Genomic DNA, 55,295 nt, shown 5'->3' with positions numbered 1-55,295 from the left:
CAAAGCCTGCGGGGCCTGTTGGGGGAGGTGCGCGCCCTGGGAGGAACGGGCCGGCGTTTTGTGCTGTGCATGAAGGGCCTGGAGGCCGCCACGGGCAAACGGCTTTCCGCCATCGTAAAGGAAGAGCTGGGGGAGGACACCCCGGTGGCCGTGTGGCTGGGGCCCGGCCATGTGCAGGAGTTCACAGCGGGCATTCCCAACTGCATGGTGCTGGACAGCCAGGACGAGGCCTTGCAAGAGGAGCTCATCACCGCCTTTTCCAGCCAGCTCATCCGCTTTTACTATGGCAGGGACATGATTGGCAATGAGATTGGCGGGGCCTCGAAGAATGTCATCGGCATTGCCGCGGGCATGCTGGACGGCCTGGGCCTCTCCTCCCTGAAGGGGGCGCTGATGAGCCGGGGCACCCGGGAGATCGCCCGGCTCATCAAGGCCCTGGGGGGCAACGAGCTCTCCGCCTACGGCCTGTGCCATCTGGGGGACTACGAGGCCACGGTGTTCTCCCCCTACAGCCACAACCGCCGGTATGGAGAGGCGTTTGTCACCGGGGAGCCCTTCGGGGAGCTGGCAGAGGGGGCGTACACCGTGAAGGCCCTGGTGCGCCTGGGAGAGGAGCATGGGGTGTCCCTGCCCATTTGCCAGGCAGTGGACCGGGTGCTCTACCAAGGGGAGGATCCCCGTCGGACCCTGGACGGGCTGTTTTCCCGCAGCCTGAAGCAGGAATTTTAGAGGGGAGCCCCTGAAAATCGCAAGGAGGGAACGTGTATGAAAAAGAAAAAGGAAGAGGGAGGGCCCGCCTCCCTGGAGGAGACGCACTACCGGACCCTGCTGCAGGAGGCCCTCAGCTTTGTGCTGCCAGAGCGCCAGGCCCAGCGCTTTACCGCCATGCTGCTGGAGCGGTTTGGGAGCTTTGCGGGGGTGTTTTTGGCGCCGGAAGAGGAGCTGGCCGCCCTGCTGGGGGAGAAGCGGGCCCCGCGCTACCTGCGTCTGACCACAGAGCTGGCCCGGGCCTATTTGGAGGACAGCTCCCGGGACCTGAAGCACGTCTATGACACGGACTCTGCCGTGGAGCTGTTCCGGCCCAAGCTGTTGGGGCGCACCACAGAGGCCGTGTGCCTGATGCTGCTGGACGGTCAGGCGCGCCTGCTTTATAACGACATCCTCTCCGAGGGGTCCATCTCCGCGGTGCCGGTGTACATCCGAAGGCTGCTGCAGCTGTGCATCCGCTATGACGCCCAGCATGTACTGCTGGCCCACAACCATCCCAGCGGCAACGCTGCCGCCTCTCAAAACGACATTGTGGCCACCCGCCAGGTGGAGATGGCCCTGGAAAGCATTGACGCCACCTTGAACGACCACATCATCTTTGCCGGGGATGACTACCACTCCTTTGCCAAAAGCGGCTGGCTGTGGACCGCGAAGCGGGAGGTGCGCCGCCAGCGCCAAGAGGAGCTGCAGGCTTCTCGGGAGGAGGAACGGGAAATCCTGCGGAGAGGCGGGCTGCTGTAAGGCCTCGGCTGGGGGATATTTTGGGGGAAAAGCGGGAAAATTTTTCTCAAAGGCGTTGACAAGGGGGACCGGGTGTAGTAAGATGAAATCCGAATGTATGTTCGCATCAATTGGCGGAGAAGGGAGCGGGGAATATGAGCGAGGGAAAGCCTGAAAGGTTCCAGCTGGTGTCCAATTACCAGCCCACGGGGGACCAGCCCCAGGCCATCCAGCAGCTGGTGAAGGGCCTGAACACAGGCATGAAGGAGCAGACGCTGCTGGGTGTCACCGGCTCTGGCAAGACCTTCACCATGGCAAACGTCATCGCCCAGGTGAACCGGCCCACCCTGGTGCTGGCCCACAACAAGACCCTGGCCGCCCAGCTGTGCTCGGAGTTTCGGGAGTTCTTCCCCAACAACGCGGTGGAGTACTTCGTCTCCTACTACGACTACTACCAGCCGGAGGCCTACATCCCCCAGACGGATACCTACATTGAAAAGGACTCCGCCATCAACGACGAGATCGACAAGCTGCGCCACAGCGCCACCAGCGCCCTGTCCGAGCGGCGGGACGTGATCATTGTGGCCTCTGTCTCCTGCATCTACTCCCTGGGCGACCCCATCGACTACCGCACCATGGTCATCTCCCTGCGCCCCGGCATGGAAAAGGACCGGGACGAGCTCTTAAAAAAGCTGGTGGAGCTGCAGTACGAGCGCAACGACGTGAACTTCATCCGCAACAAGTTCCGGGTGAGGGGGGACGTGGTGGAGATCTTCCCCGCCAACGCCACGGACAAGGCTGTGCGGGTGGAGTTCTTCGGGGACGAGATCGACCGGCTGACAGAGTTCAACCCCCTGACAGGGGACGCCATTTCCGAGCTGAAGCACATTGCCATCTACCCGGCCTCTCACTACATCGTGCCCAAGGAGAAGATGGACAAGGCCATCCGGGACATCGAGCGGGAGATGGAGCAGCGGGTGGACTACTTTAAAAGCGAGGGCAAGCTCATCGAAGCCCAGCGCATTGAGCAGCGCACCCGCTACGACATGGAGATGCTCCAGGAGATTGGCTTCTGCAAGGGCATTGAGAACTACTCCCGGGTGCTCTCCGGCCGGGAGCCGGGCAGCGCGCCCTTTACGCTGATCGACTACTTCCCCGAGGACTTTGTGCTGTTCGTGGACGAGTCCCACGTCACCCTGCCCCAGGTGCGGGGCATGTACGCCGGGGACCGGGCCCGGAAGGAGATGCTGGTCAACTACGGCTTCCGTCTGCCCTCCGCCTTTGACAACCGGCCCTTAAACTTCGATGAGTTCTACTCCCACATCAACCAGGCCATTTTCGTCAGCGCCACCCCCGGGGACTTGGAGCTGGAGAAGTCCGCCCAGGTGGTGGAGCAGGTCATCCGGCCCACCGGGCTTTTGGACCCCAAAATCACCGTAAAGCCCACGGACGGCCAGATCGACGATTTGATTTCCGAAATCAACCTGCGGGTGGAGAAGGGCGAGCGGGTGCTGGTCACCACCCTGACCAAGAAAATGGCCGAGGACCTGACGGGCTACCTGGAGGGCTACGGCATCCGGGTGCGGTACATGCACCACGATATCGACACCGTGGAGCGCATGGAGATTATCCGGGATTTGCGCCTGGGCGAGTTCGACGTGCTGGTTGGCATCAATCTGCTGCGGGAGGGCCTGGACATCCCCGAGGTGTCCTTGGTGGCCATTTTGGACGCGGACAAGGAGGGCTTCCTGCGCAGCGGCCGCAGCCTCATCCAGACCATCGGCCGGGCCGCCCGGAACGCGGGGGGCCAGGTCATCATGTACGCCGACGAGGTGACCCCCTCCATGGAGCAGGCCATCACCGAGACGGAGCGCCGCCGGGCCATCCAGGAGAAGTATAACCAGGACCACGGCATCACCCCCCAGACCATCCGCAAGGACGTGGCGGACATCATCGAGATCTCCTCCCACAAGGAGGACGGGAAGAAAAAGAAGAAGCGCTACACCGCCGCCGAGCGCCAGGAGCTGATCCAGAAGTACACCAAGGAGATGAAGGCCGCGGCCAAGCTGCTGGAGTTCGAGCACGCCGCCTATTTGCGGGACAAGATCAAGGAGCTGGAGGGCAGCGGCCCCCTGCCGGGGAAGAAGCGCCGGCTGCCCAAGCCCTGAGAGATATGAGGAATTGAAATGGAAATACGGATTCGCCGGGCAGAGCCTTCCGACTTGCCCGCTGTGAAAGAGATGTACGCCGCCCTGGTGGCCCGGATGGACCAAGAGGGCTGGGGTGTGTGGGATGAGACCTATCCCCGGGACTTTGTGGAAAAGGACATAGAGCGGGGCCAGTTTTACCTGCTGTTGGAGGGGGACCGTCTGGCGGGGGCTTTTGCCCTGCCCGCCCACGACAACGGGGAGGGGGACGTGCCCTGGCAGGAGCCTTCTGCCCCGGCCCGCTACCTGTACCGGTTCGGCATCGCTGTGGAGTACGGCGGCCGGGGTCTGGGCAGGCTGGCGCTGGAGCGTATCGGTGAGCTGGCCCGCGGGCTGGGGGCCGGCTATCTGCGCCTGTATGTGGCCCACGAGAACGAACCTGCCATAGCCCTGTACCGGAAGGCGGGCTTTTCCCAACCGCCCGGGGAGTTCGGTGAAGTGCTGGAAGACGGCACCCGGTTGTTCGAGTACGCCTTTGAGAAGCGGTTGTGAGGGATGAAAAGGAGTGTATACCATGAGATTGGACGGCTTCGGCCTGTTCGTTCAGGATATGGGAACGATGATCCGCTTTTACCGGGACGTGCTGGGCTTTGAGATTCAGGAGAGCGAGGACGCGGGCAATGTGTACCTGGTAAAGGACGGCACCCTGTTCCTGCTCTACGGGCGAGAGAATTTTGCCAGGGAAACGGGGAAAGAGTACGGGTACGCTCAGGGTTTGAACGGCCATGGGGAAATCGCCCTGTATGTGGATACCTTTGAAGAAGTGGACCGGGCTTTCGCCCAAGTGGTGGCCAAGGGGGCAGCTCCTGTTTTAGAGCCGGTGACCCAGCCCTGGGGCCAGCGCACCTGCTACGTCGCCGACCCGGAGGGGAACTTAATTGAGATTGGTTCCTTCAACCGGCCTTTTGGAAGATAAGGAGAGGTTGCCATGAAACGAGAACTGGGCATTGCCCGGTGCGGGCTGGCCTGCTGCCTTTGCAGCGAGAATGTGACCTGCGGCGGCTGCGACTCCGGGGACTGCCCCGACAAGGACGGGTGCGAGAACCGGGCCTGCTCCATGGAGCGGGGGCTTTCCCACTGCTTTGCCTGTGAGGAGGGCTGCCGGAAGGGGTTGCTGGGGAAAATAAAGCCCTACGGGTTTACCCTGTTCGCCAGACGCTATGGGGCGGAGGAACTGCTGGACTGCCTGGAGCGCAACGAACAGAAGGGCGTAGTCTATCACCGGGAAGGAATCTGGGGAGACTATGACCAGTTTGACGATGTGGAGGAATTGCTCCGCTTTATCAAAACGGGAGAAAGCGGCAAAGACAAGGAGGCATTGAAGAAAATGACTCATTTGGAGCAGATGGTTGGGGAACTGCTAGATCAAGCAAAGGTGTGCTTTATTGCCTATCTGGACGATGAGGGATATCCTGTTACGAAGGCCATGCTTCAGCCAAGGGAGAGAAACAATCTTGGAGAGATATGGTTTTCAACCAACACTTCCTCTCAAAAAGTTCGCGCATTTCGAGAGAATCCCAAAGCCAGTGTGTACTTTGTCGATTTGGAGCAATTTAAAGGGGTCAGCTTGGTTGGCACCGTGGAGGTATTGGAAACGCCGGAAGCCAAGGAAAGACTGTGGCGGCAGGGAGATCAGCTTTACTACAAACAAGGTGTGAACGATCCGGATTACTGCGTTTTGAGATTTAACGCGGTCAAAGGACGGTATTACCACAATTTTCAGTCTGAAGATTTTGAAGTGAGGGACTAAATAAATAAACGGGAAGGTAAATTCGCATGAGTTTAGATAAGATCGTAGTGCACGGTGCCAGGGAGCACAATTTGAAGAATATCGACGTGACCATCCCCCGGGACAAGCTGGTGGTGCTCACGGGCCTTTCCGGCTCGGGGAAGTCCTCCCTGGCCTTTGACACCATCTACGCCGAGGGCCAGCGGCGCTATGTGGAGAGCCTTTCCTCCTATGCCCGGATGTTTTTGGGCCAGATGGAAAAGCCCGACGTGGACATGATTGACGGCCTTTCCCCCGCCATCTCCATCGACCAGAAGACCACCTCCAAAAACCCCCGCTCCACCGTGGGCACGGTGACGGAGATCTACGACTACCTGCGGCTGCTGTACGCCCGCATCGGCATTCCCCACTGCCCCATCTGCGGCCGGGAGATCAAGCAGCAGACCATCGACCAGATCGTGGACCAGGTGCTCTCCCTGCCGGAGAAGACCCGCATCCAGATTTTGGCGCCGGTGGTGCGGGGCCGCAAGGGCGAGCATGTGAAGGAGTTCGAGGCGGCCCGGAAATCCGGCTTTGTGCGGGCCCGGGTGGACGGCCTGGTTTACGACTTGAATGAGAAGATCCAGCTGGAGAAGAACCGCAAGCACACCATTGAGATCATCGTGGACCGGCTGGTCATCAAGCCAGACATCCGCTCCCGCCTGGCGGACTCCATCGAGACGGCCTCGGGCCTCACCGGCGGGGTGGTCATCATCAACGTCATCGAGGGAGAGGACATCACCTTCTCCCAGAACTACGCCTGCCCGGAGCACGGCGTCAGCGTGGAGGAGCTGACCCCCCGGATGTTCTCCTTCAACAACCCCTTCGGCGCCTGCAAGAAGTGCACCGGCCTGGGGGTGTTTATGAAGATTGACCCGGAGCTCATAATCCCGGACAAGCGGCTGTCCATCAACAAAGGGGGATTGAAGGCCAGCGGCTGGGCCATGGAGGGCAGCACCATTGCCGCCATGTACATGAAGGGCCTTGCCGAGCACTACCACTTCTCCCTGGACACCCCCCTGGGGGAGCTGCCGGAGGAGATCATCGACATCCTCCTCTACGGCACCAAGGGGGAGAAGATCCGGCTGCGGCGGGAGAGCGAGTACGGCTCCGGCAGCTACACAGCGCCCTTTGAGGGGGTCATCAACAACCTGGAGCGCCGCTTCCGGGAGACCTCTTCCTCCTGGATCAAGGAGGAGATCGAGGCCTATATGAGCGCGGTCCCCTGCGACGAGTGCCACGGCCAGCGCCTTTCCCCCGAGAGCCTGGCGGTGACGGTGGGGGGCATCAACATCAGCGCCTTCTGCGACAAGTCCGTCACCGAGGCGTTGGAGTTTGTGGACGCCCTGGAACTCAATGACCGGGAGAAGATGATTGCCGCCCCCATTTTAAAGGAGATTAAGTCCCGCCTGGGCTTTTTGCAAAGCGTGGGGCTGGAGTACCTCACCCTGTCCCGGGCCTCGGGGACCCTCTCCGGCGGGGAGAGCCAGCGCATCCGCCTGGCCACCCAGATCGGCTCCTCTTTGATGGGGGTGCTGTACATCCTGGACGAGCCCTCCATCGGCCTGCACCAGCGGGACAACCACAAGCTCTTAAACACCTTGAAGAACCTGCGGGATTTGGGCAACACGGTGATTGTGGTGGAGCACGACGAGGACACCATGCGGGAGGCGGATTTCCTGGTGGATATCGGCCCTGGGGCCGGGGTCCACGGGGGCGAGGTGGTTTTTGCCGGGCCGCCCCAGGAGATCGAGAGCTGCGAGGCGTCTCTCACGGGCCAGTATTTAAGCGGCAGGCGGAAGGTGGAGGTGCCGGAAAAACGCCGCAAGGGCAACGGCAAGTTTTTAGAGATCCGGGGTGCCCAGCAGAACAACCTGAAAAACGTCAATGTGAAGATCCCCCTGGGGGAGTTTGTCTGTGTCACCGGGGTGTCCGGCTCGGGCAAATCCTCCCTCATCAACGAGATCCTCTATAAAAAGCTGGCGGCAGAGCTGAACCGGGCCCACGCCCATCCAGGCAAGCACAAGGAGATCCGGGGCCTGGAGCATTTGGACAAGGTCATCCAGATCGACCAGTCCCCCATCGGGCGCACGCCCCGCTCCAACCCGGCCACCTACACCGGGCTGTTCAACGACATCCGAGAGCTGTTTGCCTCTACCCAGGACGCGAAAATGCGGGGCTTTACCGCCAGCCGGTTCTCCTTCAACGTGAAGGGCGGCCGGTGCGAGGCCTGCCAGGGGGACGGCATCATCCGCATCGAGATGCACTTTTTGCCGGACGTGTACGTCCCCTGCGACGTGTGCAAGGGCCACCGCTACAACCGGGAAACCCTGGAGGTGAAGTACAAGGGCAAGAGCATCTACGACGTGCTGGAGATGACCGTGGAGGAGGCCCTGGACTTCTTCCGGGATATCCCCAAGCTGGCGCGAAAGCTGCAGACCGTCTACGACGTGGGCCTGGGCTATGTGAAGGTGGGCCAGCCCGCCACCACCCTCTCCGGCGGCGAGGCCCAGCGGGTGAAGCTGGCCACCGAGCTCTCCAAGCGCTCCACCGGCCGCACCATCTATATCCTGGACGAGCCCACCACCGGCCTGCATATCGCCGACGTGCACCGGCTTATCGACGTGCTCCAGCGCCTGGTGGACGGGGGAAACACCGTGGTGGTCATCGAGCACAACCTGGATTTGATTAAAACCGCTGACCACATCATCGACCTGGGGCCCGAGGGCGGCAACCGGGGAGGCACTATTGTGGCCCAGGGCACCCCGGAGCAGGTGGCCCGGGTGGAGGGCTCCTACACCGGGCAGTATTTGCGGCCCCTTTTGGAGAAATGACCAAAGAACAGGCTGGAAATTTTCCGGCCTGTTCTTCTGTTGTGGGCCGTCAATTTGTAATACATTTGTAATAGAAATTTAACGCAGAAATATGTTTTTTTGGAATTATATTCTCAGGAACTGTGGTATGCTATAAATACAGAGGTAGACTGTTTTTCAGTTGAAAGAGGAGGTGTGGTTATGAGTAGATGGGAACGGGCATTCCGGCGGCTGCTGTTCTGCCTGCTGGGAGCGCCCTTGGCCTTGGCAGATGGCGGTGTGTTCCAATTCATTGCCGCCAATCCCCACGGCCCGCCGCCCAACGGCTTGCTGAACCCCGCCCTGCTGAAGGGGGGCGGCGCGCCAGGTTCTGGCCACAAGCCCAAGAAGAGCGGCAAATGGCTGAACGTGGGGATCGCGGCGGCAGTGGCAGCCTTGGTTTTGCTTGTGCTGGCCTGTGTGTGGCTGTGCAACAACTGAGGGAACCCCGCCCTGAGACCCTGTGTTCTCCCATAAGGAGGCTATTGTTATGATGATAAACTTTAACCCCCGTTTGCCCCTGAAAGATGGGTGCCTTCCCATCGCGCTGAAGGACGCGGACCCCCGGTATCACAAGGGGATGCCCCGGCCCGCCCCCAAAAAGGGCAAAAAGTGGGCCACCGCGCTGATGTGGGCCTTGGTGGCGGCAGTGGCCCTGGGCATGGCCGTGTTCGTCATCTGGGCAGAGCTGGCCCTGTAAAAAACACATTTGTACAAAATGGGGAGAGGGAAACGGTTTTCCTCTCCCCGTTCTTTTATGTCCCTGAAACCCCGGTTTTTCTTGCCTTTTCTAAGGATTTCGACTATAATTGTTTACAATGTGTTCAACACCTGGCCGCAGGAATAGGATACAATAATTCCGCGAAAGGGCAGTTGGGCCCATTTTTCCTGCCCGCTGGGCGGGAAAACACGGCGGCGCGCCGCCAGAAAGGATGCCCTTTGGGGCGCGGTGAGGTATGTTTGGCTATGTGCGCCCTTTTAAATCAGAGCTTTTGGTGCGGGAATACGACCAGTATAAGGCGGCCTACTGCCAGCTGTGCCGGGCCCTGAAAGACCACTACGGCAGGGCGGCCTCCTTCACCCTGAGCTATGACTGCACCTTCTACGCCCTGCTGGCGCTCTCCACCCAAGAGGCCAAGCTGAGCCTGCACCACGGCAGGTGTGTGGTGAACCCCCTGAAGAAATGCGATTTTCTGCGCAGCGATGGGGAAGCCTATCACAAGGCGGCGGCCCTTTCCGTGCTGCTGACCTACCACAAGCTGCGGGACAACGTGGAGGATGACAGCTTCGCAAAGTCCCTGGGCAGCCGGGTGCTTTTGCGCCTGCTCTCCCGCAAGGCGCGCAAAGCGGCGGAAGAGTTCCCCTTCCTGGCCAAAGAGGCCCAAAGGGCCATGGACGGCCAGCAGGAGGCGGAGAAAAGCGGCGGCGGCGTGGACGCCTGCGCCGAGCCCACGGCCAACCTGCTGGCGGCCCTGTTCAAAGAGCTGGCCGGCTGCAACGAGATGCAGGCGGCGGCCCTGGAGCGGTTCGGGTACTTTTTGGGCCGGTGGGTCTATTTGATGGACGCCGCCGACGACCTGATGGAGGACCTGGCGGAAGACGCTTTCAACCCCTTTATCCCCCGGCTGGGGCTCTCTGGGAAAAAAGGGCTCTCCCCAGAGGAGCGCAAGGCGGCGGATGAGGCCATGAACCGGACCTTGAACGCCACGGCGGCCCAAATGCTGCTGGCCTTCCAGCTGATTGACTTGCGGAACTTTGGGCCCATTTTGGAGAACGTGGTGGAAAAGGGCCTGCCAGAGCTCCAGCGGGAGATTCTGTTTCTGCATATTCGGGAGAAAAAGAAAAAGCGCCCCGAGCCTGAGGACCTGCGCTGAGGCGGACGGGGCTTGATTGGGATAGATGACGAGGGAAGGCGCCGGCCCCGGGCGGGAAGGCGCCGCGAAAGGACTATCGAGGCAAAAGGAGACCAGAGTATGACAGACCCTTATAAGGTGCTGGGGGTATCCCCCTCTGCCACGGATGACGAAGTAAAGGACGCCTACCGCAAGCTGGCCAAAAAGTACCACCCCGACCAGTACGCCGACAGCCCCTTGAAAGACCTGGCGGACGAAAAGATGAAGGAGATTAACGAGGCCTACGACGCCATCACCGCCCAGCGCAAGGGCGGCGGCGCCGGACGGGGCTACAACGGCGCTTACAACAACGTGGGGGCAAATGGCAGCTCCGGCTTTAACGACGTGCGCAGCCTGATTATGTCTGGCCGCATTGCCGACGCGGAGCAGATCCTCAACGGCGTGCCCCCCGAGCGGCGCAACGCCGAGTGGTATTTCCTCAAGGGCTCTGTGCTCTACCGCCGGGGCTGGCTGGAGGAGGCCAAGGACCACTTCTCCCGGGCCTGCCAGATGGACCCCGGCAACCCAGAGTACAGCGCGGCCCTGAACCAGGCCATGAACCAGGGCAGCGGCGTCTACGGCGGCTACCGGCCCAATACGAATATGAACGCGGGCGGGTGTAATTCCTGCGACCTGTGCTCTTCTCTGATCTGTGCCGACTGCTGCTGCGAGTGCATGGGCGGCGACCTGATCTCCTGCTGTTGAGCGGGCCGGGAAAGGAGCTGAAGCGGTTTCCGTGAAAAATTCCATGAAAGTGGCTTTCTGCGGTGTGATGGCGGCGCTCTCGCTGGTGGTGATGCTTTTGGCGGGGGTGGTGCCTGTGGCCACCATTGCCCTGCCGGCGGTTGCCGGGTGCCTGCTCATCCCTGTGGTGGTGGAGGCCGGCCTTGCCTGGGGCTTTGGCGTGTATGGCGTGTGCAGCGTGCTGGCTTTTTTTCTGGTGCCAGACCGGGAGGCGTTCCTGTTTTACGCGCTGTTCTTTGGGTACTACCCGGTGCTGTACGCCCCCCTGGGGCGGATTCAAAGCCGGGTGCTGCGCTATGGGGCCAAGCTTCTGGTGTTCAACGCGGCCGCAGTGCTGGAGGTGCTCCTCTCTGTCTATGTGCTGGGAATCCCCTTTGAGAGCCTTTCCATTTTGGGGCCCTGGGGCCCGGCCGTGCTTCTGGTGCTGGCCAACCTGGTGTTCCTCCTCTACGACTTTGCCATGGACGGGCTGATCGTCCAATACCTGCGGCGCTTCCACGACCGGCTGGGCAGGCTGCTGCGGGGCAAGTGAAGGATATGGGCAGGCTGCGGCCTGCCTTTTTCACGCCTTCTTTTCTGAAGCTGGCGGGCGGCATTCCTGCAAAAAGCGCCTGGGCTTTGGGGAATATCCGGATTTTTTCCTTGCTTTTTGCAGGAGAAAGCCGTAAAATGAATTTGAAATTGCCTGGGGCTTGCGCGGCTACAGTGCCCCAGTGGGAAAGAAGGAAGGAAGAACATGAACAGCCAGCTTTCCGAGCGCATCCGCCAGAAAAGCGGCAGCTTTTCCAAGGGCCAGCGGATGATTGCCCGGTACATTGAAGAGCACTCTGACCAGGTGGCCTTTATGACGGCCTCCCGGCTGGGGCAGACTGTGGGCGTCAGCGAGTCCACCGTGGTGCGCTTTGCCACAGAGATCGGCTATTCCGGTTATCCGGCGCTGCAGCAGGCCATGCAGGAGATGATCCGCAGCAAGATGACCAGCGTGCAGCGGTTAGAGCGCACCTCTCGCAACATTCCGGCAGACCGGCTGCTGGACGAGGTGTTGGACCAGGATATTGATATCCTCAAGCGCACCAAGGAGAACGTGGACCGGGAGGCCTTTTACAGGACGGTGGACGCCCTGGTGGGGGCGAAAAAGGTGTATGTGCTGGGGGCGGGCAGCTCTTTGGCGCTGGCCACCTTTTTGGCCCACTATTTGCGCCTGGTGTTCGACACCGTGCACCTGGTAGAGGCCACCAGCGAGGCCACCATCCTGCAGCAGATGGTCCGGGTGGGAGAGGGGGACGCGGTTATCGCCATCAGTTTCCCCCGCTACTCCAAAAAGGCCGTAAAGACCATGAAGTACGCCTCGGCCCAAAAGGCCACCACCGTGGCCATCACCGACAGCCCCCTGTCCCCCCTGGCCCAGCACGCCTCTCACGTGCTGCTGGCCCGCAGCGACATGGTCTCCTTTGTGGACTCCCTGGTGGGGCCCCTGAGCATTATCAACGCCCTCATTGTCACGGTGGCCATCAAGAAAAAGGACGAGGTGGCGGACACCCTGCGGAAGATTGAGGGAATTTGGGATGAATACAGCGTCTACGAAAAGGTGGACGAGAAGGGCAGCTGAGGTTTTGAAGACGTATGACGTGCTGATTGTGGGCGGAGGCCCGGCGGGGCTGATGGCCGCGGGGACGGCCCTGGGCCGGGGGCTTTCCGTGTGCCTGTTGGACAAAAACCGGCAGCTGGGCCGCAAGCTGCGCATCACCGGCAAGGGCCGCTGCAACGTGACCAACAACTGCCCGGTGGAAGAGGCGGTGGCCGCCTGCCCCCGGGGGGGAAAGTTCCTTTACGGGGCGTTTTCCGCCTTTTCCCCCCAGGACACCATGGCCTTTTTCGAGGGGCTGGGCGTCCCCCTGAAGACGGAGCGGGGCCGCCGGGTATTCCCTGTCTCGGACAGCGCCCACGACATTGCGGATGCCTTAGAGCGGTATGCCGCCGGGGCCGCGATTGTCCGGGAGGCGGTGACGGCCGTCCTGGTGGAAAAACGGCGAAGCCGTGGGGGTGCGCACTGCCGCCGGGGAGTACCGGGGGCGCGGCGTCATCCTCTGCTGCGGGGGCGCCTCCTACCCGGGGACGGGCTCCAACGGGGACGGCTACAAGCTGGCCGCGGCGTTGGGCCACACCATCGTAAAGCCCACGCCCTCCCTGGTGCCCCTGGTGGAGCGGGGCCCCTGGTGCCGCCAGCTGATGGGCCTTTCCCTGCGCAACTGCGGGGTAAAGGTGACCCAGCAGGGCAAAAAGAAGCCCGTCTACGAGGACTTCGGCGAGCTGCTGTTCACCCATTTTGGGCTTTCGGGGCCCACCATTTTAAGCGCCTCGGCCCACCTGCACCCTATGGAGCCGGGAAAGTACACCGTCCACGTGGACTTGAAGCCCGCTTTGAGCGAGCAGCAGCTGGACGCCCGGCTGCTGCGGGAGCTGGAGGCGCATAAAAATAAGATTTTTGCCAATTCTCTGGAAGAGCTGCTGCCCCAAAAGCTCATCCCTGTGGCGGTGGAGCGCAGCGGCATCCCAGGGGAGACCCGGTGCCACTCGGTCACCAAGGAGCAGCGCCGGGCCCTGCTGGCCCTGCTGAAGGACTTCTCCGTGGAGATCGAGGGCTTTCGGCCCATTGCCGAGGCCATCGTCACCAGCGGGGGCGTGAGCCTGAAGGAGATCGACCCCCGGACCATGGAATCCAAGCGGGTGAAGGGCCTGTACTTTGCCGGGGAGATGATCGACGCCGACGCCTACACCGGCGGCTACAATTTGCAGATCGCCTTTGCCACCGGCAAGCTATCCGGGTCCGTGGCCGGACTGGACAAGTCGCGGCGCGTGGCCGCGCAGGACGAGTCGCGCACGCCGCTTTAAGGCGGCGGAGCTGGCTGAGAGACGCTAGCCCAAAAGCCCGCGCTTGGGTTGGGTGGAGACAAGTAAAAGTTTTGCCAGCTTTTTCAAAAGCTGCGGGTTGTAGGGCGGAGCCCTACGGCCTAAGGGGGTTGCAAGGGGCGTAGGTCTCGCCTGCCGGCTCGGTCGGCGCTGGACGGTGCCCACCGGGCACCAGCGCCCTGCCTTCCCCTACTTCCAAAAAAAGGGGGACGTATGTCCCCCTCTTGAGACAGCACAAAAGCCGTTGCCCCAGGGCTTGAGAGAGGGAAATGCACGAATCACCCCAAAAACCCAGGAAACAAGCCATTTTTATGACTTGCCCACGTGGGCGAATCACTACGGGAAATGGTCAAGACACCTGTATGATTCGCCCACATGGTCAAATCATAGAACCCGCATAAAACCTGACTTTTTTGATGATTCGTCCATTTTCTTATCTCAAGTAGGGCCGGGATCTCAAGTAGGGCAAAGGGAAATGCCGCCCGGACCGGCCACGGACCCAAGCGCGGGCCGCTTGCCAGCCGCCCTCAGAAAACCCCGCCGCCTTAAAGCGGCGTGCGCGAATTGAGTGCCCAGGCGCTGGGCGCGGACGTGCGCTGGCTGTCAGCACAGGCGCGGCCGTAGCCGCCGCCCCAAAGCGCGACTTGTCCAGTCCGGTCACGGACGGCTTGAGAAATCAAAATGATGAAATGCGACAAAAAGTCAGGTTTTATGCGGGCTTGCGCACTTCATCATATGATGCAGAGCGGGCCAAAAACACTTCGCACTTCATCATGTGATGAAGTGCGGAAAACCCAGGTATTTCCTAGCTTTTTCAGCGCTCTGAATCATTTCGTGATCTCAAGTAGGGCAAAGGGAAAAGCCGCCCGGACCAGTGGGGAGAGCTCCCGCTGGCAGGCTCTAGAATCCATCGGAAAAGAGGAGTTAGAATGTTTGCAGTCGCTATCGACGGCCCCGCCGGGGCAGGGAAGAGCAGCGTGGCCAAGGCCGCGGCCCAGGAGCTGGGCTTTGTCTATGTGGACACCGGCGCCATCTACCGCACCATTGCCCTGCATGTGCTGCGCCAGGGGGTGGACCCCCACGACGCCCCGGCGGTGGAGGCCCTGCTGCCCGCCATCCAGGTGGGGCTGGAGTACACGCCGGAGGGCCAGGTCATGCGCTTGAATGGGGAGGACGTCACCTCCCTCATCCGCACGCCAGAAGTCTCTATGGCCACCTCGGCCTGCTCGGCCATCCCGGCGGTGCGGGCCTTCCTGCTGCAATTGCAGCGGGATTTGGCGGAAAAGAACAACGTGCTTATGGACGGCCGGGACATCGGCACGGTGGTGCTGCCCCACGCCCAGCTGAAGGTGTTCCTCACCGCCTCGGCCCAGGAGCGGGCCCGGCGGCGGGTGCGCCAGCTGGAGGAGTCCGGCCAGGCGGCGGACTACGAGGCCATCCTCCGGGATATCCAGCAGCGGGACTACCAGGATTCCCACCGGGAGGTGGCCCCCCTGCGCCCCGCGGAGGACGCGGTGCTGGTGGACACCAGCCAGGACAGCTTTGCGCGCTCGGTAGAGCGGCTGGTGGGCCTGGTGCGGGAAAGGCTGTAAGCCGTTCCCCTTGGAAAATATGGGAAAATGTGTGAAGGAAGGGGCCGTTGCCTGTGGAAAAAGAGATTCGGGATTTGACGCCGAAAAAAAAGACCTGGCTGTACCTGGTGGGGCAGATCATTCTGTGGTGGTATTTCCACCTGGTGTTCCGCATGAAGGTGGAGGGGGCGGAGAATGTCCCCAAAGAGGGCCCGGTGCTGCTGTGCAGCAACCACCTGGCCAAGCGGGACCCGGTGCTGCTGGGGCTCTGCCAAAAGCGCCAGGTGTTTTACATGGCCAAGGAGGAGCTGTTCCAGAGCAAGTTTCTGGGGGGGATGTTCCGCATGCTGGGGGCCTTCCCCGTGAAGCGGGGCACCGGCGGCTCGGACGCGCTGGAAGACGCCTATGCCCTGTTAAAGCAGAACGCCGTGGTGGGGGTGTTTATCGAGGGGCACCGCTCGAAAGACGGGCTGCTGCGCAAGCCCAAAACCGGCGCCGCCCTGCTGGCCTATGAGACCAAGGCGCCGGTGGTGCCGGTGTGCATCACTGCGGGGGACGGCAAGCAGCCCGGCATGTTCAAGCGCACCCTCATCCGCTTTGGCAAGCCCATCTCCGCCGGGGAGCTGAACATCCAGGATGACTCCAGCCTGCAGCTGCGCCGGGCCAGCCGGACCATTATGGCCCAGATTGCCCTGCTGCGGGAGGAGGCCTGCAAGGAGCTGGGCCTGCCTTCTCAGCTGGTGCCGCCAGAGGAAAAGGAGGCCCCCCATGCGGGTTGAGGTGGCCCAGACCGCCGGGTTCTGCTTTGGCGTGGACCGGGCGGTGAGCACGGTGTACCGGCTGCTGGAAGAGGGCAAAAAGGCCGCCACCCTGGGGCCCATCATCCACAACCCCCAGGTGACGGGGGATTTGGCCGCCCGGGGGGTGCGGGTTGTCAGCCGGCCAGAGGAGACGCCCCCGGGCTACACGCTGGTCATCCGCTCCCACGGGGTGCCCCGGGAGGTGGAGGAAAAAGCGCGGTCGCTGGGCCTCTCCTATGTGGACGCCACCTGCCCTTTTGTGAAAAAGATTCACAACTTGGCGGAGCGCGCCGGAGAGCAGGGACAGGTCTTCCTGCTGGCTGGGGACAAGAATCATCCCGAGGTGCAGGGGATTGTAGGCCACTGCAAAGGGGAGAATTTTGTTATAAAGAGCAGCGAAGAATTGGTGGAACTGCTGAAAAACCATCCGGAATTGGAAAAGAAACCCCTGGCTTTTGCGGCTCAGACCACCTTTCACGCCGGCGAATGGGAAAAATGCGCGGAAACTCTGAAAAAACTATGTACAAACGCCGCAGTTTTTGCTACAATATGTAATGCGACTGCGAGACGGCAGAAAGAGGCAAAAACCCTGGCCCAGCGCTGCGACCGGATGGTTGTGGTGGGGGGAAGGGACAGTTCAAACACGGCAAAGCTGCGCGAAATCTGCGCAGAGTACTGCGAGGCGTACCTCATCGAAAGGGCGGACGAGCTGCCTGTGTTTTCGGCCGGGCTGAGCGTTGGCATCACTGCGGGGGCATCTACGCCCGCAAGCATTATAAAGGAGGTACTTGCTACCATGGCAGAAGTGACAAACAACGAACAGAATTTTGAGGAGATGCTTGAGGAGTCCCTCAAAAAATTAAATACAGATGAGAAGGTGCACGGCGTTGTCGTAGGGATCTCCCCCACCGAGGTGTATGTGGATGTGGGCCGCAAGCAGGCCGGCTTCATCCCCGCGGGCGAGCTTTCCAACGACCCCAACGTCAAGCCTGAGGACGTGGTGAAGATCGGCGACGAGATGGACCTGCTGATTATGAAGACCAACGACCAGGAAGGCACCATCATGCTCTCTAAGCGCCGCGTGGACGCCATGAAGGGCTGGGATGAGATTACCGAGGCCCAGGAGAACAACGAGATCCTGGAGGGCAAGGTCATCGAGGTTGTCAAGGGCGGCGTCATCGTCCTGTACAAGGCCATGCGCATCTTTGTGCCCGCCTCTCAGGCCACCGCTTCCCGCGGGGAGGACCTGAACGAGCTGATGGGCCAGGAGGTCCGCTTCCGCATTATCGAGGTCAACCGCCAGCGCCGCCGGGCCGTGGGTTCCATCCGCAGCGTGCTGCGGGAGGAGCGCAAGGCCGCCCAGGAGAAGTTCTGGGAGCAGGTGGAAGAGGGCCAGCACTACACCGGCAAGGTGAAGTCCCTCACCAGCTTTGGCGCCTTTGTGGATTTGGGCGGCGTGGACGGCATGGTCCACATCTCCGAGCTCTCTTGGAACCGCATCAAGCACCCCAGCGAGGTGCTCAGCGTGGGCGACACCGTGGAGGTGTACGTAAAGGGCCTGGACCGGGAGAACGGCAAGATCTCCCTGGGCTACAAGCGGCCTGAGGACAACCCCTGGGTCAAGCTGGAGCGGGAGTATCCCGTGGGCACGGTGTGCGACGCCAAGATTGTGGGCATGACCCAGTTTGGCGCCTTTGCCAGCGTCATCCCCGGCATTGACGGCCTGATCCACATTTCTCAAATTGCGGACCACCGCATTGAGAAGCCCCAGGATGTTTTGAAGATCGGCGACGAGGTGAAGGTGAAGATCACCGATATCGACTTTGACCGCCACCGCGTGTCCCTGTCCATCCGCGCCCTGCTGGAAGAGCAGAAGGCCCAGGAGGACGAGGAGGCCGCGCAGGCCCCTGCGGAGGAAGTTGTGTACTCCACCGAGGCTCCTGCCCAGGAGGAAGAGTCTGCCGCTGAGGAGCAGGAATAATTTTTGAAGGTACTTAAGCGGGGTAGCAAGGGGGGGACAGGCGCGCCTGTCCCGGGGCTTCCCGGTGGCCTGGCCGTTTTGACCGGCCGGGGCACGGGAGCGCCCGCCCGGGTGCTGCCCTGCTTTGCGTGAACGGGCCTTTTGCGCCCCGCGCGGCGAACGTCATAAAAATCCTGGGGCAGCCCTTTGTGCAGGGCCGGCCCCGACTGGAGGAAAGAAACCCATGAAGCGAGTAAAAAAGCCTGTGTTTTTTGTAGTGGCGCTTCTCATCCTCGCCCTGGTGTTCACGTCCCTGTTCGGCGTGTACGGCCAGAACGGGGACTTTAAGGTCACCTACATAAAAGGCGCCGGTGATATCCGTTGGGGCATTGATATCCGGGGCGGCGTAGAGGCCACCTTCAGCCCGGCGGACGGGGTGGAGGCCACCACCGAAGAGCTTAACGCGGCCAAGGAGATCATCGAGACCCGAATGGTGTCCAACAGCATTACCGACTATGAGATCTACACCGACCCCACCAACAACCGGATTATCGTCCGGTTCCCCTGGCGCAGCGACGAGGAGAATTTCGACCCCGAGGAGGCCATCAACGAGCTGGCGGCCACCGCCCAGCTCACCTTCCGCGAGGGGATGGAATATGAGTCCATGGAGTACGCCGAGGACGGCAGCGTTGTCTACCGCACCCCCATGGGCACCACGGCGGAAAACATCATCCTGGAGGGCTCTGATGTGGTCAGCGCCACTCCGGCCATGACCCAGGACGAGACCACGGGCGAGTACCAGTACATTGTCAGCCTGAAGCTCTCGGAGGCGGGGGCCGAAAAGTTTGCCGAGGCCACCAGCGAGCTGGTGGGCAGCACCATCTCCATCTGGATGGATGATGTGATGATTTCTTACCCCACGGTCAACGAGGCCATCACCAACGGCGAGTGCTCCATCACGGGTGACTTTACCAGTGAGGAGGCCACCCAGCTGGCCAACCAGATCCAGGCGGGCGCCCTGCCCTTTGCCCTGCAGGTCTCCAGCTTCAGCTCTATGCCGCCCACCCTGGGCACCCAGGCGCTGAACGCCATGATGCTGGCGGGCATTCTGGCCTTTGTGGTCATTTCCGTGCTGATGATCGTGCTGTTCCGGCTGCCGGGCGTTGTGGCGGTTATCAGCCTGGCCGGCCAGGTGGGCCTGTGTATGGCCGCCATCTCTGGCTTTTTCCCCTTCCTCAACTCTTACACCACCACCCTGCCGGGCTTGGCGGGCATTGTGCTCTCCATTGGCATGGGCGTGGACGCCAACGTGATCTCTGCCAGCCGCATCCGCGAGGAGCTGCGCAACGGCAAGAGCCTGGACGGCGCCCTGAAGCTGGGCTTCTCTGAGAGTTTCTGGGCCATCTTCGACGGCAACATCACCACCCTGATTGTGGCCGTTATGCTGATGGGTGTGTTCGGGCCCAGCAATATTTTGTCCATCATCTTTGGCGAGTCCACCACCGGCGCCATTTTCTCCTTTGGCTTTACCCTGCTGGTGGGCATCATCGGCAACTTTATCATGGGCATGACAGCCACCCGGCTGATGACCCTCTCTCTGGCCGGCTTCAAGGGCCTGCATAAAAAATGGCTGTTTGGAGGTGCTCGCGGCGATGAATGAGAAGACATACCGTTTCCACTTTTACCAGAACAAAAAGATTTATTTCGGCATTTCCATTGTGCTGCTGGTGGTGGGCATCCTTGCCAGCGTCATCATTGGGCCCCACCTGGACATTCAGTTTGCCGGCGGCTCGATGATCCTCTACTCTGTGGAGGGCGGCCAGGCGGACGCCAGCGGCGTAGAGGCCGCCGTCAGCGAGAGCACCGGCCGGAACTGCGAGGTGGCCATCAGCCAGGATATCACCACGGGCGGCGAGCAGGTGACGGTGTCCTTCTCCGGCAACCAGGCTATGACGCCGGAGGAGCAGGCCGCCGTTACAAGCGCCCTGCAGAGCGCCTATCCGGACCTGGGCTTTGAGCTGCTCTCCTCCAGCTCGGTGGAGGCCAGCATGGGCGCCCGGTTCTTCCAGAAGTGCCTGGTGTGCTTTGCCATCACGGCGGTGTTCCTGCTGGTTTACATCGCCCTGCGCTTCCGCAAGATTGGCGGCCTGGCCGCGGGCATTACCGCTGTAATCGCGCTGATGCACGATGTGCTCATCGCTTTCTGCGTGTTTGTGGTCTGCGGGCTGGACATTGACGATATCTTTATCGCGGTTATCCTCACCATTCTGGGTTACTCCCTGAACGCCACTATCGTGGTGTACGACCGCGTCCGTGAAAACCGCCGGAAGATGGGCCCCCGGGTGAGCTATGATGAGGTTATGAACCTGAGCATGAACCAGACCCTGAGCCGCACGGTGCTTACCTCTCTGTGCACGTTCCTTTCCCTGGTGGTGGTGCTCATTGTGGCGATGATTTACAACATCGACACGGTGGTTTCCTTCGCGCTGCCGATGATGGCGGGCGTGGCGGCCGGCTGCTTCAGCAGCCAGTTCATTGCCCCCAACCTGTTCTGCATGTGGCAGATCCACAAGCGCAAGCAGATGGATGCCGCCAAGCAGAAGGCCTAACGGCGGGATTTCCCGTTTACCATGCAAACAAAAGAGCCGCGGGGGAAAGCCCTTGCGGCTCTTATCTTAATCTATGAGGAGGGGCTGCCATGGAGCAGCGGTTCTACCTGATTACCGGGGTAATGGCCTCGGGAAAATCCACCACAGCCCAGGCCCTGGCCCAGGCGCTGCCCCGGTGCGTCCACCTGCGGGGCGACCTGTTCCGGCGCATGATTGTCACCGGCAGGGAAGAGATGGCCGACCCGCCCACCGAAGAGGCGCTGCGGCAGCTGCACCTCCGCTTCCGGCTGGCGGCCCAGGCTGCGCGGGGCTATTGGGAGGCCGGGTTTTCCGTGGTGCTGCAGGATAATTATTACGGCCCGGCCCTGGAGGAGATGGCCTCTCTTTTGCGGGGCATCCCCCTGCGCCTGGTGGTCCTCTGCCCTTCTGTGGAGACGGTCAGGGCCCGGGAGGCTTCCCGGGGGAAGAGGGGCTATGTGGGCTTTTCCCCAGAGGCCCTGTGGCACAGCTTTATGCGGGAGACGCCCCGCGCGGGCCTTTGGCTGGACAACTCCCACATGACGGTGGAGCAGGCTGTGGAGGAGATCCTCTCCCGGGGGGAGGAATCCGGCCCTTGTGCATAGACCGCCTGGAAAGAGGGAAACTAAGGGCAAGTACCTCGGAAAGGATGCGGTGAAATGAAACAGCAGGACCGGACCAGCCAGAAGCCCCAGACCTCCCCTTATCACGAACACGACCCCCTTCCTCAGGGGGCCCTGCCAGAAAGCCCCGCCGTGGCCTCGGCCAACGAGTGCACGGGCTTGATGTTCACCCCGCCGGAGGACGCCGCCCAGCTGGAGGCTTACCAGCAACTGTCCCCCATGGCCATCCCCCGGCGGGAGCCGGAAAGCGGAGCCCGGGCCAAAAAGTGCCCGGGGGCGGCCTCCCACCGGGAGGAGAGGCGGTAGCCCAGCCCGTGGAAGGGGTCCCGGCCAGGCCGGGGCCCTTCCTTTTTGGGGAAGCTTCCGCAGGGAGTAGGCAAACTGGGAAATTTGTGCTATAATACTTTCCACAGAAACAAGCTTTCTGGAAGCTCTGTGAAATGGAAAGGATGTTATGCAATGGCAGAGATACAGATTCAGTGGCTGGGCCACTCTTGCTTTCGAGTGGAGTGCCAGGGCTACGCCATTGTGCTGGACCCCTTTGAGCCCGGCAGCGTTCCCGGCCTAAGGGATATCCAACAGACGGCGGACCAGGTGCTTTGCAGCCATGAACACCATGACCACAACTACCGGGCAGGGGTTGCCCTGCGGGAGACAGGGGCGGAAAACCCCTTCGCCATCACGGCCTTCCCCTCTTTCCACGACGGCTGCGGCGGGGAAAAGCGGGGGCCCAACACCATCCATCTGCTGGAGGCCGGCGGCCTGCGGGTGGCCCACATGGGGGATGCTGGGTGCATGCCCTCCCCGGAGATTCTGGAGCGGCTTCAGGAGCTGGACGCCGTGATGCTTCCGGTTGGGGGCTATTACACCGTGGGCCCGGAAGAGGCCCAGGCCATTGTGGAGGCCATCCGTCCCCGGGTGGTCATCCCCATGCACTACCGGTCGGACCGGTTTGGGTTCGACGTGCTGGCGCCGGTGGAAAAATTTCTGGATTTGAACGCCGGCCACTGGATGCGGTATGACACCGACACCCTGGAGATCCACGGCGGCATGAGCCGCCGCGTTGCGGTGCTGACCTATGGCGGCTGAGGGCGGAACCTATACCATCAGCCAGGCGGCGGAAAGGCTGGGGGTCACCGCCTATACCCTGCGGTACTATGACAAAGAGGGCCTGCTGCCCTTTGTGGCCCGCAGCCAGGGCGGGGCGCGGGTGTTTACGGACCGGGACCTGGAGAACCTGCGGATCATCAGCTGCTTGAAGGCCTCGGGAATGCCCATCAAGGACATTCGGGAATTCCTGCACTGGTGTGCCCTGGGGGATGAGAGCCTTTCCCAGCGCTACCAGATGTTTCTGGAGCGGAAGGCCGCTGTAGAGGCCCAGATGGAGCAGCTGCGCCGCACCATGGAGGTCATCGAATACAAGTGCCGGTACTATAAGACCGCCCTGGAGGCGGGGACAGAGGCTGTGCACAAGAAAGAGGATGTCCCGGCAGCCTCTGCGTAACAGGGGAAACTCCCCTACAGGGGCGCCATTCCAAAATACCCCAGCAGGCCGCTGTAAATGCCCTGGGCAAAGGCGGGCTGCTCATCCCGCAGCTTCAGGGCATCACCGCCGTTGGTCAGATAGGCCAGCTCCACCAGGATGGCGGGCATGGCAGTGCGGCGCAGCACATAAAGGGTGGGGTTCAGGCGCACCCCGTTGTCCCGGGTGCCCACTTCTTCCACAATTCCCCCCAGCACATGCTGGGCCAGCCAATAGGCCTGGGTGTTCTGCTGGTAAACATAGACCTCTGTGCCGTTGATGGCCGGGTTGGTGTTGGCGTTGCAGTGAATGCTGACAAAGTAGTCTGCCGGCCAGGAATTGGCCAGGTAGACCCGGCGCTGTAGGCTGGCGGCATTGCTGGCGCCCAGGGACTCGGTGGGGGTGGTGCGGGAGACCCGGGCAGTGAACCGGGGATCGCCGTTTAAAAGCCGGGCCAGGTCCATCCCCACGGCATAGGTGATGTCCTGTTCCCGCAGGCCATAGCCCTCGGCCCCGGCATTGGCTCCGCTGGGGTTGTGCCCCTGGTCGATAAAAACGCGGATGGGCATGTAGAGACGCCTCCTTTTTCTTCGCTTGCCCCATCCTATGCCAGGGCGCGCCCGCGGGTTCCCCTGCGGGGAGAGAAAGAGGGAAAGAAGGGGCCGGTCCCCTATGAATTTCTGAAAACGGAGGAAATCGAGATGAGAAAGAGAACGGTGCGCGGGGCGGCGGGCGCTTTGGCGCTGGCGGCCCTGCTGGCGGGCTGTTCCGCTGAGAGCATCACCCAGGCGCAGGCAACAGAGATTGCCCTGGAGCACGCGGGTGTCACCCAAGAGGAAGCGTCCTCCCTTTCCGTCCAGCAGGACACAACCGAGGAGGGGCGGAAGGTCTATGAGATTGATTTTTCCACCCAGGACACCGAGTATCATTACGACGTGGCCCGGAACAACGGGGAGATCATCAACTATCACTACGATACGGCCAGCGCCGCTTCTTCCGGGGAAGCCCAGGGGGATGATGGCCAGGAATCCGGCACAACCGCCCAGGAGGCCACCCCCGCGCCGTCCCAGTCCTCTCAAAGCGGCGCCGGGATTACGGAGGATGAGGCCAGGTCCATTGCCTTGGAGCATGCCGGCGTCACTGCAGAGGAGGCCACGGTCTACCGGGTTAAAGCGGATTACGACGACGGCCGGGCGGTCTACGATGTAGAGTTTGCGGTGGGGGCCACGGAATACGACTATGAGATTTCCCAGGAGGACGGGGCAATCTTCTCCTATGACTCCGATGTGGAGGGCTGGACCCCTGTTTCAGGGGAAAACCAGACTTCCAGCCAAGGGGCGGGGCCGGTCTCCCAAGAGGAGGCCACCCAGCTGGTGCTGGAACGGGTGCCCGGCGCCACAGAGAGCGATGTGCGCATCCGGCTGGACCGGGACGACGGCAGAGAGGTCTATGAAGGGGAGCTCTACTACGACCGGACCGAGTATGAATTTGAGATTGACGCTTCCACCGGCAGCTTTTTAGAGTGGAGCGCGGACAGCGGAAGATGAGAGAAAAGCCCTGGGAAACCGGGGCTTTTTCCTGTTTCAGGGGGCCGTTTGGACCGGGCCTTTGGGGCGGCGGCTGATTTTGTAAACAAACTGTGGCTTTCCTTGCAATAGGCCGGCCTTGCGTGGTATAATAATCAAGAATATGCGCCGCAGAGGGCCCAGAAGGGCGCCCGGCCCGCAAGGCCAGGGCTTTTTCCCGCGGCGGAACGACCTCTGTGGGAGGACGGCCCGGCGCCGTTCTTCACAAGAAAGGGTGGCTTGTATGGCTAACGGACTTTTGACGAAGCTGTTTGGAAATTACAGCAAACGGGAATTAAAGCGCATCCAGCCCCTGGTGGACCAGGTGCTGGGCTTGGAAGACAAATATAAGCAGTTGAGCGATGAGGAGCTGAAGGCCCAGACCGGCCTTCTCAAGGGGCGGCTGGAAAAGGGCGAGACCCTGGACGATATCCTCACCGACGCCTTTGCCGCCTGCCGGGAGGCCATGGCCCGGGTGCTCTCCATCCGGCTGTTCCCGGTGCAGGTGCAGGGCGGCATCATCCTGCACCAGGGTCGCATCGCCGAGATGAAGACCGGTGAAGGCAAGACCTTCACCCTGGCCCTGCCCGCTTATCTCAACGCCCTGACGGGGAAGGGCGTCCATGTGGTTACGGTCAACGAGTACCTGGCCAAGTACCAGGGCGAGATGATGGCCCGGGTGTTCAACTTTATGGGGATGACTGTGGGCCTGGCCCTCAACGGCATGTCCTCCCAGGAGAAGAAGGCGGCTTACGCCTGCGACATCACCTATGGCACCAACAACGAGATGGGCTTTGACTACCTGCGGGACAACATGGTCACCTACAAGGAGCGCAAGGTGCAGCGGGGCCACTATTACGCCATTGTGGACGAGGTGGACTCCATCCTCATCGACGAGGCCCGCACCCCCCTTATCATCTCGGGTCAGGGCGCCAAGGCCGATGACCTCTACGGCCGGGCCAACGCCTTTGCCCGGTCTTTGAAGCCCATCCGCGTCAAGGAGACCGATGAGAAAGAGGACAACGACGAGCTCTATAAGGACTACGACTACATCGTCAATGAGAAGCGGAAGACCTGTTCCCTCACCCGCCGGGGCGTGAAAAAGGCCGAGGAGTTCTTCGGCATCGAGAACCTGACCGACCCGGACAACCTGAAGATCCAGCACCATGTGGACCAGGCTATCAAGGCCTGGGGCATTATGCACCGGGACCAGGACTATGTGGTGAAGGACGGCGAGGTCATCATTGTGGATGAGTTCACCGGCCGCCTGATGTACGGCCGCCGCTACAACGAGGGCCTGCACCAGGCCATTGAGGCCAAGGAGGGCGTGGAGGTGGCCCGGGAAAGCCGGACGCTTGCCACCATCACCTTCCAGAACTACTTCCGCCTGTACGACAAGCTCTCTGGCATGACGGGTACCGCCATGACCGAGCAGGAGGAGTTCTCGGAGATCTACAAGCTGGACGTGGTGGAGATCCCCACCAACCGGCCCATGATTCGGGAGGACTGCCCCGACGTGGTCTACAAGACCCAGCAGGCCAAGTTCCAGGCCGTCATCAACGACATTGTGGAGCACCACCAGAAGGGCCAGCCCGTGCTGGTGGGCACCATCACCATCGAAAAGAGCGAGCTGCTCTCCAAGCTGCTGAAGGCCCGGGGCGTCAAGCACGAGGTGCTCAACGCCAAGTTCCATGAGAAGGAGGCCCAGATTGTGGCCCAGGCCGGCCGCAAAGGCGCCGTGACCATCGCCACCAACATGGCGGGCCGCGGCACCGACATCCTGCTGGGCGGCAACGCGGAGTTCATGGCCAAGGCCGAGATGCGCAAGATGGGCTATGACGAGGAGATGCTGGCGGAGGCCTCTGCCTACAGCCACACCGAGGACGAGGCCATCCTGGAGGCCCGCAAGACCTTTGCGGAGCTGAACAAGAAGTATAAGGACGAGATTGCCCCCGAGGCGGAGGAGGTCCGCGCGCTGGGCGGCCTGTATATCATCGGCACAGAGCGCCACGAGTCCCGCCGCATCGACAACCAGCTGCGGGGCCGCGCCGGCCGCCAGGGCGACCCCGGCAAGAGCCGGTTCTACATCTCCCTGGAGGATGACCTGATGCGCCTCTTCGGCGGCGAGCGGCTTCAGGGCTTTATGGACAAGATGAAAATTGACGACGACACCCCCATCGAGGCGGGCATTGTCTCCAACTCCATCGAGGGCGCCCAGCGCAAGGTGGAGAGCCGCAACTTCGCCATCCGGAAGAACGTGCTCCAGTATGACGAGGTGATGAACAGCCAGCGGCAGATCATCTACAGCCAGCGGGACCAGGTCTTAAACGGCGAGAACATGAAGGAACAGATCCAAAAGATGATCTATGGCGCCATTGAGGACAACGTGAAGCGCTACCTGCCGGAGAACACCCCCCACGAGGACTGGGACCTGCCCGGCCTGCGGGAGCACTATATGGGCTGGCTGATTGGGCCGGAGGAGCTGCGCTTTACCAAGTCTGAGGTGGAGGACCTGGAGCCGGAGCATGTGGTCACCGAGCTGAAGAACCGGGCCGACGCCATTTACGCCGCCAAGGAGAAGGAGTTCACGCCCCCCATTATGCGGGAGGTGGAGCGCGTGGTGCTGCTGCGCAACGTGGACCAGGAGTGGATGGACCACATCGACGCCATGGAACAGCTGCAGGACGGCATCCGCCTGCGGGCTTACGCCCAGCAGGACCCGGTGGTGGAGTACCGCCTGGAGGGCTTCGACATGTTTGACAGCATGATTGCCGCCATCCGGGAGAACACCGCCAAGATGATGCTTACCGTGCGGCTGCGCAAGAAGGAGGAGGCCCCCCAGCGGGAGCAGGTGGCCAAAGAGACCGGCACCTCCTCTGCCGCCGCTGCCGGAGACGGCACCGTGCAGAAGCAGCCGGTGAAAAAGCAGAAGAAACCCGGCCGCAACGACCCCTGCCCCTGCGGCAGCGGGCTGAAGTACAAGAAATGCTGCGGCCGCAACGAGTGAGCCGCCAAGGAGGGCGTGACGTGAAAAAAGGATGGAAGCGGGCGGCCCTGGCGGCTGCGGCGGCAGGGCTCTCCCTGGCCCTGGCGGGGTGCTCCTTGCCCATGACGGGTTTTGCGGATTACGATGTCTCCGGCTATTTTCAGGCCCTGCTGGACAGCTCTTACAAGGGGGAGAACACCTCCTATATGGCGGTGGCTGCCGCCACGGAAGAGGTGGCCCAACAAAACAACACCACCACTGTGACCAACGCGGCGGTTAATTTCTGCAACACCTACGGCCTAAGCCCCAGCGACGACCAGCTGACCCAGCTGGAAGATGTGATGCGCCAGGCTCTGCGCCAGGCGGATTACACCGTGAAGGACGAGCAGAAGGTGGATGGGGGCTACTACCTGGAGGTGGAGATTGACCCCATTGTCAACTTCAGCGGGCTGGAGGACACCATCAGCCAGCTGCGCACAGAGGCGGAAGAGGAAGCCACCCTGGCCAACAGCTCCAGTTCTCAGGATGAGGACAGCTATGGGAGCGATGACAGCACCTACGGGTATGACGGCGGCTCCTACGGAGATGGCTATGACGATAGCTATGGGGACGGTTACGGCGATTCCTACGATAGTTACAGCGATGAGGGCTCTTACGGCAGCTACACCGGTGAGGACTCCAGCTCCTCTGATGAGGAAGAGACCTCCCAGGCGGATTCGGAGCCGGTGGACGCCAACTCCCTGTTTGTGGACAAGGTGGTGGCATATTGCCAGGAGGAGCTTTCCAGCATCCGTTACGGCAGCGAGCCGGTGACCATCGCCCTGGACATCCGCCAGACTGACGCGGGCGAGCTGCAGCTGGACACCAACCAGTTGGACACCATTGACAAAACGGTGCTTCAGCTTCACAGCTGAGCGCTGAAAGAAGCAGGGCGGACAGGGTCCGCCCTGTTTTCAAAAGGAGAGATACACCATGGAAGAAGCAATGCTGCAAACTAAAAACCTGTATGCCCTGAGCCACACCGCCGCCGCCCCCCTGCTGGCAGGGACGGCTTATCCCTGGGAGGCCCTTCCCAGGATTGGCGCCTTTATCCAGGAGCTGGGGGCCGCCCTCTCCTTAGAGGAGTACGACCATCCCCAGGAAAACGTGTGGATTCACAAGACGGCCAAAATCTACCCCAACAACTATATCGCGGGCCCCTGCATCATCGGGGCCGGCACCGAGGTGCGGCCCGGCGCCTTCATCCGGGGGAACGCCCTGGTGGGGGAAAACTGCGTGGTGGGCAACTCTACCGAGCTGAAGAATGTCATCCTGTTCGACAATGTGCAGGTGCCCCACTACAACTATGTGGGGGACTCCATCCTGGGCTACAAGTCCCACATGGGGGCGGGGGCTGTCACCTCCAACGTGAAGCAGGACAAGTCCCCGGTGACGGTCCACGCGGGCTTCCGCCGGGTGGACACGGGCCTGAAAAAGTTTGGCGCCATGCTGGGCGACCATGTAGAGGTGGGCTGCAACAGCGTTTTAAACCCCGGCACCGTGGTGGGAAGGAACTCTCGGGTGTACCCCCTTTCCATGGTGCGGGGCTTTGTGCCAGAGCGGATGATTCACAAAAACAACGGGGAGACTGTCCCCCTGCGGGAAGGAAACTGAGCCGGGAACGCCCCCGGCCTTGGGAAAGGGGATGAGCTTTTGGAAGCGATACTGGAATTTCTGCAGTCGGGGGTGTTGCCCACGGTTCTGCTGATTCTGCGGGCCATTGTGCCCCTGCTGGCCCTGTATGTGGTGTGGCGGTGCTACACCTCCTTTAAAAAGGGCCAGCGCCGCCGGGACCCCGTGGTCATGCTGTGGGACGAGGCCTCTGGCACGCGGTTCCCCGTGCTGTACTGGGAGAACTCCATCGGCCGCAGCAAAAGCTGCGACATCTACCTGCCGGACGCCACCGCCAGCCGGGACCACGCGGTGCTGCTGCGCCGGGACGAGGGCTGGTTTATCTGCGACACGGGTTCTAAGTCCGGCGTATACGTCAACGGCAAGAAGATCCAGGACCGGAAACTGGTGAACATTGGCGACCGGGTGACCATGGGCGCCACCACCCTGACCCTGTGGAACACCGACGCCCAGCCCCGGGAGCGCCGCCGCATCTTCACCGGCTTCTCCCGGGAGGCGGCCTCCCCCTTTAAGCTGATGATGGTGGCCACCCTGGCCCTGCTGATTATGGCGGTGCAGGGCGCCCTTTCCGGCGGGGAGCTCCACCCCGAGCAGTTCATCCCCTTCGGGGCAGTGCTGGTGATGGGCTGGGGCCTGTATATCTTTTCCATCGGCGTGATGCACCGGGTCAGCTTTGAGATTGAGACCGTAGCGTACCTGCTTTCGGGCATCGGCATCCAGCTGCTTTCCGCCTATGATATCCAGGGCGTCACCACCCAGATTGCCGCCATGCTGCTGGGCACCCTGCTGTTCTGCTTCATGATCTGGTTTATGAACGATATGGAGCGGGTGGCCAAGTGCCGCCTGTGGATCGGCCTGGGGGCCATCGGCCTATTGGCCCTGACGCTGCTGATCGGCACCAACGCGGGGGGCTCTACCAACTGGATTCGCATTGGGCCCCTCAGCGTGCAGCCCTCGGAGTTTGTGAAAATCGCCTTTATCTTTGTGGGCACCTCCACCTTGGACCGCCTGCAGACCAAAAAGAACATCGGCGAGTTCTTGATTTTTACCGGCGCATGCATCGGCCTGCTGGCCCTGATGCCGGACTTCGGCATGGCGCTGATCCTGTTCGCCACCTTCCTCATCATCGCCTTCATGCGTTCCGGTAGCGTGCGCACCATCGCCCTGGTGCTGGCTGGGGCGGTGCTGGCGGTGCTGGTGGTTCTGACGGTAAAGCCCTATGTGCTGGACCGCTTTATGGGCTGGGGCCACGTGTGGGAGGATGTCAACGGCGTGGGCTACCAGCAGACCCGGGTGCTGACCTACCTGGCCAGCGGCGGCCTGTTCGGCCTGGGGCTGGGAAGCAGCTATATGGGCAGCGTCCCCGCCGCGGACAGCGATTTGGTTTTTGGCCTGCTGTGCGAGGAACAGGGCCTGCTTCTGGGCCTGGTGGTGCTGCTGGCCTTTGTGCTGTGGATCTTCTACGCCCGCAGCGACGTGACCAGAAGCCGCTCCACCTTTTTCTCCATCGCGGCTTGCGCCGCCGCGGGGATGCTGATGTTCCAAACGGCGCTGAATGTGTATGGCGCCACAGACGTGCTGCCCCTTACCGGCGTGACCCTGCCCTTTATCAGCTCCGGCGGCTCCAGCCTGATCTCCGTCTGGGGGATGATGGCCTTTTTGAAGGCCAGTGACGAGCGCACCTACGCCGCCCGCCGGGCCAGCCGGAAGAGCCTGCGCCAGGACTATGCCCAACCCCCCAGCCGGGGCCGAGGGGTTCCTGTGCAGGAGCCCGCCCCGCCCCGCCGGGGAAAGACCGCGGCGCCCTCCCGCTCTAGAGGGGGCCGCCATTCCAGAAGGGAGGCCTGACCCATGCGCACAACTGGATTCCGCTCGATGGTGCTTTACCTGCTGCTGGCCGCCTTTTTGGGCGGGCTGGGCTACCTGCTGGTAAACCTGTTTTTGCACGGGGGCCAATGGGCCATGCAGCCCTATAACGGGCATTTGAATTCCGAAAACTCCACGGTCACCCTGGGGGACATTACCGACCGGAACGGCAACCTGCTGGCCACCACCCAAGAGGGGGCCCGGATCTACAGCCCGGATGAGACGGTGCGCCGCTCTCTGCTTCACACGGTGGGGGACCCTTACGGGTATATCTCCACCAGTGTGCAGTCCACCATGCGGGGAAAGCTCTCTGGCTACAACCTCATCACCGGCCTGAACGACACCTTTTTTAACCGCATGGGCAGCGATATCTCCTTAACAGTGGACCAAAACGCCTGTGCCGCCGCCTACAATGCCCTGGGGGGCAAAAACGGGGCGGTGTTGGTGTACAACTACAAGACCGGGGAGGTGCTGGCAAAGGTCAGCGCCCCCACCTTCGACCCCAACGCCGTGCCAGAGGACATTGAGACCAACGAGGCCTACAAGGGCGCCTATCTGGACAACACTTTGTCCGGCAGCTTTACCCCGGGCTCCATCTTTAAGGTCGTCACCGCCGCGGCGGCCATGGAAAAATACCCCGACACCTGGAGCTCCCTCTCCTACGACTGCCAGGGCTCTGTCACGCTGGGAGAGAGTACCGTGACCTGCCTGCACGGCAATGCCCACGGCACCCAGGACCTGGCCACGGCTTTTGGAAACTCCTGCAACGTGTACTTCGCCCAGCTGGCCAACGACCTGGGCGCAGAGGCCCTGCAGCAGAAGGCGGAGGAGATGGGCTTTAACACCCAGCTGGATTTTAGCGGCATCTCCGTATCCCAGAGCACCATCGACCTGAGCGGCGCCAACGCCAATGAGCTGGGATGGGCCGGCGTGGGCCAGTACACAGTGCTCAGCAACCCCTACCACATGATGGTGCTCATGGGGGCCATCGCCAACGGAGGCGAGTATGTGGAGCCCTGGCTCACCCAGGGGGGCGGCCTGCTGGACGGCCTGACCGGCGGCAGCCGCCAGCTGGTCACCGCCACGGAGGCCCAGAACTTAAAGACCCTTCTGCGCAACAATGTGGAGTATTATTACGGGGACTACCTGTTCCCCAGCGGCATGAACGTGTGCGCCAAGACCGGCACCGGCGAGGTGGGGGAGGACCAGGGCCCCAACTGCTGGATGGTGGGTTTCTGCGACTCCCAGCAGTACCCTTACGCCTTCGCCGTGCTGGTGGAGGACGGCACCGGCGGCATCGAGAGCGCCGGCAGCGTGGCCAGCGCCGTTTTGACAGCGTTGGCCGGTTAATGGGAAAGAAGCGCCCCAGTGAAAGGGCGCTTTTTTCCATCCAAACAGAAAAAGGGAGCGCCCCGCCTGGAAGCTGCGCCAGGCGGGGCGCTCTGTATAAAGTGGGGAGGGTTGAACTCGAAGAATAGATTACAGGGGCAGAACAGCCAGCAGGGCGCCTCCCAAAGCCCAACTAAATAGGTTGGCTACAAAGGCGTACCCCACAGCCCGGCGTTTCCGGTGTTCCTTTAAAAGGCGGGAGAAGGCAATCGCTTCCGCCACAAGCACCAAGATCTCCATAGGGGTGTAGAGCAGCAGCCCCAGGTAGATGAGGGCGGCGTAGGGTTCTAGGGCAGTGGGCGAGGCGACGCAGTAGATGCACAGGTTCACCCCCAGCTGGGTGACCAGGTTTACAAGCAGGAACACCAGCCAGCTGCGCTTTTGCCGGTAGCCAAAAAGCAAAAACACCAGGCCCTCCAGCACCAAGGTCAGGGACACCCGCAGGAAGATCAGCAAAGGCTGCCGCCACCAGGGCTGGCCGTACAGCAGCCGTTTGCCCGCCACATCCAGGGTGACAAGATTGTTGTAGCGGGAGAAGCCCTCTGGGTCGATGGGAAGGGAAAAGCTCTCTTCCCCCATTTCCACCAGCAGGGTGGCGGGAAGGGCGTTCTCGGTGCCCCAGGCGGCTTGATAACTGCCGAAAAATCTGTAATACTTTTCCCACAGCACAGAGCTTTCTCGCAAGGACCAAGTCATGGGGTCAGCGCCTTCCTCTGTCAGTGTGAGGGTCAAGCGCAGCTCCTCCGGCGGGTCCAGCACCAGCACCGTTAGGCCGGGGGGCTCCGCCGAATTGGCCGAAGCGGGGATGGGCAGGGCCAGGCAGAAGGCCAGGGCCAGAAGAAGCGAAAGAGCTTTCTTTTTCATAAAGAATCCCTCCTTTTTCAGGGACGAAAAAGGTTTGCGTTTTTCCCAAAAATAGTATACCATAAAGGGGAGGATTTGTCTCGGAACAGTGTTGTAACCCCTGTGACAACGCTGCAACCAAATCGTACCCAAAATGAGGAGGAGACCTCTATGAAGCTGGAACAGCTTTCTCCCGCGTTCAAGGATTACCTGTGGGGCGGCACCAAGCTGCGGGATGTGTACGGCAAAAACTGCGATTTTGACAAGGTGGCGGAGAGCTGGGAGCTCTCCACCCACCCCGCCGGGGAGAGCACCCTGGCGGGCGGGGACCATCCGGGCCTGATTCTGAGCCAGTATTTTCAACAGTTCCCGGAAGTCCTGGGGAAAAACGCCCGGGCCTTCAGGGACTTCCCGGTGCTCATCAAGCTCATCGACGCCAAGGACCCTCTTTCCATCCAGGTGCACCCCAGCGACGAGTACGCCCTGCGGGTGGAGGGCGAGTACGGCAAGACGGAGATGTGGGTCATCGTGGACTGCGAGCCCGGGGCGTTTCTCTACTTTGGGGTGAACCGCCCGGTGAGCAAGGAGGAGTTCCAGCAGCGCATTGAGAACAACACGGTGCTGGAGGTGCTCAACAAGGTGGAGGTCCACCCGGGGGATGTGTTCTTCATCCAGTCCGGCACCATCCACGCCATCGGGGCGGGCATCTTGATCTGCGAGATCCAGCAGAACTCCAACTGCACCTACCGGGTCTATGACTACGGCCGGCGGGGCGCCGACGGCAAGCCCCGGGAGCTGCACATCGCCAAGGCCATGGACGTGTGCAGGCTGGAGCCCTCGGACACGGCCAGCCATTTGGGGCCGGTGCGCTCCTGCGCGGGGGGCACGGCCCAAACCCTGGCGGAGTGCCCCTATTTCTCCACCGAGAAGCTGCGGGTGGAGGAGGCACTGGTTCTGGAGGCCGGGGAGGACAGCTTTATCTCCCTGTTGTGCGTGAAGGGCGGCGGCCGGCTGGAAGGGCCGGAAAACGCCCTGGAGTTTACGGCGGGGGACAGCCTGTTCGTGCCAGCCGGCACCGGCCGGGTGCGGGTCTGCGGGGAGGCGGAGCTGGTGAAAACCACCGTGCCTGCCCAAGGGGAATGACAGCCCAGCCACCCTTTCAGGCAGAACGGCTGCGGCGTTAGATGGATGAAACTTAACTTTAGGAGGGATTTGACGATGAAAATTATCCTGATGGGTGAACCAATGGGCTTGTTTATGGCCAATGAGACCGGCTCCCTCAGCGAGGTGAACGGCTTTACCGTCTCCATCGCCGGGGCGGAGTACAATGTGGCGGTGGGCCTGGCACGGCTGGGTCACACCCCGGCCTACTGCACCCGCCTGGGCTTTGACCCCCTGGGCGAGCGCATCCTGCGGGGCATGCGGCAGAACGGCATTGCCACCGACCTGGTGATGCAGACCGAAGAGGCCCTTACCGGCTTTATGATGAAGGCGTTCACCCAGAAGGGCGACCCGGACATCGCCTATTACCGCAAGGGCTCTGCGGCCTCCACCATCACCCCTCACGACATCGACAAGCTGGACCTGTACGGCTGCGAGCGCCTGCACGTAACGGGCATCTTCCCGGCCGTTTCCGAAAGCGCCCTGGCGGCCACCAAACGGCTGATCCAGCGGGCCCAGGCGCTGGAGCTGCCCATCTCCTTCGACCCCAACCTGCGGCCCCAGCTGTGGGCCAGCGAGAAAAAGATGATCGCGACCCTTAACGGCCTGGCCCAGGGGGTGGAGACCATCCTTCCCGGCATTGGCGAGGGGAGGATCCTCACAGGCCGGGATACGCCCGAGGGCGTGGCGGAATACTATCACAGCCTGGGCGTGAAGAACGTGGTGGTCAAAACAGGCAAGGAAGGGGCCTACTTCTCCCAGCTGGGCGGCAAGGCGGGGTACTCCCCCGCGTTCCCCGTGCGGGAAAAGGTGGACACTGTGGGCGCCGGGGACGGCTTTGCCGCCGGTGTCATCAGCGCCCTGGCAGAGGGGGAAACCCTGGAGGAGGCCACCTTCCGGGGCAACGTGATCGGAGCCATCCAGATCACCCACCGCAGCGACAACGAGGGGCTTCCCACCCGGGAGCAGCTCTCCAAGATCATCCTGGAAGGCACGGCTTGAAGGGGGGCTTGTGTATGGAATGGCGTGACATCCTCTCCCATGTGGACCACACCCTTCTAAATCCGGCGGCCCGGTGGGAGGAAATCCGGCGCATTGTGGACGAGGGCATCCAGTATGGATGCGCCAGCGTGTGCATCCCGCCCGCCTATGTGAAGCAGGCGGCCCAATACGCCGCCGGGCGGGTGCCCATCTGCACGGTGATCGGTTTTCCCAACGGGTACAGCACCGCCCCCATCAAAGCGGCAGAGGCCTCCAACGCGGTGGGCAACGGCGCCCAGGAGATCGACATGGTGGCGAACCTGGGCTGGGTGAAGGACGGCCTGTACGACCAGGTGGAGGCGGAGATCCGGGCGGTGAAAAACGCCTGCCAGGGCCGGGTGCTGAAGGTTATTATCGAGACCTGCCTGCTCTCCCAGGAGGAGAAGGTGCGGCTGTGCCAGGTGGTGGGGGAGTCCGGGGCGGATTATATCAAGACCTCCACGGGCTTTTCCACAGGCGGGGCCACCTTTGACGACGTGGCCCTGCTGCGCCGCCACACCCCGCCCCACGTCCTGGTGAAGGCCGCCGGGGGCATCTCCTCCAAGGAGGACGCGGAGCGCTTCCTCGCCCTGGGGGCGGACCGGCTGGGCACCAGCCGCCTGGTGAAGCTGGCAAAGGAGGCGGGCCTGTGATGGAACAGCGGGAGGCCCTGCGCCTGGCCCTGGTGGAGCGGGCCAAAGAGGCCCGGAAAAATTCTTACTGCCCCTATTCGGGGTTCGCGGTGGGGGCGGCCCTGCTGTGCGCCGACGGCTCGGTGTACGCCGGGTGCAACATCGAGAACGCCGGGTTCACCGCCACCTGCTGCGCCGAGCGCACCGCCTTTTTCCGGGCGGTGAACGACGGCAAGCGGCAGTTCAAGGCCATCGCCATTGTGGGGGGCAGGAAAGGGCAGGAGCCCCGTGAGCTCTGCGCCCCCTGCGGCGTGTGCCGCCAGGTGATGGCGGAGTTCTGCGGGCCGGAGTTCGAGATCGTGATGACGGACGGGAAAGAGCTCCAAGTGAAGAAGCTGGAGGACCTGCTGCCCCTGGCCTTTGGGCCGGGGAACTTGCAGTAAGGGAAAAGGGGGCGGGCCCGGGCGGCCTTGCCCCTGGCTTTCTTTGCTCCGGCTGCGCTGGTAATCCCGGAAATTTTCGTGCCGCCGCGCGGTACAACTTGTGTTTGAAAGGAGTGTCTCCCATGAGCGAATGGGAACCCAAGACCTATGTCCTGAAAAACGGGCAGACCCTTCTGCTGCGGGAGGCTGTCCCCGACGACGCCCCCAAGGTACTCGCTTACCTGAATCGGGTGGGCGGGGAGAGCGACAACCTGCTTTTCGGCAAGGACGGCTTCCCCATGCCTGTGGAACGGGAGCGGGCCTTTTTGGAAAGCCAGCGGAAGGAGGAGAAGTCCATCATGCTGGCGGGCTTTGTGGGGGAGGAGCTGGTGGCCATCGCCTCCTGCGACGCCCTCACTGCCCGGGAGCGGGTGTCCCACCGGGCCAGCTTGTCCGTCACCGTGGGGAAGGGTTTCTGGGGCCTGGGCGTTGGACGGAAGGCCATGGAGGCCCTGATTTCCTTTGCCAAAGGCGCGGGCCTGGAGGTGCTCCAGCTGGAGGTGCGCTCCGACAATGAGCGGGCCGTGGCCCTGTATGAGCACCTGGGCTTTGAGAAGATGGGCCTGTACAAGAAGTTTGTGAAGGTGGATGGCCGGGACTTCGACGCCTGGTACATGAACCTGTATCTGTAACCTGGGAAAGAGGAACGTTCTATGCGCATGTACGACATCATCCATAAGAAGCGGGGGGGGGGCGAGCTGACCCGGGAAGAGCTGCGCTTTTTTGTCCAAGGCTTCACCCGGGGGGAGATCCCCGATTATCAGGCCAGCGCCCTGCTGATGGCCATTTTCTTCCGGGGCATGACCCGCCGGGAGACCGGGGACCTGACCCTGGAAATGGCCGGCTCCGGGGACAGGGTGGACCTTTCCGCCCTGCCGGGAGTGAAGGTGGACAAGCACTCCACCGGCGGCGTGGGGGACAAGACCTCCCTGATCATCGGGCCCATTGCCGCGGCCTGCGGGGTGACCATCGCCAAGATGAGCGGCCGGGGCCTGGGCCACACCGGGGGCACCGTGGACAAGCTGGAGAGCATCCCCGGCCTGCGCACGGATATTCCCCGCCAGGAGTTCTTCGACATCGTAAAGCGGACGGGGCTTTCCATCATCGGCCAGTCGGGGAACCTGTGCCCCGCGGACAAGAAGCTCTACGCCCTGCGGGACGTGACCGCCACGGTGGAGAGCCTGCCCTTGATCGCCTCCAGCATCATGTCCAAGAAGATCGCCGCCGGGGCGGACGCCATCCTGCTGGACGTGAAGGTGGGCTCCGGCGCCTTTATGAAGACCCTGGAGGACTCCCGCGCCCTGGCCCGGGAGATGGTGCGCATTGGCAGCCAGGTGGGGCGCCAGACCGTGGCCCTTATCACAGACATGGACATGCCCCTGGGCCGGAAGATCGGCAACGCCCTGGAGGTGCAGGAGGCGGTGGAGGTGCTCTCCGGCAAGGGGGACCACCGGCTGCGCTCTCTGTGCCTGGAGCTTTCCGCCAACATGGTCTACCTGGGACGCCAGGCGGAAACCATGGAGGAGGCCCGAGCCAAGGCCGTGGAGGCTGTGCGCTCCGGCGGGGCTTTGGAGAAGCTGCGCCAGATGGCGGAGGCCCAAGGGGGCGACGGCAGCTATATCACAAACCCGGAGAGATTTACCATTTCCCCGGCCTGTGTGGAAATCGCCGCGCCCCAGGCGGGGTACATCACCCGCCTGGACGCGGAGGGCTGCGGCCTTGCCGCTGTGGAACTGGGAGCGGGACGGGAAACAAAAGAGAGCTCCATCGACTTTGGGGCGGGGATCATCCTGCTGAAGAACAAAGGGGACCGGGTGGAGCAGGGCCAGCCCATCGCCCGGCTGTACGCCCAAAGCGAGGCCCTGTGCCGCCGGGGAGAAGAGCGCTTCTTCCAGGCCCTGGAGGTGGGCCCCCAAGCTCCCCAAACCGGCCCCATGATCCTGGACCGGGTGGCGGAGGGGTAAATCCCCGCAAAAAAACGGGAACCGCGCGGCGGCTCCCGTTGTCTGCATTTGTTTGTAGCTTTTCCGTGTGGGGCTTGTTTTGCTCCGTCCATCCCAGAGGGGGCAGGCAGCACAGAGTGCTGCCTGAGAGAGTTTCAGCAAACAGCCTCCGCCGCGAACGTGCGCTAGCGGTTCGATGAGCACGAGCGGAGCGAGCTGCCCAAGGCGCGACTTGCCCGGGGTGTAACCCCCGCGGACGTGCGTGAGTTCCCTTCACAAGCGCGGCGTAAGCCGCCGCTCCAAGGCGCGAATCGACAGCGGAGGCACTCCGCCGCGAATTGCCCGGGGTGCAACCCCCGCGGACGTGCGCTAGTTCCTTTCACAGGCGCGGCGGTCAGCCGCCAGTCTCGCCTGTCGGCTCGGTCGGTCCTGGACGGTCCCCACTGGGGACCAGGACCCCCAAGGCGCGACTTGCCCCCGGGGGCCTCCCCGGTTAGCCGTGCTCGGGGCCGGTGATGGGTTCGGGATACTCCTGGCCAAAGGTTTCCACGGTGACCTTCTCCATGATCTGGTCCTCGTAGGGGCGGTCGGCCCGGTCACGGGGGGCGGACACAATGGCCTGAGCCACTTCCATGCCTTCGGTCACCTTGCCAAAGGCGGCGTACTGGCCGTCCAGATAGGGGGCGTCGTCCACCATGATGAAGAACTGGCTGCCCGCGGAGTTGGGCCGCTGGCTGCGGGCCATGGAGATGACGCCGGTGGTGTGGCGCAGGTCGTTCTGGAAGCCGTTTGCGGCAAACTCGCCCTTGATGCCGTAGCCGGGGCCGCCCATGCCGGTGCCTTCCGGGTCGCCGCCCTGAATCATAAAGCCGGGGATGACCCGGTGGAAGATGGTGCCATCATAGAAACCCTGCTTTACCAGGTAGATGAAGTTGTTCACCGTGTTGGGGGCCACTTGGGGATAGAGCTCCACTTGGATGGCGCCCCGGGTGGTCTGGATGGTGACGATGGGATTTTGCATTGGAAATTTCCTCCCTTGCAGTCTGTTGGGGCGGGATGGGCCCGCCCTTGGAATGTGAAGGTATTATAGCACAAAACAGCCCGAAATGGGATGCTTTCCTAGAATTTTAAAACAAAAGGAAGTGGTCGCTTGGAGAACGCAGTCATCAAGCTGGTCTCTTGGAACGTCAACGGCCTGCGGGCCTGCATGGGAAAGGGGTTTTCCCAGTTTTTGGAAGAGGAGGCCCCGGATATTCTCTGCCTGCAGGAGACGAAGATGCAGAAGGAGCAGGCGGATTTCGATTTTCCCGGCTATTTTGAGTATTGGAACTCCGCCACCACCCGCAAGGGGTACTCCGGCACGGCTATCTTCTCCAAGAAGGAGCCCCTTTCCGTCACCTGCGGCATGGGCCTGGAGGAGTTCGACGGGGAGGGCCGGGTCATCGCCGCGGAGTATGAGGGCTTCATTCTGGTGACGGTGTACACCCCCAACTCCCAGCGGGACCTGGTGCGCATTGGCTACCGCATGCAGTTTGAGGACGCCTTCCGGGAGTACCTCACCGCCCTGCGGGAGAAAAAGCCGGTCATCGTCTGCGGGGACATGAACGTGGCCCACCGCCCCATCGACCTGAAAAATGACAAGTCCAATATCGGCAACGCGGGCTACTCCTACGAGGAGCGGGGCAAGTTCGCCGAGCTGCTGGCCACCGGCTTTGTGGACACCTTCCGCCACTTCTACCCGGAGCAGGAAGGGGCCTACTCCTGGTGGAGCTACATGTTCCACTCCCGGCAGAACAACACCGGCTGGCGCATTGACTATTTCCTGGCCGACGAGCGGCTGCTGCCCCGTTTGGAGGACAGCCGCATTCTCTCCCAGGTGATGGGCAGCGACCACTGCCCGGTGGAGCTGCTCTTGAAAGGAGGGGACCTGCCGTGACAGAGCTGGAGTTGCTGCGCCAGTGGGTTCAGGAGAGCCAGCGCATGGTGTTCCTGGGCGGGGCGGGGGTCTCCACCGCCAGCGGCATCCCGGATTTCCGCAGCGCCCATGGCCTGTACCAGCAGAAGAAAGCGGGCCTCTCCTACGAGGAGATGCTCTCCCATGGGTACTTTGTCCATCACACGGCGGCGTTTTACGACTTTCTGCGCAACGTGATGCTCTACCCGGACGCCAAGCCCAACGGCGCCCATTACGCCCTGGCCCGGCTGGAGCGGGAGGGCAGGCTGCAGGCAGTCATCACCCAGAACATCGACGGCCTCCATCAAATGGCGGGCAGCCAAAACGTGCTGGAGCTCCACGGCAGCGAGAACCGGTACACCTGCCTCTCCTGCGGGAAGAAGTACGACATGTCCTGCGTCATCCACACCGCCGGCGTGCCCAAGTGCTCCTGCGGGGGGACGATCCGGCCGGACGTGGTGCTCTACGGGGAGGCCCTCAATGAAAAAGATTTGCGCCAGGCCATCCGTTACGCGGAGGAGGCCGACTTGATGCTGGTGGCGGGTACCTCGTTGGTGGTGTACCCCGTGGCCGGGCTGGTGGAGTATTTGGCCCCGGGCGCCCGGCTGGTCATCCTGAACCGGGACCCCACCCCCTATGACAGCCGGGCGGACCTGGTGCTGCGAGGGGACCTGGTGGAGGAGTTGGAGGCCATTGGGGGAAAGTGAAACAAAGAAGGGAGGACAGCCCCGGCTGCCCTCCCTTCTTCTATGGCTCTTTGTTTCCTTTTTTTCTCTTTTTGACGCACTCCGTCAGCAAATACTCGATCTGCCCGTTGATGGAGCGGAAATCGTCCTCGGCCCACTGGGCCAGGTCCTCCCACAGTTTGGGAGAGATGCGCAGCAGGATCTGCTTTTTTCCCTTTTCCTTTGATTCCATTCCATCACTGCCTTTGTTTAATAAATGGACCCGCTGTTCACAATGGGCTGGGCATCCTTATTGCCACAGAGAACCACCAGCAGGTTGCTGACCATAGCGGCCTTCCGCTCCTCGTCCAGGTCTACAATGCGCTGGTCCTGCAGCTGCTCCAGAGCCATCTCCACCATTCCCACGGCGCCCTCCACAATTTTCTTCCGGGCGGCCACAATGGCCTCGGCCTGCTGGCGCTGTAGCATGGCCGCGGCAATCTCCGGCGCGTAGGACAGGTGGGTGATGCGCACCTCCAGAATCTCCAGCCCGGCAATGGCCACCCGCTGCTGCAAATCCTGCTTCATCATGTCGGCGATTTCCTGGCTGCTGCCCCGCAGGGTCTTCTCCCCCTGGTCGTCGTCGTCCATCAGGTCGTAGGGGTACATCCGGGCGATGTTCCGGGTGGCGGAGTCGCACTGGGTTCCCAAAAACGTCCGGTAGTTCTGTACGTTGAACACAGCCTTGGTGGTGTCCACAATCCGCCAGATGACAATGGTGCCGATGACGATGGGGTTGCCCCGCTCGTCATTGACGGTTTGCTTCTCGTTGTTCAGGGTCATGGTTTTCAGGGAGATCTTCCTGCTGCCCCCAAAGCTGAAGCTGGTGTTGCCGTTGACAGTGGTCATAGAGGCGGGAGCGGCCCCGGGGTTGATGCCCTCGCAGAAGGGGTTCACCCAGAAGTAGCCGTCCTTTTTCAGAGTGCCGTGATACTTGCCGAAGAGGGTCAGCACCAGGGCCTCGTTGGGGTTTAGAATCTTCAGCCCCGGCATGAGGAACAGGTCAAAGATAAGCACCAGCGCTCCGGCGATGGCAATGCCCACAGCGGCGCCCACGTTGGTGGAGGAAAGAAATACCGGCCCGCACACCATGGCGGCAATGCTGCCAAAGAACAGCACCAAGATCAAGGCCAGCATGACAAAGCCGTTTTTTGTCTTTACCGGCTTTTCTGTATAGCGGTTGACGATTTTTTCTTGCATTTCCATTTTCATACCACTCCTTTTCCAAGCTTTTGTTTTGATATCATTATAATATCAAATAGAGATGCTGTCAAGGGGAGGGGGAGAGATTTTCCCCGGAAACTGCGCAAAAAGGGGCGCCCGGGTTTTCTCCGGGCGCCCCTTCACGGCTGCGAGGCCATTTTATTTTTCCTTTTCTTTCTTTTCGGGTTTTTCCGGCTCCTCCTTTGGCAGCAGGCGCACCACCACGCTCTCAATGCGGTGATCCTCAATCTTCTCCACATGCAGGGCCACGTTTTCCACCTGCAGGTCCAGCTGTTCCCCATCCTTGGGGATGGCATTCAGCCGGGTGACGATGAGGCCGCCCAGGGTGTCATAGTCATCGCTTTCCGGCAGGGGCAGCTCCAGGTCATCCACCAGGGTGCTGATGGGCGTGGAGCCCGCGATGCGCCACTGGTTCTCACCCAGAGGCACAACCTCCGGCTGCTCGGCCTTGTCGAACTCGTCGTAGATGTTGCCCACAATCTCCTCCAGCAGGTCCTCCATGGTGATGATGCCCTCGGTGCCGCCGTACTCGTCCACCACCACAGCGATGTGCACCTTCTCCTTCTGCATCTCTTTAAAGAGGTTGTCGGCCTTCATGGTCTCTGGCACAAAGTGGGCCGGGCGCAGCAGGTCCTTTAAACTGGTTTTTTTCCCGGCGTTGCGGTCCAGCAGGTAGTCCCGCACGTTTAAAATGCCCAAAATGGTGTCCACGCTCTCTTCGTACACGGGGAAGCGGCTGCGCCCCGTCTCCTGGATCATCTCCAAAATTTCCTCATCGGTGGATTCAATGTCCAGGGCGTCCATGTCGCTGCGGGGCGTCATGGATTCCCGCACGGAGCTGTCCCCAAAGTCGAACACGTTTTGAATCCACTCCTGCTCATCCTCGTCGATGGCGCCCTTTTCGCCGCCCAGGTCCACCATCATACGGATTTCATCCTCGGTGACGTTTTCCTCCTCGGCCTCCACCTTCATGTGCAGCAGGCGCAGCACGCCGTTGACCGAGACAGACAGCAGCCAGATGACTGGCCGCAGCACAAAGGCCATGCCCCGGATGACCCCGCAGGCCATTTTGGCCCATTCATAGGACTTTTGCAGGGCAATGCGCTTGGGCACCAGCTCGCCAAACACCAGCGTGAAGTAGGAGAGGATGATGGTGATGATGATGATGGCCACGCTGTTTAAGGCGGTTAGGGGAATGAGCTGGAAGCCCAGGTCATTGTACAGCCAGCTGGACAGCACCGGGGCAAAGTTCTCGCCGGCAAAGGCCGCGCCCAGATAGCCCGCCAGGGTGATGGCAACCTGGATGGTGGACAGGAAGGCGGAGGAATCCTCCACCATGCTCAACAGCTTCCCGGCGATTTTGTTCCCTTCCTCCTGCATTTTTCGCAGCTTGGTGGCGTTTAGGGACACAACGGCCATCTCCGTGCCGGCGAAAAAGGCGTTGACCAATATCAGTATAACTTGCAGTAAGATTTCCAAAAAATGTGCACTCCTTTTTTTCTAAAAACAAATCAAATTCTCTCTCTTTTCCAGATGCCAGCGGCCCCTAGTTCCGGGGGTAAAATCCCCCAGGAAAGCACAAAAAAGCATAGCCTGCCGCGAGGCTCCGCGGCAAGTTATGCTTTACAACTTGGCTATTTACCTGGGGAAAATTGGCGCTGGCAGGGTGACTGTCGCCGTCGTCCATGTCAGTATGTACCTCTCTTTGAAAATATAATACTTATTTTATTATATGGGGCCGTATATGATTTGTCAATAGGGAACTTTTCGCCCTCCCCCGGCCGGGACCTTGTGCCCCTTCTGAAAAAGGTGTATACTGGCGTCAAAGGAGATGATGCAATGATGGGCGTGAAACGGTTTTTTACCCTGTGCCTGGCCGCGGCGCTGGCCCTGTGTTGCGCCGCCTGCGGGGAAACAGTCTCCCTGCCGGAGAGCTTGGGAGTGAACGCGTCCCAGGGCACAGTGCAAGACCACTGGGACGGCCACGGGGGCTTCCATGGGGACGGTACGGCCTACTGGGAGATTGCCTTCTCCCCGGAGGAGGCCGCGGAATTTGAGGAATCCCTTCAAACCGTCCAGGGCTGGCATGCCCTGCCCCTGGACAACGATGTCCGGTACCTTCTCTACGGCACGGAGGGGATGGAGGAAGCCCAGGATGGGGCCTATATCAGTGTCAATCCCTACCTCACCGGCAAGGACGGCGGCCCCCTGTTCCCCCAGGTGGAGGAGGGCTTCTGGTTCTTCTGCGATGAGCAGACCGGCAGCTACACCGCCCAGGGGGTCATGGAGCGGCCATCCCAAAACTTCACCGCCGCCGTGTACGACAGCCAGAGCCACATCCTCTATTGCGGGGAGCTGGACACATAAAGGCTTGCAGGAAAGGACATCCCGAAAAACCGTGGATGTCCTTTTTTCACGGCCCCAGATATTTTTGCAGCCGCTCCAAGGGCTTCAGTGTCAGCTTGAGCACAAGCCCTGTCAGCAGCCCGGTGAGCACCCCGAACACCAGCAGGAAGGGCACATAAAACAGCACGCTGGTGCTGGTGAGGAAGTAGGCCGCGCACAGCTGGGCGGCGTTGTGGGCCAGGGCCCCGCAGACGCCCACCACCCCCAAAGAGGCGTTGGCCTTTTTCAGCAGCAGCCACATCACCACCGTGCTGATAACCCCGCCGGAAAGGCTCATCAGCCCGGCCATGCCCCCCCGGGTCACCAAGGTGAACGCACCCTTGAACACCGCCAAAAACAAGGCGCTGGGCAGGCCCAGGCTGCCGGCGGCGTACATGGTGGCCAGGTTGGAAAGCCCCAGCTTGGCCCCGGGGGGCATCATGGGCAGGGGGGGCAGCAGCCCCTCTAAAAAGGAGAGGGCCAGGGCCAGGGCGGCTAAAAGCGCGGTAAAGGCCACGCGGCCAGATTTGCTTTTCATGGCAGGTTCCTCCCTCCAGTCAGTACACAGTGGCGTCGATGGCATCCCCGCCCCCTTCCAGGCGGAGGGTGGCCCGGGCGGGCAGGCAAATGGCGGACTCCCCCGCCCGGGTGAGCAGCCCGGTGTGGACGCACACCTGGTCCGGGCAGGAGGAGGAGGCCACCCGGGCCCCTTCGGGAGAGAGCTCCACTGTGAGCTGGATGCCGTTTGCCCCTTCCAGGGGGACGGTCTCCGTCCCTGCCAGGGAGGAAAGGTCCCGTTCCAGCACCACCTGGCCGTCCACCTCCACAAGGGCCAAGGTCCCCCGGGGGGAGAGGGAGAGGGCCGCGTAGGCGATTCCCGCCGTCAGAAGCAGCAGGGCGCACAACAGCAGTCCTTTCGCAGAGAGAAAGGGCTTTTTTTCCATAGGCATAGGCGGCCTCACACCGTGCCCGCCAGGGTATAGCCTTCCCCTGTCAGGGAAAAGGCGTCCGCCAGGCCTTCAGTCACGTAAATCTGGTGGTCCTCTGTAATGAACACCGCCTCGCTGTCAAACTGCTCCAGCACGGGAAGGCTGTCCTCCAAGCCCAGCACAAAGCAGGCGGTGGAGAGGGCGTCGCTGAGGGTTCCGCTGCCGCTCCACACGGTGACGGACAGCAGCCCGCTTTCAGCGGGATAGCCGGTGCCCGGGTCCAGAAGGTGGTGGTAGGTCACGCCGTCCTCTGTAAACTGCTTTTCGTAGCTGCCTGAGGTGGAAAGGAAACCGCTGGCAAGGGAGAGGGTGCCCAAAGAGCCCTCTGTGTCCGGGTCCCGCAGGGCGATGGTCCAGGGCTGGCCTCCCGGCTTTTCCCCGTAAACGCCCACGCTGCCCCCCACGGATACCACGGCCCGGTTTATGCCGGCCTCCTCATAGGCGTCCACAGCGGCGTCACAGGCAGCTCCCTTGCCCACCGCCCCCAGGTCCAGGGCGGTGCTGTGGGTTTGAAGGGCGGCGGTGCCGTCCTCCAGCAGGGAGATGTTCTCGTAGTTGACGGCGGGCAGCAGGGCCTCGATGGTCTCTGCCTGGGGCAGACGGGGGTTTTCGTCAAAGTCCCACAGCCAGCTGATGGGGGCAATGGTGATGTCAAAGGCGCCGCCGCTGGCCTGGCACACATCCAGGGACGTGCGCAGCACATTCCAGGTGCGCTGGTCAATCTCCAGAAAATCCGTGCCGGCGGCCTGGTTCAGCTGCTCTACATCGCTGCCCTCCACCCGCCAAGAGATCAGGTCCTCCAGTTCGGTTATGGCGGTGTTGGCGGCCTGGGCAGCCCCTTCCTCGTCTCCGCCGTACACGGTTTGCTGGACATAAGAGCCCATGGCGTAGGTGGTCAGGGTAGTGCCTCCGCCCCCTGCCCCCAAGTTGAGCCAAAGGGCCAGCAGGAACAGCAGAAGCCCCAGGGCCAGCATGCCCAGGGAGAGCCTTTTTGCGGTTTTCTTGGAAAGGCTGTTGAGCCAGTGCTTCAGTTTTTTCATGCAGTGTTTCCTTTGCCTGTTTCAGGCCGGGGAGGCCCGGCGGTTTTGTCCTATTGTAGCACAGTCCTCCCTGTTTGAAAAGTGAAGGCCGGGAAAGATAAAACCGGGGAGAAGGGCTCACGCCCTCCTCCCCGGGAAGAGAAAAATCGGATTATTGGTCCAGCTTTTTAGCGGCGTCGATGATCAGATCCACGGCAATATCCACCGAGAAGCGGGAAGTGTCGATGGTCAGGTCATAGTTCTGCAGGTCGTCCCAGCGGTTGTTGGAGTAGAAGTTGTAATAGTTGGCCCGCTGCTTATCCTTTTTGGTGACAAAGTCCGGGGCCTTCTTCTCCTCGCAGTAGTTAAGGCCCACAATGCGCTTGATGCGGGCGGCTTTATCTGCGTGGACAAACACGTTCAGGCAGTTCTCGTGCTCCCGCAGGATGTAATCGGCGCAGCGGCCGATGATGACGCAGGGCCCCTCTGCCGCGGCCTTTTTGATGATATCTGACTGGATGATGAACAGCTTGTCATTGATGGGCATTTCGTTGATGCTGGGCACCCGGGCCCCAAAGGCGTAACTCCCCATCACCATGGAGTAGAGGAGGCTGCTGGTGGCTTTTTCGTCCGCGTCGGCAAAGACCTCTTCAGAAAGGCCGCTTTTCTTGGCCGCCATGGCGATCAGTTCCTTGTCAAAGAAGGGAAGGCCCAGTTTTTTGGCCACTTTTTCTCCCACCTCGTGGCCCCCGCTTCCAAACTGGCGGGCAATGGTGATGACAGGCAGCATAAAGATTCCTCCTTATCTAAAAAAGCTAGTATTTTAGAAAACAACAATTTAAAATATGGGATATTTCCCTAATGAAATGATACGCTTTTTTTTATGAAAAGTCAACAGCAGATTTTTGGCCAGAAAGGGCCCCAACGCTTGAAAAAAGCGGCGCGCCGGGCTATACTGAAACCGGCATAGCCCCTTTCCCGAAACCTTCACCCAGGGTTCACACAAGGGGAGTATGCTTTTCTCAACGGAAAAAACTTCAAAAAAGGAGTGGGAATATGTACCGTATCCTGGTGGTGGACGACGAGGAAAAGATCCGGGCGCTGATCCGGAAATACGCGGAGTTTGAGGGCAACCAGGTGACAGAGGCGGAAAACGGCATGGAGGCCGTGGAGCTGTGCCGCCGTCACCCAGAGGCATTTGATATCATCATCATGGATGTGATGATGCCCGAACTGGACGGATTCTCCGCCGTGGCGGAGATCCGCAAGACCTGCAAAGCCCCGGTGCTCATGCTCTCCGCCCGGGGGGAGGAGTACGACCGCATCCACGGCTTCGAGCTGGGGGTGGATGACTATGTGGTAAAACCCTTTTCCCCCAAGGAGCTGATGATGCGGGTGGGCGCCATTATGAACCGGGTGAAGCCCCAGGGGGAGGAGCACAAGCGCAATGTGCTCAGCTTTGCGGGGCTTTCCATCGACTTTGACGCCCGCATTGTCACCGTGGACGGGAAGCGGGCCGAGCTTTCCCCCAAGGAATATGACCTGCTGGCCTACATGGTGCAGAACAAAAACATTGCCCTGACCCGGGAAATGCTCATTACCAACGTGTGGGGCTATGACTTTTACGGGGATGACCGCACCCTGGACACCCATATCAAGCTGCTGCGCCGGTCTTTGGGGCCCTACAGCAAATTCATCGTCACCCTGCGGGGCGTGGGCTACCGGTTCGAGGTGAACTGAAATGGCGCGAAGAAAAAGGCGCCCCATGGGCCTGCGGGGGCAGATCCTCTGCGGTTTTGGCGTGCTTATCCTGGTGGTGGGGGCCTTGCTGTGGCTGTTCCAGATTGTGCTGCTGGAACCCTTCTACCGCACGGTGAAGACAGCGGAAGTGAAGGCCGCTGCCGAAGTGGTCCAGCGTCACCTGGATTCGGAGGACTTGGACGACCAGGTGGAGCAGCTGTGCCTGAACACGGGCATCAGCATAGTGGTCACGGATGAAATGGGGCAGATGCTCTCCGGCTGGAAGGCCAGCCGGAAGGAGTGCTACCTGGACAACCTCTCCCAGTCCCGGCTGCGGCTGGCGGACCTGTTTGACGATGTGAACCTGAACGGAGGCCGCCGGCTGGAGGTGGTGCGCTCTCCCTTTGTAAACCAGGACGGCACCCGCAACCAGGTGGTGCTGTATGTCACCATTTGCCGTACGCCCGCGGGGCTCAACCGCATGGTGGTGCTGGAGAGTGAGATTACCCCTGTGGATTCTATCCGGGAGACCCTGCTGGTGCAGGTGACCACCCTGACGGCGGTGACGGCGGCGCTGGGCGTGGCGTTGGCCCTGTTCATCGCCCGGCGGATTTCCCGCCCCCTGACAGCCATGAACGAGGGCGCCAAGGTGCTGGGCCGGGGGGATTATGCCATCCGCTTTGAGGAGCGGGGCGCCCGGGAGGTGCGGGAACTGGCCGGCACCTTGAACTACGCTGCCCAGGAGCTCTCTAAGGTGGAGGGCCTGCGGCGGGACCTGCTGGCCAACGTCTCTCACGACCTGCGCACGCCGCTGACCATGATTAAGGGCTATGGCGAGGTGATGCGGGACCTGCCCGGAGAGAACACCCCGGAAAATGTGCAGGTCATCATCGACGAGGCAGAGCGCCTGACCAGCTTGGTCAACGACCTGCTGGATCTCTCCAAGCTGGAGGCCGGGGTGCTCCCCTTGGAGAAAACCCGTTTCAACCTCACAGAAAGCATACGGAGCATGTTGCACCGGTATGACAAGCTGGCGGACTACCGCTTTCCCTTCTATTTCCAGCAGGATGTGTGGGTGGACGCCGACGAGCTGAAGATCTCCCAGGTGGTGTACAACCTGGTGAACAACGCCATCACGTACTCCGGCCAGGATAAGACCATCACCCTGCGGCAGGCCGTGGAAGGGGGCAAGGTGCGGGTGTCTGTCACCGACACCGGCGAGGGCATCCCTCAGGACAAGCTCAAGGACATCTGGGAGCGCTACTACAAGGTGGACAAGGAGCACAAGCGGGCCCAGATGGGCAGCGGCCTGGGGCTGTCCATTGTAAAGAACATCCTGGATATGCACGGCGGCACCTATGGCGTCACCAGCACGCTGGGCCAGGGCAGCACCTTCTGGTTTGAGCTGCCCGTCGCCCAGCAGTCCCCGGAAAGCCTGCCCGGCCCCCAGGACTGAGGTTTACTTCCCCTTCCGGTGGCGTTGGGCCAGGATGCGCGCCAGGTTGCCCCACAGCGGAGTGCCTCCGCTGTCTCTTCGCGCCACGGAGCGGCGGCTGAACGCCGTGCTTGCTGGGGACGCTGCCGCACGTCCGCGCCGTTGGTTTTGCTAGGACCCCCCAGGATTGAGGTTTACTTCCTCTTCCGGTGGCGTTGGGCCAGGATGCACGCCAGGTTGCCCCACAGCGGAGTGCCTCCGCTGTCTCTTCGCGCCACGGAGCGGCGGCTGAACGCCGCGCTTGCTGGGGACGCTGCCGCACGTCCGCGCCGTTGGTTTTGCTAGGACCCCCCAGGGCTGAGGTTTACTTCCCCTTCCGGCGGCGTTGGGCTAGGACGCACACCAGGTTGCCCCACAGGCCCGCCAGGGCGGCAATGCCCCAGGGCGCGGCGGGCCCCGCCTCCCCAAAGACAGATACCCCCAGGCCGATGACGCCCGCCAGCATCACGGCCAGGCACAGCGTTTGCGCCAGTTTCCATTTCTTCTGTGTGCTCATACAAAGGCCTCCCATGTTCCCTGTGTGGTTTCGCTGCCAGTATACCACGGGGATGGGAGGTTTTCTAGGCGCGGCTACTTTACTTTTTTGTAAAAAGGGGTACAATAGAGAAAGACACCCCGGGCAGCCCCCGGGCCATGAGAAAGGATGAATCTGCCAATGAGCGAAAATTGCACCCACGATTGCTCCAGCTGTGGGGAGAACTGCCCCTCCCGGCAGCAGCCCCAAAGCTTTTTGGAGAAAACCAATGACCTGAGCCATGTGAAAAAAGTTATCGGCGTGGTCAGCGGCAAGGGCGGCGTGGGCAAGTCCCTGGTCACCTCTCTGCTTGCCACCACCCTGCGCCGCCGGGAGAACCAGGTGGCTGTGCTGGACGCGGACATTACCGGGCCCTCCATCCCCAAGTGCTTCGGCATGAAGCAGCGGGCCCTCTCGGATGAGAACGGCATCTACCCCGTAGAGACCAAGACCGGCATCAAGGTGATGAGCATTAACCTGCTGCTGGAGGAGGAGACCTCCCCTGTGGTGTGGCGGGGCCCTGTCATCGCCGGGGCCATCAAGCAGTTCTGGACCGATGTGATCTGGGGCAATGTGGACTACATGTTCGTGGACATGCCTCCCGGCACGGGGGACGCGCCCTTGACGGTGTTCCAGTCCCTGCCCGTGGACGGCATTTTGATCGTCACCTCCCCCCAGGAGCTGGTGGGCATGATCGTCTCTAAGGCCGTGGAGATGGCCAAGATGATGAACGTGCCGGTGCTGGGCCTGGTGGAGAACATGAGCTATGTCACTTGCCCGGACTGCGGCCGGGAAATCCATGTCTTTGGTGAAAGCCACATCGACGAGGTGGCCGCCAAGTATGCGCTGCCCGTGCTGGGAAAGCTGCCCATGGAGCCCAAGCTGGCCGCCGCCTGCGACCGGGGCGCCATCGAGCTGTTCGAGGGCGGCTGGCTGGACGGCGCCGCCGATTTGATCAAGAGCCTGCCCCAGCGGGAGCTGTAAAACCGTTGACAGCCACAGCAGACCATTCTGTTGTGGCTGTTCTTGTGTTTTTCTTAGGCGGATCGGCCTGGAACTGGAGAAACGGGTATGAAGATTGAAACATGCACAAAGGGCGCTTTTTCCGTGGTTGGGAAAGAGGGCTCTACGCTGGATGGACCGGGGTTTATTCAGAAATTGTGGGCAGAGGCAAACGCTCACTTCCGTGAGGTTCAGCCGTTGGCGAAAAAAGACGGAACCGGGAATTTGGCCGGTATCTGGGGCGTGATGTCGGACTTTTCCCGCTCCTTCCAACCATGGGAGGACCATTTCAGCAAGGGGCTGTACCTGGCCGGCGTGGAGTGTGCGGATGACGCCCAGGCGCCGGAAGGGTGGACAAAATGGAAGGTCCCAGGCTATGAGTATCTTCGCGCAGAAGCTGAAGATGAAGCTGTATTTTCGCGGGTGCTGGACTATATGAGGGCCAATGGGCTCTCATTGGTGGGGGCTGTCCAGGATTTTTCCTGCCCTGCAACGGGAAAGGACTATATGCTGTTTCCAATCCGGGTCCTTTGACCCGGCCGTTTTTGCGGCTGCTCCTGCGGGTGCCCCGGGATTGCAGACCTGCCGTTTTGCAGGATGGGGAATGTAAAATTTCAAAAACCCCTTGACAAATCGGGGGAGGCTGTGCTATTTTATCAAACAGACAACGCGAGGACGCGGACGAGTAAGCTGTGCTGCCCTCTCAGAGAGATGCCGGTGGGTGCGAGGCATTGGGGAACGCAGGGCTGAACTGACCGCCGAGCGGCCGTGCTGAAGCCAGTAGGCGCGGACGGAGTTGCGCCCGTTATTCTGCGCAGGGGTATGTCAGTACCCCACAAAGCGCGTTTTTCCTGTGGAAAAGCGAAGAAGAGTGGTACCGCGGAAGCTTTGCTCTTTCGTCTCTTCTGCCCCCTGGGCAGAAGAGCGGAGGAGCTTTTTTGTTGCCTGGGGAAAACATTCATTCAAGGAGGTTGCATCCCCATGCAAAAAAAGTCCGTAAAAATCCCCTTTGCCGTGCTGTTCTCTGTGGGGGCGGTGCTGTTTTCCGCCCATGCGGGGGGCGGCTTTGCCACAGGCAACCAAGCCCACACCTACTATGTGGGCTTGGGGTGGCTGGGCCCCATCAGCGCCATTGGCGCCATGCTGCTGCTGACCATCACCATGCGGGAAGCCATGCTTATGTACAACTCTCGTGGGCTGACCAGCTACAAGGAGCTGTTCCAAACCCTGTACCACCCCTTTGACAAGCTGTACCTGCTGTTTGAGGTGTTCTTTTACATCATGGTGCTCATGGCGGTGGCGGCGGCCATCTCCGGGGCTGCCTCGGCTTTGACGGAATATTTTGGCCTGAACTATTACCTGGGCATCGTGCTGGTGGGACTGCTGGTGCTGTGCCTCACCATTTTCGGCGCGGACCTGGTGCGCATGGCCAGCACCTACATGGGTATTGCCATTTTGGTGACGGCGGTGGCCATTTACGCCGTGGGCATCGCCTGGAGCGGCAATTTGCAGGAAGCCCTCTGGCAGGATTTCACCACCCAGGGCTTTGGCAACATGCCCCAGGCCATTTTGAACTGCTTCACCTACGCGGGGTTCCAGTGCGTCACCCTGCCCACCATGATTGCCTGCGGCACGCCCCTCACCACCCGAAAGGCCTGTTCCCGCTCCATGTGGCTCTCCTTCGGGATGAACGCGGTGGCCCTGGTGCTGTCCATCTTCATGCTGCTCTCCTGGCAGGGGTTCTACACCTCGGTGGAGGGGGGGACAGTCATCCCCACCCTGACGGTGTGCCGGGAGATGGGCATGGGCTGGCTGACGGTGGTGTACGGCGTGTGCCTGCTGCTGTGCCTGATCTCCACCGGGGTGACCACCACCTTCGGCTTTGTGGCCCGGTTTGAAAAGCTGCCCCTCTTCCGGAAAATCTCCTTCGCCCCGGCCCGCAGCGCGGTGGTGGCGGCGTTCATCATCGTGCTTTCCATGACCATTTCCCTGGTGGGGCTTTCCAACATCATCAAGTACGGCTACGGCTACTGCGGGTACTTCGCCATCGCGGTGGTGATCCTGCCCTTCCTCACGGTGGGGGTGTACAAGAACCGCAAGTATTTGAAAGAGCATCCCGAGGCCCAGGGCCGCTCCTATGAGGAGGCCGTAAAGGCCCATCAAGCCGCGGAACCGGAAGAAGATCCCCTCCCCGCCCCTGCGGGCAATTTGAAGAAAGAAGGCTGCTGACTATGAATTTCCAAGAGACACTGTTCCCCGGCTACACCATCGGGGAGGACGCGTATCAAAATATTCCCGCCGTGTGCGCCCCCTTCGGCAAGAAGGCGGCCATCATCGGCGGCAAACACGCCCTGGCCGCGGCGGAGGAAAAAATCCGCCGGGCGGTGGAGGGCTCGGGCATTGAGGTCACCGGCACCTATTGGTACGGCGGAGAGGCCTCGGTGGAGAATATCGCCATGCTGGAGCCCCAGGTGAAAGAGGCGGATATGCTCTTCGCCGTGGGCGGCGGCAAGGCCATCGACACGGTGAAGGTGCTGGCCCACATGACCCACCGGCCCTTCTTCACCTTCCCCACCATCGCTTCCACTTGCGCCAGCTGTACCAGCCTGGGCATTCTGTACCATCCGGACGGCAGCTTGCGGGAGTACTCCTTCTCGAAGATCCCGCCCAACCACATCTTCATCGACCCCCAGATCATCGCCGACGCCCCGGTGAAGTACCTGTGGGCCGGCATGGGGGACACCATGGCCAAGCACTTTGAGTGCACCACCTCTTCCCGGGGGGACGTGCCCTCCCACTCCGACGCCATGGGCATCGCTCTCAGCTCCATGTGCGCCGAGCCCATCCTCCGCTGGGGCCAGAAGGCCATGGAGGACTGCAAGGCCCACCAGGTCACCTATGAGCTGACGGAGATCATCCTGAGCATCATCGTCTCCACGGGGCTGGTGTCCAACTTCGTCCAGGTGGACTACACCACTGGCCTGGCCCACGCCATCTACAACGGGTTCACCATTCTGCCCAGCACCGAGGAGCACCACCACCTCCACGGGGAAGTGGTGTCCTACGGCATTTTGGCCATGCTCACCATCGACAAAAAGTACGAGGAGCGGGACAAGGTGCTGGCCTTTAACCGGTCCATCGGACTGCCCACCCGGCTTTCTGACATCCACGCAAAGCCCGAAGATTTGCCCGCCGTGGCGGAAAAGGCCCTTCAGGGCATCGACGTGCGCAAGTGGCCCTATGCGGTAACGGTGGAGATGATTGTAGACGGCATCCAAGAGCTGGAGGCCGCCACAGAGTGATTTTGCCCGGTTGGGAAAAGTTTTTGAAAGTTCCCTCTTGACATCCTGCAAAAAATAGTGTAGGGTATTAGAGAACCACAAGTGAATGGGCTTTGGAATACAAAGCCAGGGAAAAGGCTGTGACGAAGAACGTCTAGGCGTCCTTTCCTGCAGAGAGCCGGCGGTAGGTGCAAGCCGGTGGAAGGCGCCCCGTGACAATCCCTTCCGAGCCGGAGGCCCCAAATCCGCCCCGCGGAGAGTAGGCACCTCCCGCGTATGCTGCGTTAGTGCATAGGGCTTGCTGGAGCCCGACGAGGTGGCGCGTTTGCGCAATTTGAGTGGTACCGCGGATTTTCAGTCCGTCTCAAGGAAAAACTTTCCTTGAGACGGGCTTTTTATTTTGCCTGTGTTCGGAGGCCAGCGCCGGACAAAAACACGCTGGAAA

Annotated in this window: 55 protein-coding genes, 1 pseudogene and 1 other annotated feature (1 of these 57 cut by a window edge); of the genes and pseudogenes, 45 read left to right on the top strand and 11 right to left on the bottom strand. The window is 61.5% G+C overall.

The window, feature by feature from the left end; all coding sequences use genetic code 11:
• From ODJ80_RS01535 to ODJ80_RS01420, 24 genes and pseudogenes are all read left to right on the top strand, one after another.
• A protein-coding gene (locus tag ODJ80_RS01535) for an NAD(P)H-dependent glycerol-3-phosphate dehydrogenase (RefSeq protein ID WP_263040610.1) crosses the window boundary here: on the top strand, positions 1–729 show its 3' portion. The gene continues 228 nt to the left of window position 1, outside the view; 729 of the gene's 957 nt are visible here — the last part of the coding sequence; the start codon falls outside the window, past its left edge; the stop codon is at positions 727–729.
• A gap of 36 nt (positions 730–765) precedes the next feature.
• Positions 766–1,509, top strand: a complete 744-nt coding sequence (locus ODJ80_RS01530) for a JAB domain-containing protein (protein WP_178864942.1) — start codon at positions 766–768, stop codon at positions 1,507–1,509.
• 134 nt (positions 1,510–1,643) lie between these two features.
• Positions 1,644–3,656 (top strand): excinuclease ABC subunit UvrB, encoded by a 2,013-nt coding sequence (gene uvrB, locus ODJ80_RS01525; RefSeq protein ID WP_263040609.1) that lies wholly within the window; start codon positions 1,644–1,646, stop codon positions 3,654–3,656.
• Positions 3,657–3,674: 18 nt separating this feature from the next.
• Positions 3,675–4,187 (top strand): GNAT family N-acetyltransferase, encoded by a 513-nt coding sequence (locus ODJ80_RS01520; RefSeq protein WP_263040608.1) that lies wholly within the window; start codon positions 3,675–3,677, stop codon positions 4,185–4,187.
• Positions 4,188–4,209: 22 nt separating this feature from the next.
• Positions 4,210–4,611, top strand: coding sequence for a VOC family protein (locus ODJ80_RS01515; protein ID WP_263040607.1), 402 nt, complete (start codon positions 4,210–4,212; stop codon positions 4,609–4,611).
• Between the two features lie 12 nt (positions 4,612–4,623).
• Positions 4,624–5,445, top strand: a complete 822-nt coding sequence (locus tag ODJ80_RS14125; protein ID WP_442863875.1) for a pyridoxamine 5'-phosphate oxidase family protein — start codon at positions 4,624–4,626, stop codon at positions 5,443–5,445.
• A gap of 26 nt (positions 5,446–5,471) precedes the next feature.
• Complete coding sequence (gene uvrA, locus ODJ80_RS01500; RefSeq protein WP_263040606.1) at positions 5,472–8,297, top strand: excinuclease ABC subunit UvrA; 2,826 nt, start codon at positions 5,472–5,474, stop codon at positions 8,295–8,297.
• Between the two features lie 180 nt (positions 8,298–8,477).
• Complete coding sequence (locus ODJ80_RS01495) at positions 8,478–8,756, top strand: hypothetical protein (protein ID WP_263040605.1); 279 nt, start codon at positions 8,478–8,480, stop codon at positions 8,754–8,756.
• A gap of 49 nt (positions 8,757–8,805) precedes the next feature.
• Complete coding sequence (locus ODJ80_RS01490) at positions 8,806–9,015, top strand: hypothetical protein (RefSeq protein WP_178864935.1); 210 nt, start codon at positions 8,806–8,808, stop codon at positions 9,013–9,015.
• A gap of 268 nt (positions 9,016–9,283) precedes the next feature.
• Positions 9,284–10,189, top strand: a complete 906-nt coding sequence (locus tag ODJ80_RS01485) for a DUF5685 family protein (RefSeq protein WP_263040604.1) — start codon at positions 9,284–9,286, stop codon at positions 10,187–10,189.
• A gap of 99 nt (positions 10,190–10,288) precedes the next feature.
• The gene (locus tag ODJ80_RS01480; protein ID WP_178864933.1) at positions 10,289–10,912 is read left to right on the top strand and encodes a J domain-containing protein; all 624 of its coding nucleotides are present in this window, start codon (positions 10,289–10,291) and stop codon (positions 10,910–10,912) included.
• A gap of 31 nt (positions 10,913–10,943) precedes the next feature.
• The gene (locus ODJ80_RS01475; protein ID WP_263040603.1) at positions 10,944–11,483 is read left to right on the top strand and encodes a hypothetical protein; all 540 of its coding nucleotides are present in this window, start codon (positions 10,944–10,946) and stop codon (positions 11,481–11,483) included.
• 204 nt (positions 11,484–11,687) lie between these two features.
• Complete coding sequence (locus ODJ80_RS01470; protein ID WP_263040602.1) at positions 11,688–12,560, top strand: MurR/RpiR family transcriptional regulator; 873 nt, start codon at positions 11,688–11,690, stop codon at positions 12,558–12,560.
• Positions 12,517–12,882, top strand: a pseudogene (locus tag ODJ80_RS14075) (NAD(P)/FAD-dependent oxidoreductase); the annotation flags it as partial. The gene ODJ80_RS01470 and the pseudogene ODJ80_RS14075, both read left to right, overlap by 44 nt.
• 106 nt (positions 12,883–12,988) lie before the next feature.
• Positions 12,989–13,843, top strand: coding sequence for an NAD(P)/FAD-dependent oxidoreductase (locus ODJ80_RS01465; RefSeq protein ID WP_317619846.1), 855 nt, complete (start codon positions 12,989–12,991; stop codon positions 13,841–13,843).
• 947 nt (positions 13,844–14,790) lie between these two features.
• Positions 14,791–15,453 carry a (d)CMP kinase gene (gene cmk / locus ODJ80_RS01460; RefSeq protein WP_178864929.1) on the top strand — a complete coding sequence of 221 codons (663 nt, stop codon included), beginning with the start codon at positions 14,791–14,793 and terminating at the stop codon, positions 15,451–15,453.
• A 53-nt stretch (positions 15,454–15,506) separates the two neighbouring features.
• Positions 15,507–16,211, top strand: coding sequence for a lysophospholipid acyltransferase family protein (locus tag ODJ80_RS01455; protein WP_263040601.1), 705 nt, complete (start codon positions 15,507–15,509; stop codon positions 16,209–16,211).
• Entirely contained in the window at positions 16,201–18,213 is a 2,013-nt protein-coding gene (locus tag ODJ80_RS01450) for a bifunctional 4-hydroxy-3-methylbut-2-enyl diphosphate reductase/30S ribosomal protein S1 (protein ID WP_263040600.1), read from the top strand. The genes ODJ80_RS01455 and ODJ80_RS01450 overlap by 11 nt, the downstream gene beginning before the upstream one ends.
• Before the next feature lie 223 nt (positions 18,214–18,436).
• Positions 18,437–19,852, top strand: coding sequence for a protein translocase subunit SecD (secD, locus tag ODJ80_RS01445; RefSeq protein WP_263040599.1), 1,416 nt, complete (start codon positions 18,437–18,439; stop codon positions 19,850–19,852).
• A complete protein-coding gene (secF, locus tag ODJ80_RS01440) occupies positions 19,845–20,801 on the top strand; it encodes a protein translocase subunit SecF (protein ID WP_263040598.1) in 957 nt (318 codons plus the stop codon). Before secD ends, secF begins: the two co-directional genes overlap by 8 nt.
• A gap of 89 nt (positions 20,802–20,890) precedes the next feature.
• Positions 20,891–21,424, top strand: a complete 534-nt coding sequence (locus tag ODJ80_RS01435) for an AAA family ATPase (RefSeq protein WP_263040597.1) — start codon at positions 20,891–20,893, stop codon at positions 21,422–21,424.
• A 54-nt stretch (positions 21,425–21,478) separates the two neighbouring features.
• On the top strand, positions 21,479–21,748 hold the full coding sequence (locus ODJ80_RS01430; RefSeq protein ID WP_263040596.1) for a hypothetical protein: 270 nt from the start codon (positions 21,479–21,481) through the stop codon (positions 21,746–21,748).
• A gap of 153 nt (positions 21,749–21,901) precedes the next feature.
• The gene (locus ODJ80_RS01425; RefSeq protein ID WP_263040595.1) at positions 21,902–22,531 is read left to right on the top strand and encodes an MBL fold metallo-hydrolase; all 630 of its coding nucleotides are present in this window, start codon (positions 21,902–21,904) and stop codon (positions 22,529–22,531) included.
• A complete protein-coding gene (locus tag ODJ80_RS01420; protein WP_263040594.1) occupies positions 22,521–22,946 on the top strand; it encodes a MerR family transcriptional regulator in 426 nt (141 codons plus the stop codon). Before ODJ80_RS01425 ends, ODJ80_RS01420 begins: the two co-directional genes overlap by 11 nt.
• Before the next feature lie 14 nt (positions 22,947–22,960).
• Here the strand turns inward: ODJ80_RS01420 and ODJ80_RS01415 are convergent, their stop codons facing one another.
• Positions 22,961–23,533 (bottom strand): N-acetylmuramoyl-L-alanine amidase family protein, encoded by a 573-nt coding sequence (locus ODJ80_RS01415; protein WP_263040593.1) that lies wholly within the window; start codon positions 23,531–23,533, stop codon positions 22,961–22,963.
• Positions 23,534–23,665: 132 nt separating this feature from the next.
• Between ODJ80_RS01415 and ODJ80_RS01410 the strand changes: the two genes are divergently transcribed.
• From ODJ80_RS01410 to ODJ80_RS01385, 6 genes are all read left to right on the top strand, one after another.
• On the top strand, positions 23,666–24,511 hold the full coding sequence (locus tag ODJ80_RS01410) for a PepSY domain-containing protein (protein WP_263040592.1): 846 nt from the start codon (positions 23,666–23,668) through the stop codon (positions 24,509–24,511).
• A gap of 262 nt (positions 24,512–24,773) precedes the next feature.
• Complete coding sequence (gene secA, locus ODJ80_RS01405; RefSeq protein WP_263040591.1) at positions 24,774–27,536, top strand: preprotein translocase subunit SecA; 2,763 nt, start codon at positions 24,774–24,776, stop codon at positions 27,534–27,536.
• Positions 27,537–27,556: 20 nt separating this feature from the next.
• Positions 27,557–28,429, top strand: a complete 873-nt coding sequence (locus ODJ80_RS01400; protein WP_263040590.1) for a hypothetical protein — start codon at positions 27,557–27,559, stop codon at positions 28,427–28,429.
• A 58-nt stretch (positions 28,430–28,487) separates the two neighbouring features.
• Positions 28,488–29,168 carry an acyltransferase gene (locus ODJ80_RS01395; protein WP_263040589.1) on the top strand — a complete coding sequence of 227 codons (681 nt, stop codon included), beginning with the start codon at positions 28,488–28,490 and terminating at the stop codon, positions 29,166–29,168.
• Positions 29,169–29,207: 39 nt separating this feature from the next.
• Complete coding sequence (locus ODJ80_RS01390; protein ID WP_263040588.1) at positions 29,208–31,034, top strand: FtsW/RodA/SpoVE family cell cycle protein; 1,827 nt, start codon at positions 29,208–29,210, stop codon at positions 31,032–31,034.
• A gap of 3 nt (positions 31,035–31,037) precedes the next feature.
• Positions 31,038–32,402, top strand: a complete 1,365-nt coding sequence (locus ODJ80_RS01385) for a penicillin-binding transpeptidase domain-containing protein (protein ID WP_263040587.1) — start codon at positions 31,038–31,040, stop codon at positions 32,400–32,402.
• A 129-nt stretch (positions 32,403–32,531) separates the two neighbouring features.
• Here ODJ80_RS01385 and ODJ80_RS01380 read toward each other — a convergent pair whose 3' ends face one another.
• A complete protein-coding gene (locus tag ODJ80_RS01380; protein WP_263040586.1) occupies positions 32,532–33,305 on the bottom strand; it encodes a hypothetical protein in 774 nt (257 codons plus the stop codon).
• 150 nt (positions 33,306–33,455) lie between these two features.
• Here ODJ80_RS01380 and ODJ80_RS01375 point away from each other — a divergent pair, with 150 nt between their 5' ends.
• From ODJ80_RS01375 to ODJ80_RS01350, 6 genes are all read left to right on the top strand, one after another.
• Complete coding sequence (locus ODJ80_RS01375; RefSeq protein WP_263040585.1) at positions 33,456–34,427, top strand: type I phosphomannose isomerase catalytic subunit; 972 nt, start codon at positions 33,456–33,458, stop codon at positions 34,425–34,427.
• A 75-nt stretch (positions 34,428–34,502) separates the two neighbouring features.
• A complete protein-coding gene (locus tag ODJ80_RS01370; RefSeq protein WP_263040584.1) occupies positions 34,503–35,447 on the top strand; it encodes a sugar kinase in 945 nt (314 codons plus the stop codon).
• Positions 35,448–35,461: 14 nt separating this feature from the next.
• The gene (gene deoC / locus ODJ80_RS01365; protein ID WP_263040583.1) at positions 35,462–36,118 is read left to right on the top strand and encodes a deoxyribose-phosphate aldolase; all 657 of its coding nucleotides are present in this window, start codon (positions 35,462–35,464) and stop codon (positions 36,116–36,118) included.
• On the top strand, positions 36,118–36,540 hold the full coding sequence (locus tag ODJ80_RS01360) for a cytidine deaminase (protein ID WP_263040582.1): 423 nt from the start codon (positions 36,118–36,120) through the stop codon (positions 36,538–36,540). The genes deoC and ODJ80_RS01360 overlap by 1 nt, the downstream gene beginning before the upstream one ends.
• A 122-nt stretch (positions 36,541–36,662) precedes the next feature.
• A complete protein-coding gene (locus ODJ80_RS01355; RefSeq protein ID WP_263040581.1) occupies positions 36,663–37,211 on the top strand; it encodes a GNAT family N-acetyltransferase in 549 nt (182 codons plus the stop codon).
• 21 nt (positions 37,212–37,232) lie between these two features.
• Positions 37,233–38,543 carry a pyrimidine-nucleoside phosphorylase gene (locus ODJ80_RS01350; protein ID WP_263040580.1) on the top strand — a complete coding sequence of 437 codons (1,311 nt, stop codon included), beginning with the start codon at positions 37,233–37,235 and terminating at the stop codon, positions 38,541–38,543.
• 472 nt (positions 38,544–39,015) lie between these two features.
• Here the strand turns inward: ODJ80_RS01350 and ODJ80_RS01345 are convergent, their stop codons facing one another.
• Positions 39,016–39,543: a peptidylprolyl isomerase gene (locus tag ODJ80_RS01345; protein WP_263040579.1), complete on the bottom strand. Its 528-nt coding sequence runs from the start codon at positions 39,541–39,543 to the stop codon at positions 39,016–39,018.
• A 144-nt stretch (positions 39,544–39,687) separates the two neighbouring features.
• Between ODJ80_RS01345 and ODJ80_RS01340 the strand changes: the two genes are divergently transcribed.
• Both ODJ80_RS01340 and ODJ80_RS01335 read left to right on the top strand, forming a co-directional pair.
• Positions 39,688–40,458: an exodeoxyribonuclease III gene (locus ODJ80_RS01340; protein ID WP_263040736.1), complete on the top strand. Its 771-nt coding sequence runs from the start codon at positions 39,688–39,690 to the stop codon at positions 40,456–40,458.
• Complete coding sequence (locus ODJ80_RS01335) at positions 40,455–41,183, top strand: NAD-dependent protein deacylase (RefSeq protein ID WP_263040578.1); 729 nt, start codon at positions 40,455–40,457, stop codon at positions 41,181–41,183. Before ODJ80_RS01340 ends, ODJ80_RS01335 begins: the two co-directional genes overlap by 4 nt.
• A 40-nt stretch (positions 41,184–41,223) precedes the next feature.
• Here the strand turns inward: ODJ80_RS01335 and ODJ80_RS01330 are convergent, their stop codons facing one another.
• The 3 genes from ODJ80_RS01330 to ODJ80_RS01320 form a co-directional block, all read right to left on the bottom strand.
• On the bottom strand, positions 41,224–41,394 hold the full coding sequence (locus ODJ80_RS01330; protein ID WP_178864485.1) for an Arc family DNA-binding protein: 171 nt from the start codon (positions 41,392–41,394) through the stop codon (positions 41,224–41,226).
• 17 nt (positions 41,395–41,411) lie between these two features.
• Positions 41,412–42,407, bottom strand: coding sequence for an SPFH domain-containing protein (locus tag ODJ80_RS01325; RefSeq protein ID WP_263040577.1), 996 nt, complete (start codon positions 42,405–42,407; stop codon positions 41,412–41,414).
• A 156-nt stretch (positions 42,408–42,563) separates the two neighbouring features.
• Positions 42,564–43,904, bottom strand: a complete 1,341-nt coding sequence (locus tag ODJ80_RS01320; RefSeq protein WP_263040576.1) for a hemolysin family protein — start codon at positions 43,902–43,904, stop codon at positions 42,564–42,566.
• A 360-nt stretch (positions 43,905–44,264) separates the two neighbouring features.
• Here ODJ80_RS01320 and ODJ80_RS01315 point away from each other — a divergent pair, with 360 nt between their 5' ends.
• Positions 44,265–44,792 carry a hypothetical protein gene (locus ODJ80_RS01315; RefSeq protein ID WP_263040575.1) on the top strand — a complete coding sequence of 176 codons (528 nt, stop codon included), beginning with the start codon at positions 44,265–44,267 and terminating at the stop codon, positions 44,790–44,792.
• Between the two features lie 46 nt (positions 44,793–44,838).
• Here ODJ80_RS01315 and ODJ80_RS01310 read toward each other — a convergent pair whose 3' ends face one another.
• The 4 genes from ODJ80_RS01310 to ODJ80_RS01295 all read right to left on the bottom strand — a co-directional run bounded on the left by ODJ80_RS01310 (position 44,839) and on the right by ODJ80_RS01295 (position 47,608).
• A complete protein-coding gene (locus ODJ80_RS01310) occupies positions 44,839–45,348 on the bottom strand; it encodes a Gx transporter family protein (protein ID WP_263040574.1) in 510 nt (169 codons plus the stop codon).
• Positions 45,349–45,367: 19 nt separating this feature from the next.
• A complete protein-coding gene (locus ODJ80_RS01305; RefSeq protein ID WP_263040573.1) occupies positions 45,368–45,754 on the bottom strand; it encodes a NusG domain II-containing protein in 387 nt (128 codons plus the stop codon).
• Positions 45,755–45,768: 14 nt separating this feature from the next.
• Positions 45,769–46,839, bottom strand: a complete 1,071-nt coding sequence (locus ODJ80_RS01300; RefSeq protein ID WP_263040572.1) for an FAD:protein FMN transferase — start codon at positions 46,837–46,839, stop codon at positions 45,769–45,771.
• A 151-nt stretch (positions 46,840–46,990) separates the two neighbouring features.
• The gene (locus ODJ80_RS01295; protein ID WP_178864479.1) at positions 46,991–47,608 is read right to left on the bottom strand and encodes a cytidylate kinase-like family protein; all 618 of its coding nucleotides are present in this window, start codon (positions 47,606–47,608) and stop codon (positions 46,991–46,993) included.
• Positions 47,609–47,874: 266 nt separating this feature from the next.
• On the opposite strand from ODJ80_RS01295, the gene ODJ80_RS01290 reads away from it, so the two are divergent.
• Together ODJ80_RS01290 and ODJ80_RS01285 are read left to right on the top strand one after the other, a co-directional pair.
• Positions 47,875–48,558 carry a response regulator transcription factor gene (locus ODJ80_RS01290; protein ID WP_178864478.1) on the top strand — a complete coding sequence of 228 codons (684 nt, stop codon included), beginning with the start codon at positions 47,875–47,877 and terminating at the stop codon, positions 48,556–48,558.
• A 1-nt stretch (position 48,559) separates the two neighbouring features.
• Positions 48,560–50,014 carry a sensor histidine kinase gene (locus ODJ80_RS01285; protein WP_263040571.1) on the top strand — a complete coding sequence of 485 codons (1,455 nt, stop codon included), beginning with the start codon at positions 48,560–48,562 and terminating at the stop codon, positions 50,012–50,014.
• A gap of 343 nt (positions 50,015–50,357) precedes the next feature.
• On the opposite strand, the gene ODJ80_RS01280 is transcribed toward ODJ80_RS01285, so the two are convergent.
• Positions 50,358–50,549 carry a hypothetical protein gene (locus tag ODJ80_RS01280; protein WP_263040570.1) on the bottom strand — a complete coding sequence of 64 codons (192 nt, stop codon included), beginning with the start codon at positions 50,547–50,549 and terminating at the stop codon, positions 50,358–50,360.
• A 159-nt stretch (positions 50,550–50,708) separates the two neighbouring features.
• Here ODJ80_RS01280 and ODJ80_RS01275 point away from each other — a divergent pair, with 159 nt between their 5' ends.
• From ODJ80_RS01275 to ODJ80_RS01260, 4 genes are all read left to right on the top strand, one after another.
• Positions 50,709–51,551 carry an Mrp/NBP35 family ATP-binding protein gene (locus tag ODJ80_RS01275; protein WP_263040569.1) on the top strand — a complete coding sequence of 281 codons (843 nt, stop codon included), beginning with the start codon at positions 50,709–50,711 and terminating at the stop codon, positions 51,549–51,551.
• Positions 51,552–51,767: 216 nt separating this feature from the next.
• Positions 51,768–52,103, top strand: a complete 336-nt coding sequence (locus tag ODJ80_RS01270) for a GyrI-like domain-containing protein (RefSeq protein WP_442863874.1) — start codon at positions 51,768–51,770, stop codon at positions 52,101–52,103.
• Between the two features lie 129 nt (positions 52,104–52,232).
• Positions 52,233–52,476: a binding site (T-box leader), on the top strand.
• Between the two features lie 74 nt (positions 52,477–52,550).
• A complete protein-coding gene (locus ODJ80_RS01265) occupies positions 52,551–53,798 on the top strand; it encodes a YkvI family membrane protein (RefSeq protein WP_263040567.1) in 1,248 nt (415 codons plus the stop codon).
• Positions 53,799–53,800: 2 nt separating this feature from the next.
• A complete protein-coding gene (locus tag ODJ80_RS01260; RefSeq protein ID WP_263040566.1) occupies positions 53,801–54,871 on the top strand; it encodes an iron-containing alcohol dehydrogenase family protein in 1,071 nt (356 codons plus the stop codon).
• Positions 54,872–55,295 lie beyond the last annotated feature (424 nt).

It is taken from the genome of Acutalibacter sp. LFL-21 (assembly GCF_025630755.1).
Taxonomy (GTDB): Bacteria; Bacillota; Clostridia; order Oscillospirales; family Acutalibacteraceae; genus Acutalibacter; species Acutalibacter stercoravium.
Note: the sequence above shows the minus strand (reverse complement) of the source record. Positions and strands in the feature narration are given on the sequence as shown.

Excerpts from the sequence above, each read along its gene's own strand:
- ODJ80_RS01530 (WP_178864942.1), top strand. The coding sequence starts at position 766 with ATGAAAAAGAAAAAGGAAGAGGGAGGGCCCGCCTCCCTGGAGGAGACG.
- uvrB (WP_263040609.1), top strand. The coding sequence starts at position 1,644 with ATGAGCGAGGGAAAGCCTGAAAGGTTCCAGCTGGTGTCCAATTACCAG.
- ODJ80_RS01520 (WP_263040608.1), top strand. The coding sequence starts at position 3,675 with ATGGAAATACGGATTCGCCGGGCAGAGCCTTCCGACTTGCCCGCTGTG.
- ODJ80_RS01515 (WP_263040607.1), top strand. The coding sequence starts at position 4,210 with ATGAGATTGGACGGCTTCGGCCTGTTCGTTCAGGATATGGGAACGATG.
- ODJ80_RS14125 (WP_442863875.1), top strand. The coding sequence starts at position 4,624 with ATGAAACGAGAACTGGGCATTGCCCGGTGCGGGCTGGCCTGCTGCCTT.
- uvrA (WP_263040606.1), top strand. The coding sequence starts at position 5,472 with ATGAGTTTAGATAAGATCGTAGTGCACGGTGCCAGGGAGCACAATTTG.
- ODJ80_RS01495 (WP_263040605.1), top strand. The coding sequence starts at position 8,478 with ATGAGTAGATGGGAACGGGCATTCCGGCGGCTGCTGTTCTGCCTGCTG.
- ODJ80_RS01490 (WP_178864935.1), top strand. The coding sequence starts at position 8,806 with ATGATGATAAACTTTAACCCCCGTTTGCCCCTGAAAGATGGGTGCCTT.
- ODJ80_RS01480 (WP_178864933.1), top strand. The coding sequence starts at position 10,289 with ATGACAGACCCTTATAAGGTGCTGGGGGTATCCCCCTCTGCCACGGAT.
- ODJ80_RS01470 (WP_263040602.1), top strand. The coding sequence starts at position 11,688 with ATGAACAGCCAGCTTTCCGAGCGCATCCGCCAGAAAAGCGGCAGCTTT.
- cmk (WP_178864929.1), top strand. The coding sequence starts at position 14,791 with ATGTTTGCAGTCGCTATCGACGGCCCCGCCGGGGCAGGGAAGAGCAGC.
- ODJ80_RS01450 (WP_263040600.1), top strand. The coding sequence starts at position 16,201 with ATGCGGGTTGAGGTGGCCCAGACCGCCGGGTTCTGCTTTGGCGTGGAC.
- secD (WP_263040599.1), top strand. The coding sequence starts at position 18,437 with ATGAAGCGAGTAAAAAAGCCTGTGTTTTTTGTAGTGGCGCTTCTCATC.
- secF (WP_263040598.1), top strand. The coding sequence starts at position 19,845 with ATGAATGAGAAGACATACCGTTTCCACTTTTACCAGAACAAAAAGATT.
- ODJ80_RS01435 (WP_263040597.1), top strand. The coding sequence starts at position 20,891 with ATGGAGCAGCGGTTCTACCTGATTACCGGGGTAATGGCCTCGGGAAAA.
- ODJ80_RS01430 (WP_263040596.1), top strand. The coding sequence starts at position 21,479 with ATGAAACAGCAGGACCGGACCAGCCAGAAGCCCCAGACCTCCCCTTAT.
- ODJ80_RS01425 (WP_263040595.1), top strand. The coding sequence starts at position 21,902 with ATGGCAGAGATACAGATTCAGTGGCTGGGCCACTCTTGCTTTCGAGTG.
- ODJ80_RS01420 (WP_263040594.1), top strand. The coding sequence starts at position 22,521 with ATGGCGGCTGAGGGCGGAACCTATACCATCAGCCAGGCGGCGGAAAGG.
- ODJ80_RS01415 (WP_263040593.1), bottom strand. The coding sequence starts at position 23,533 with ATGCCCATCCGCGTTTTTATCGACCAGGGGCACAACCCCAGCGGAGCC.
- ODJ80_RS01410 (WP_263040592.1), top strand. The coding sequence starts at position 23,666 with ATGAGAAAGAGAACGGTGCGCGGGGCGGCGGGCGCTTTGGCGCTGGCG.
- secA (WP_263040591.1), top strand. The coding sequence starts at position 24,774 with ATGGCTAACGGACTTTTGACGAAGCTGTTTGGAAATTACAGCAAACGG.
- ODJ80_RS01395 (WP_263040589.1), top strand. The coding sequence starts at position 28,488 with ATGGAAGAAGCAATGCTGCAAACTAAAAACCTGTATGCCCTGAGCCAC.
- ODJ80_RS01385 (WP_263040587.1), top strand. The coding sequence starts at position 31,038 with ATGCGCACAACTGGATTCCGCTCGATGGTGCTTTACCTGCTGCTGGCC.
- ODJ80_RS01380 (WP_263040586.1), bottom strand. The coding sequence starts at position 33,305 with ATGAAAAAGAAAGCTCTTTCGCTTCTTCTGGCCCTGGCCTTCTGCCTG.
- ODJ80_RS01375 (WP_263040585.1), top strand. The coding sequence starts at position 33,456 with ATGAAGCTGGAACAGCTTTCTCCCGCGTTCAAGGATTACCTGTGGGGC.
- ODJ80_RS01370 (WP_263040584.1), top strand. The coding sequence starts at position 34,503 with ATGAAAATTATCCTGATGGGTGAACCAATGGGCTTGTTTATGGCCAAT.
- deoC (WP_263040583.1), top strand. The coding sequence starts at position 35,462 with ATGGAATGGCGTGACATCCTCTCCCATGTGGACCACACCCTTCTAAAT.
- ODJ80_RS01360 (WP_263040582.1), top strand. The coding sequence starts at position 36,118 with ATGGAACAGCGGGAGGCCCTGCGCCTGGCCCTGGTGGAGCGGGCCAAA.
- ODJ80_RS01355 (WP_263040581.1), top strand. The coding sequence starts at position 36,663 with ATGAGCGAATGGGAACCCAAGACCTATGTCCTGAAAAACGGGCAGACC.
- ODJ80_RS01350 (WP_263040580.1), top strand. The coding sequence starts at position 37,233 with ATGCGCATGTACGACATCATCCATAAGAAGCGGGGGGGGGGCGAGCTG.
- ODJ80_RS01345 (WP_263040579.1), bottom strand. The coding sequence starts at position 39,543 with ATGCAAAATCCCATCGTCACCATCCAGACCACCCGGGGCGCCATCCAA.
- ODJ80_RS01330 (WP_178864485.1), bottom strand. The coding sequence starts at position 41,394 with ATGGAATCAAAGGAAAAGGGAAAAAAGCAGATCCTGCTGCGCATCTCT.
- ODJ80_RS01325 (WP_263040577.1), bottom strand. The coding sequence starts at position 42,407 with ATGGAAATGCAAGAAAAAATCGTCAACCGCTATACAGAAAAGCCGGTA.
- ODJ80_RS01315 (WP_263040575.1), top strand. The coding sequence starts at position 44,265 with ATGATGGGCGTGAAACGGTTTTTTACCCTGTGCCTGGCCGCGGCGCTG.
- ODJ80_RS01310 (WP_263040574.1), bottom strand. The coding sequence starts at position 45,348 with ATGAAAAGCAAATCTGGCCGCGTGGCCTTTACCGCGCTTTTAGCCGCC.
- ODJ80_RS01305 (WP_263040573.1), bottom strand. The coding sequence starts at position 45,754 with ATGGAAAAAAAGCCCTTTCTCTCTGCGAAAGGACTGCTGTTGTGCGCC.
- ODJ80_RS01300 (WP_263040572.1), bottom strand. The coding sequence starts at position 46,839 with ATGAAAAAACTGAAGCACTGGCTCAACAGCCTTTCCAAGAAAACCGCA.
- ODJ80_RS01295 (WP_178864479.1), bottom strand. The coding sequence starts at position 47,608 with ATGCTGCCTGTCATCACCATTGCCCGCCAGTTTGGAAGCGGGGGCCAC.
- ODJ80_RS01290 (WP_178864478.1), top strand. The coding sequence starts at position 47,875 with ATGTACCGTATCCTGGTGGTGGACGACGAGGAAAAGATCCGGGCGCTG.
- ODJ80_RS01285 (WP_263040571.1), top strand. The coding sequence starts at position 48,560 with ATGGCGCGAAGAAAAAGGCGCCCCATGGGCCTGCGGGGGCAGATCCTC.
- ODJ80_RS01280 (WP_263040570.1), bottom strand. The coding sequence starts at position 50,549 with ATGAGCACACAGAAGAAATGGAAACTGGCGCAAACGCTGTGCCTGGCC.
- ODJ80_RS01275 (WP_263040569.1), top strand. The coding sequence starts at position 50,709 with ATGAGCGAAAATTGCACCCACGATTGCTCCAGCTGTGGGGAGAACTGC.
- ODJ80_RS01265 (WP_263040567.1), top strand. The coding sequence starts at position 52,551 with ATGCAAAAAAAGTCCGTAAAAATCCCCTTTGCCGTGCTGTTCTCTGTG.
- ODJ80_RS01260 (WP_263040566.1), top strand. The coding sequence starts at position 53,801 with ATGAATTTCCAAGAGACACTGTTCCCCGGCTACACCATCGGGGAGGAC.